Annotated in this window: 52 protein-coding genes (2 of these 52 running past the window's edge); 22 read left to right on the plus strand and 30 right to left on the minus strand. The window is 72.9% G+C overall.

Features of this window, described 5'->3' with window-relative positions:
- The 3 genes from IE225_RS09230 to IE225_RS09240 all read right to left on the minus strand — a co-directional run.
- Positions 1–814, minus strand: partial view of an MFS transporter gene (locus IE225_RS09230; RefSeq protein WP_190056904.1) — the 5' portion only. The gene continues 554 nt to the left of window position 1, outside the view; 814 of the gene's 1368 nt are visible here — the first part of the coding sequence; it begins with the start codon at positions 812–814; the stop codon falls past the left edge of the window.
- A 72-nt stretch (positions 815–886) separates the two neighbouring features.
- Complete coding sequence (locus IE225_RS09235) at positions 887–2017, minus strand: ferritin-like domain-containing protein (protein WP_190056905.1); 1131 nt, start codon at positions 2015–2017, stop codon at positions 887–889.
- Between the two features lie 25 nt (positions 2018–2042).
- Positions 2043–2852 (minus strand): DJ-1/PfpI family protein, encoded by an 810-nt coding sequence (locus IE225_RS09240; protein ID WP_190056906.1) that lies wholly within the window; start codon positions 2850–2852, stop codon positions 2043–2045.
- Between the two features lie 255 nt (positions 2853–3107).
- Here IE225_RS09240 and IE225_RS09245 point away from each other — a divergent pair, with 255 nt between their 5' ends.
- The 5 genes from IE225_RS09245 to IE225_RS09265 all read left to right on the plus strand — a co-directional run bounded on the left by IE225_RS09245 (position 3108) and on the right by IE225_RS09265 (position 7063).
- Positions 3108–3836, plus strand: coding sequence for a cupin domain-containing protein (locus IE225_RS09245; RefSeq protein WP_229879351.1), 729 nt, complete (start codon positions 3108–3110; stop codon positions 3834–3836).
- Positions 3837–3889: 53 nt separating this feature from the next.
- A complete protein-coding gene (locus IE225_RS09250) occupies positions 3890–4435 on the plus strand; it encodes a DJ-1/PfpI family protein (protein ID WP_190056908.1) in 546 nt (181 codons plus the stop codon).
- Positions 4436–4515: 80 nt separating this feature from the next.
- On the plus strand, positions 4516–5247 hold the full coding sequence (locus IE225_RS09255; RefSeq protein ID WP_190056909.1) for an HAD family hydrolase: 732 nt from the start codon (positions 4516–4518) through the stop codon (positions 5245–5247).
- A 58-nt stretch (positions 5248–5305) separates the two neighbouring features.
- Positions 5306–5971 (plus strand): type 1 glutamine amidotransferase domain-containing protein, encoded by a 666-nt coding sequence (locus IE225_RS09260; RefSeq protein WP_190056910.1) that lies wholly within the window; start codon positions 5306–5308, stop codon positions 5969–5971.
- A gap of 195 nt (positions 5972–6166) precedes the next feature.
- Entirely contained in the window at positions 6167–7063 is an 897-nt protein-coding gene (locus IE225_RS09265; protein WP_190056911.1) for a LysR family transcriptional regulator, read from the plus strand.
- Between the two features lie 309 nt (positions 7064–7372).
- On the opposite strand, the gene IE225_RS09270 is transcribed toward IE225_RS09265, so the two are convergent.
- The 10 genes from IE225_RS09270 to IE225_RS09315 form a co-directional block, all read right to left on the minus strand.
- Positions 7373–8884, minus strand: coding sequence for an NDP-hexose 2,3-dehydratase family protein (locus IE225_RS09270; RefSeq protein WP_190056912.1), 1512 nt, complete (start codon positions 8882–8884; stop codon positions 7373–7375).
- Positions 8885–8923: 39 nt separating this feature from the next.
- Complete coding sequence (locus tag IE225_RS09275) at positions 8924–11527, minus strand: methyltransferase (protein ID WP_190056913.1); 2604 nt, start codon at positions 11525–11527, stop codon at positions 8924–8926.
- Between the two features lie 72 nt (positions 11528–11599).
- Positions 11600–12349, minus strand: coding sequence for a glucose 1-dehydrogenase (locus tag IE225_RS09280; protein WP_190056914.1), 750 nt, complete (start codon positions 12347–12349; stop codon positions 11600–11602).
- Between the two features lie 163 nt (positions 12350–12512).
- Positions 12513–12764 (minus strand): phosphopantetheine-binding protein, encoded by a 252-nt coding sequence (locus IE225_RS09285; RefSeq protein WP_190056915.1) that lies wholly within the window; start codon positions 12762–12764, stop codon positions 12513–12515.
- A 55-nt stretch (positions 12765–12819) separates the two neighbouring features.
- Positions 12820–14457 (minus strand): class I adenylate-forming enzyme family protein, encoded by a 1638-nt coding sequence (locus IE225_RS09290; RefSeq protein ID WP_190056916.1) that lies wholly within the window; start codon positions 14455–14457, stop codon positions 12820–12822.
- 1 nt (position 14458) lies between these two features.
- Positions 14459–15556: a ketoacyl-ACP synthase III family protein gene (locus tag IE225_RS09295; RefSeq protein WP_190056917.1), complete on the minus strand. Its 1098-nt coding sequence runs from the start codon at positions 15554–15556 to the stop codon at positions 14459–14461.
- Positions 15553–16872 (minus strand): lipopolysaccharide biosynthesis protein RfbH, encoded by a 1320-nt coding sequence (gene rfbH / locus IE225_RS09300; RefSeq protein ID WP_190056918.1) that lies wholly within the window; start codon positions 16870–16872, stop codon positions 15553–15555. The genes IE225_RS09295 and rfbH overlap by 4 nt, the downstream gene beginning before the upstream one ends.
- A gap of 462 nt (positions 16873–17334) precedes the next feature.
- Positions 17335–17709 (minus strand): hypothetical protein, encoded by a 375-nt coding sequence (locus IE225_RS09305; protein WP_190056919.1) that lies wholly within the window; start codon positions 17707–17709, stop codon positions 17335–17337.
- 167 nt (positions 17710–17876) lie between these two features.
- Entirely contained in the window at positions 17877–19337 is a 1461-nt protein-coding gene (locus IE225_RS09310; RefSeq protein ID WP_190056920.1) for a nucleotide disphospho-sugar-binding domain-containing protein, read from the minus strand.
- A gap of 218 nt (positions 19338–19555) precedes the next feature.
- Positions 19556–20815: a nucleotide disphospho-sugar-binding domain-containing protein gene (locus tag IE225_RS09315; protein ID WP_190056921.1), complete on the minus strand. Its 1260-nt coding sequence runs from the start codon at positions 20813–20815 to the stop codon at positions 19556–19558.
- Between the two features lie 272 nt (positions 20816–21087).
- Between IE225_RS09315 and IE225_RS09320 the strand changes: the two genes are divergently transcribed.
- Positions 21088–22056: an ABC transporter ATP-binding protein gene (locus IE225_RS09320; RefSeq protein WP_190056922.1), complete on the plus strand. Its 969-nt coding sequence runs from the start codon at positions 21088–21090 to the stop codon at positions 22054–22056.
- Positions 22053–22919, plus strand: coding sequence for an ABC transporter permease (locus IE225_RS09325; protein ID WP_229879352.1), 867 nt, complete (start codon positions 22053–22055; stop codon positions 22917–22919). Before IE225_RS09320 ends, IE225_RS09325 begins: the two co-directional genes overlap by 4 nt.
- 763 nt (positions 22920–23682) lie before the next feature.
- On the opposite strand, the gene IE225_RS09330 is transcribed toward IE225_RS09325, so the two are convergent.
- Complete coding sequence (locus IE225_RS09330; protein ID WP_190056923.1) at positions 23683–25071, minus strand: IS1380 family transposase; 1389 nt, start codon at positions 25069–25071, stop codon at positions 23683–23685.
- 202 nt (positions 25072–25273) lie between these two features.
- Between IE225_RS09330 and IE225_RS09335 the strand changes: the two genes are divergently transcribed.
- Both IE225_RS09335 and IE225_RS09340 read left to right on the plus strand, forming a co-directional pair.
- Positions 25274–25720 (plus strand): hypothetical protein, encoded by a 447-nt coding sequence (locus tag IE225_RS09335; protein ID WP_190056924.1) that lies wholly within the window; start codon positions 25274–25276, stop codon positions 25718–25720.
- A 263-nt stretch (positions 25721–25983) separates the two neighbouring features.
- Positions 25984–26715 (plus strand): prepilin peptidase, encoded by a 732-nt coding sequence (locus tag IE225_RS09340; RefSeq protein ID WP_190056925.1) that lies wholly within the window; start codon positions 25984–25986, stop codon positions 26713–26715.
- 86 nt (positions 26716–26801) lie between these two features.
- On the opposite strand, the gene IE225_RS09345 is transcribed toward IE225_RS09340, so the two are convergent.
- Positions 26802–28121, minus strand: coding sequence for a helix-turn-helix transcriptional regulator (locus IE225_RS09345; RefSeq protein WP_229879353.1), 1320 nt, complete (start codon positions 28119–28121; stop codon positions 26802–26804).
- 361 nt (positions 28122–28482) lie between these two features.
- On the opposite strand from IE225_RS09345, the gene IE225_RS09350 reads away from it, so the two are divergent.
- From IE225_RS09350 to IE225_RS09370, 5 genes are all read left to right on the plus strand, one after another.
- Positions 28483–29649, plus strand: coding sequence for a cytochrome P450 (locus tag IE225_RS09350; RefSeq protein WP_190056927.1), 1167 nt, complete (start codon positions 28483–28485; stop codon positions 29647–29649).
- A 70-nt stretch (positions 29650–29719) separates the two neighbouring features.
- Positions 29720–31129 (plus strand): preATP grasp domain-containing protein, encoded by a 1410-nt coding sequence (locus IE225_RS09355; protein ID WP_190056928.1) that lies wholly within the window; start codon positions 29720–29722, stop codon positions 31127–31129.
- 14 nt (positions 31130–31143) lie between these two features.
- Positions 31144–32118 (plus strand): aspartyl/asparaginyl beta-hydroxylase domain-containing protein, encoded by a 975-nt coding sequence (locus IE225_RS09360; protein ID WP_190056929.1) that lies wholly within the window; start codon positions 31144–31146, stop codon positions 32116–32118.
- Between the two features lie 39 nt (positions 32119–32157).
- On the plus strand, positions 32158–33306 hold the full coding sequence (locus IE225_RS09365) for a glycine amidinotransferase (protein WP_190057109.1): 1149 nt from the start codon (positions 32158–32160) through the stop codon (positions 33304–33306).
- The gene (locus tag IE225_RS09370) at positions 33303–34586 is read left to right on the plus strand and encodes an ATP-grasp domain-containing protein (protein WP_190056930.1); all 1284 of its coding nucleotides are present in this window, start codon (positions 33303–33305) and stop codon (positions 34584–34586) included. Before IE225_RS09365 ends, IE225_RS09370 begins: the two co-directional genes overlap by 4 nt.
- On the opposite strand, the gene IE225_RS09375 is transcribed toward IE225_RS09370, so the two are convergent.
- The 7 genes from IE225_RS09375 to IE225_RS09400 form a co-directional block, all read right to left on the minus strand.
- The gene (locus IE225_RS09375) at positions 34547–35533 is read right to left on the minus strand and encodes a phosphotransferase family protein (protein ID WP_190056931.1); all 987 of its coding nucleotides are present in this window, start codon (positions 35531–35533) and stop codon (positions 34547–34549) included. The two genes, IE225_RS09370 and IE225_RS09375, sit on opposite strands and share 40 nt — an antisense overlap.
- A gap of 183 nt (positions 35534–35716) precedes the next feature.
- Positions 35717–36400, minus strand: a complete 684-nt coding sequence (locus IE225_RS09380) for a hypothetical protein (protein ID WP_190056932.1) — start codon at positions 36398–36400, stop codon at positions 35717–35719.
- 464 nt (positions 36401–36864) lie between these two features.
- A complete protein-coding gene (locus IE225_RS32985) occupies positions 36865–37260 on the minus strand; it encodes a transposase (protein WP_308432464.1) in 396 nt (131 codons plus the stop codon).
- Positions 37261–37285: 25 nt separating this feature from the next.
- On the minus strand, positions 37286–38482 hold the full coding sequence (locus tag IE225_RS09385; RefSeq protein ID WP_229879354.1) for a transposase: 1197 nt from the start codon (positions 38480–38482) through the stop codon (positions 37286–37288).
- Positions 38483–38543: 61 nt separating this feature from the next.
- Positions 38544–38978 carry a hypothetical protein gene (locus IE225_RS09390; protein WP_229879355.1) on the minus strand — a complete coding sequence of 145 codons (435 nt, stop codon included), beginning with the start codon at positions 38976–38978 and terminating at the stop codon, positions 38544–38546.
- Complete coding sequence (locus IE225_RS09395) at positions 38975–39193, minus strand: hypothetical protein (RefSeq protein ID WP_308432465.1); 219 nt, start codon at positions 39191–39193, stop codon at positions 38975–38977. The genes IE225_RS09390 and IE225_RS09395 overlap by 4 nt, the downstream gene beginning before the upstream one ends.
- Positions 39194–39416: 223 nt before the next feature.
- Positions 39417–40766, minus strand: coding sequence for an NsdA family TPR-like regulatory protein (locus IE225_RS09400; RefSeq protein WP_190056933.1), 1350 nt, complete (start codon positions 40764–40766; stop codon positions 39417–39419).
- A gap of 249 nt (positions 40767–41015) precedes the next feature.
- On the opposite strand from IE225_RS09400, the gene IE225_RS09405 reads away from it, so the two are divergent.
- From IE225_RS09405 to IE225_RS09425, 5 genes are all read left to right on the plus strand, one after another.
- Positions 41016–41525 (plus strand): ATP-binding protein, encoded by a 510-nt coding sequence (locus IE225_RS09405; protein ID WP_190056934.1) that lies wholly within the window; start codon positions 41016–41018, stop codon positions 41523–41525.
- A 419-nt stretch (positions 41526–41944) separates the two neighbouring features.
- Positions 41945–42154 (plus strand): hypothetical protein, encoded by a 210-nt coding sequence (locus tag IE225_RS32990; RefSeq protein WP_229879356.1) that lies wholly within the window; start codon positions 41945–41947, stop codon positions 42152–42154.
- Between the two features lie 120 nt (positions 42155–42274).
- Entirely contained in the window at positions 42275–43465 is a 1191-nt protein-coding gene (locus IE225_RS09415) for a helix-turn-helix domain-containing protein (protein WP_190056935.1), read from the plus strand.
- A gap of 78 nt (positions 43466–43543) precedes the next feature.
- Positions 43544–43777: a hypothetical protein gene (locus IE225_RS09420; protein ID WP_190056936.1), complete on the plus strand. Its 234-nt coding sequence runs from the start codon at positions 43544–43546 to the stop codon at positions 43775–43777.
- A complete protein-coding gene (locus IE225_RS09425) occupies positions 43774–44490 on the plus strand; it encodes a hypothetical protein (protein ID WP_190056937.1) in 717 nt (238 codons plus the stop codon). Before IE225_RS09420 ends, IE225_RS09425 begins: the two co-directional genes overlap by 4 nt.
- A 188-nt stretch (positions 44491–44678) precedes the next feature.
- Here the strand turns inward: IE225_RS09425 and IE225_RS09430 are convergent, their stop codons facing one another.
- The 8 genes from IE225_RS09430 to IE225_RS09470 all read right to left on the minus strand — a co-directional run bounded on the left by IE225_RS09430 (position 44679) and on the right by IE225_RS09470 (position 53734).
- The gene (locus IE225_RS09430; protein ID WP_190056938.1) at positions 44679–45227 is read right to left on the minus strand and encodes a nuclear transport factor 2 family protein; all 549 of its coding nucleotides are present in this window, start codon (positions 45225–45227) and stop codon (positions 44679–44681) included.
- 149 nt (positions 45228–45376) lie between these two features.
- Entirely contained in the window at positions 45377–46162 is a 786-nt protein-coding gene (locus tag IE225_RS09435; RefSeq protein WP_190056939.1) for a cyclase family protein, read from the minus strand.
- Positions 46163–46315: 153 nt separating this feature from the next.
- On the minus strand, positions 46316–47536 hold the full coding sequence (locus IE225_RS09440; protein ID WP_190056940.1) for an FAD-dependent monooxygenase: 1221 nt from the start codon (positions 47534–47536) through the stop codon (positions 46316–46318).
- Positions 47537–47727: 191 nt separating this feature from the next.
- Positions 47728–48516: an SDR family oxidoreductase gene (locus IE225_RS09450; protein ID WP_190056941.1), complete on the minus strand. Its 789-nt coding sequence runs from the start codon at positions 48514–48516 to the stop codon at positions 47728–47730.
- Positions 48513–50309, minus strand: coding sequence for an FAD-dependent oxidoreductase (locus IE225_RS09455; RefSeq protein ID WP_190056942.1), 1797 nt, complete (start codon positions 50307–50309; stop codon positions 48513–48515). Before IE225_RS09455 ends, IE225_RS09450 begins: the two co-directional genes overlap by 4 nt.
- Before the next feature lie 158 nt (positions 50310–50467).
- Positions 50468–50773: an antibiotic biosynthesis monooxygenase family protein gene (locus IE225_RS09460; protein ID WP_190056943.1), complete on the minus strand. Its 306-nt coding sequence runs from the start codon at positions 50771–50773 to the stop codon at positions 50468–50470.
- A gap of 113 nt (positions 50774–50886) precedes the next feature.
- Positions 50887–52716, minus strand: coding sequence for a class I adenylate-forming enzyme family protein (locus IE225_RS09465; RefSeq protein WP_190056944.1), 1830 nt, complete (start codon positions 52714–52716; stop codon positions 50887–50889).
- Positions 52709–53734 carry an aromatase/cyclase gene (locus IE225_RS09470; RefSeq protein ID WP_190056945.1) on the minus strand — a complete coding sequence of 342 codons (1026 nt, stop codon included), beginning with the start codon at positions 53732–53734 and terminating at the stop codon, positions 52709–52711. Before IE225_RS09470 ends, IE225_RS09465 begins: the two co-directional genes overlap by 8 nt.
- 442 nt (positions 53735–54176) lie before the next feature.
- Here IE225_RS09470 and IE225_RS09475 point away from each other — a divergent pair, with 442 nt between their 5' ends.
- The 3 genes from IE225_RS09475 to IE225_RS09485 form a co-directional block, all read left to right on the plus strand.
- Positions 54177–55157, plus strand: coding sequence for an aldo/keto reductase (locus IE225_RS09475; protein WP_190056946.1), 981 nt, complete (start codon positions 54177–54179; stop codon positions 55155–55157).
- Between the two features lie 197 nt (positions 55158–55354).
- Positions 55355–56437 carry a ketoacyl-ACP synthase III family protein gene (locus IE225_RS09480; RefSeq protein WP_190056947.1) on the plus strand — a complete coding sequence of 361 codons (1083 nt, stop codon included), beginning with the start codon at positions 55355–55357 and terminating at the stop codon, positions 56435–56437.
- 32 nt (positions 56438–56469) lie between these two features.
- Positions 56470–57389 carry the 5' portion of an ABC transporter ATP-binding protein gene (locus IE225_RS09485; RefSeq protein ID WP_190056948.1) on the plus strand. The gene runs 127 nt beyond the window's last position, so only the first 920 of its 1047 coding nucleotides appear in the window; its start codon is at positions 56470–56472; its stop codon lies off the right edge, out of view.

The raw sequence follows: 57389 nt of genomic DNA on the forward strand, positions 1-57389 counted from the left end.
GTCCGATCAGGGCCGAGGGCAGGATCGGCGCCGTGGCCCGGCGCTCGACGGCGAACAGCGCGGTGAACGCCGCGGCCGCGAGCACCAGCGACAAAAGCGGCAGCACACGCCCCCAGCCCTCGGTTCCGGCGTCGATGAGGCCGAACGTGAGCGCGGCCAGGGCCAGGACCGACAGCCCGATTCCTGCCCGGTCCACCGCGCGGACCGAGGCCGGGCGTCCGTCCGGCAGTCCGCGGGAGGCGAGCAACGTGGCGGCCACGATGACCGGGTTGACGAGGAACACCAGCCGCCAGCCGCCCAGTTCGACGAGCGCGCCGCCGAGAACGGGGCCCGCGATGAGCCCGACGGAGGTGACCGCGGCCCAGGTGCCGATGGCCTTGGCGCGCGCCGCCGGGTCGGGGTACAGCCCGGCGAGCAGGGCCAGTGACGCCGGGACCATGCCCGCGGCGGCGACGCCCAGCAGCGCCCGCCCGGCGATGAGGGATCCGGCGTCGGGCGCGGCCGCGCAGGCCAGGGACAGCACGCCGAAGGCCAGAACGGACCCTCGGTAGACCCTGCGGGCGCCGAGCCTGTCCGCCACCGCGCCGGAGGCGAGGAGCAGACCGGCGAAGACGATCGTGTAGGCGTCGAGGGCCCAGGGCAGGGCCGCCTCGCTCGCGTGCAGATCGGAATGGACGTCGGGGAGCGCGACATTGAGGATGGAGGTGTCGAGGAGGACGAGGAAATTGCCCGCGGCGATTCCCGCGAACAGGCCACGCCGTCGCGGCGGCACCCGGTGGGAAGGCGCGATCGCCCTTTCCCTGGCAAACGTCATGAGGAATTCCCGTTCGAAGGATGGCGGCCGATGTGGCGGCCGATGTGGTCGGCCGAATCGCGTCGTCGCGGATCAGGCCGCGTTGTTGAGGAAACGCGGCCCGTAGAAGACGGGCCGGTCCAGATCGGTGTAGCGCTCCAGGGCCCTGAATTCCCTGGGGTAGAGCTCCTCCAGCCGGGCGACGACCGTCGGTGGAATCTCGTTGCGCATGATCGTGAAGCAGGAACGCACCCGCATCTGGTCCATCTGGGTGACCGCGGCGCCGAGCGAGGGCCACCAGGTCTCCACCGGGCCGTTCCAGGTGGTGTCCAGCGCGAGCATCATCCGGGTGTAGGCCTCGTCGAACGATTCGAGTTCCTTGCGCACCTCGGGCCCGCGCGGATCGAGGGCCAGCACGGCCTCGTAGCCGTCCGCGGGAACGGCCAGGGTGTTGACGACCACCGGCCAGGCGATCGGCTCACCGGTGAAGAACTCGCGCTCCGTCTCCAAGGAGAAGGGCACGGAGTCGAGGGGCCGATAGCGCCGGCCGTAGCGCAGCTCGGCGAACCGGGCGTAGTGCGAGCCCTCCTTCTGGAAGGCCGCGGCGGCCGTCTCCACGGTGCCCTCGCCACCGCCTTCGCCCTGCTCGGTGATGATGTCCAGGGCGTGGAGGAAGGAGGCGACCGGGTCCGGGTCGTCCCTGCCGAACGTGAGGTAGCCGAGGTTTCCCCCGACCTGGTTGGCCGGTCCGCCGAGGCGTACGGCCCGTTCGACGGCCCTGGCGTTGCGCTTGATCGCGTCCCGGATCGCGTCGTAGAACGCGCCGATCGTGGGGTAGGCGGAGCCGCGCTGCCGGGCGTTGAGCACGAATCGCGGCGCTTCCAGCCGCATGAACGCCTTGAGCGTGGCCTGCGACAGCTTCGCCGGCCGCGGCCTCAGGTCGGGGGCGACCCCGCCCGGCAGGCCGCTGCCGGGATAGGACGGTGCGAGGCCTTTGATCGCGGGGCTTCCGCCGAGTGCGGCGACCATGTTGGCGGCGATGGCCATGTGGACCATCTCTTCCATCAGGACGCTGCGGATGGTGTTGTACGACGGGTAGTTCTGCACCTCGAGCGAGTACATCGCGGCGCAGTACAGCGGCATGGTGGAGTGCTCCAGCGCGACCGCCGTCTGCAGGGCACCGCGGATCCAGCTGAGGTCTCTGAGGTCGACCGGTGTGGGCATGGCAGGCTCCCGGGTGCGTCGGCGCTCAGGCTTCGGCGGACTCGTCGAGCGGCGGGTAGAGCATCGGCTGGAAGAAGTCCTGGAAGGACTCCTCCAGTTCGGGGTGCTGGTAGAACTCCGGCCCGGTCTCCTCGAAGATCGCGTCCCCGATGCCGCCGAGGGTGTCGAACATCATCGAGACGACGGTGCCGACCTCCCGGCCGAAGTAGTGGGCGACCAGGGCGACCGCACCCCCGTTCACGCCGTAGGAGCCGGTGAACGTCCAGATGCGCGAGGCGGTGTTGGCGATCCACATCCGGCGGGCCACGGGGACGTTGAAGCCCTCGCCGCGCAGGCCGCGGGCCACGGCCGCGACGCAGGTCAGGGGTTCGTCGTTGACGATTCCGGACCGGGCGAGGACGCCGACGCCCGAGCAGTTGGCGGCGATCACCTTGCCGGCCTCGTGGTGGCGGCGGATGAGCTTGTGCACGCGGTCGTCGGTCAGCAGCGCGCCGGATCCGACGCCGCCGGGGATGTAGAGGATGTCGAACAGGTCGTCGTCGCCCAGTACGGAGTCGGCGACGACGTTGGTGCCCATCTGCATCTTGACGACTCCCGGCTCCAGGGAGACCAGACGCACGTCCAGGTCGCGGTTGGCGGCCTCCCGCTCCCACGGCGCGATCTGCCCGCTGGTGACCATCGCGGCGCCCTTGAAGATCTCCAGCGGCGTGATGGTGTCCTGCTCGGAGCACGCCTCGTAGCCGAGGACCGCGATGGAGCCGATCTGGGCCGGCGCCGCCGATGCCCCTGCCGGGGTCCTCGTCCCGCGTGCGGAGGTGGATGTAGGTGTGCTCACAGTGCTCCCCCATTCGTGTCGGTCTCGCCACAGGAACCCTGCCAACGGCCCGGGAGCGGCATCAAATAAGCGATCGAAGGGGGGTCATTACTTCGGTGAGGACCCCCGAGACGGTTATCGGGGACTGCCGTCGCCGCTATTTGGTTGGTTCAAGCCACCCGGCTAGCGTCCTCACCGGACCTCGGGTCCACGACTCAACTGCTCGATTGGGGGATCGACATGTCTGAGATGACGGGGAATCTAAGGCCGACCGATATGGCGGTGAGAATCGATCCGGGGCCTAGGGATTTCGCCGCGCTGAACGAGGTGGTCCGCAAGGGTTCCCGCATCGGGAACGAAAGCCTGGACGGGGACGGCCACCTGAACGAGATCATTCCCAAGCCGTGGGGGATCGAATACCGCATCTACGTCGACGACTTCATCGACGTGTGGAATCTGAGGATCGACGAGGGCGAGTCCACGTCGATGCACGTGCACCCCCGCAAGCTGACCTATCTGCTCTGCCTGGCGGGGCAGGGGGTGACCGACACGCTGACCGGCGAGGTCCCGGTGGGTGCCGGATCGATCCTGCGCATCGGGGGCGGTGCCTTCCACTCGTCCCGGAGCGTCGGCCCCGGCCCGCTGTGGCTGGTCGAGGTCGAGGCACCGCGCAACAAGTTCGACCTGATCCGGCTGCGTGACGCCTACGACCGCCAGGGCACGGCCTACGAGCAGCAGCACGCCGAGGCACCCGACCTGCCGGCGAGGCAGGTGACGTATCTGCCGCAGGCGCGCCTGCGGGAACGGTCCCCGGGCGCGGAGTTCGCGTTCTCCATCCGGGCCGGCGCGGACGTGTTCTACCGGCGCCAGGAGCAGGACCTCTTCCACATCCCGCTCGGTCTGACCGGAGTGGTCACCGGCGAGGTCGACATCCTCGCCCCCGCACTGGGCGACGCCCGCCGTCCCGCGCTGGACCAGTACTACCTCTCCCTCGCACTCGCCTGACCGCCGACCCGGCCACAAGGCCAGAACCACAAGGCCAGAAAAGGAGCACACTCATGCCCAGTGCCGTCATCATCACCGGCCCCGGCTTCCAGGACCACGACGTGGTCTACACCTACTACCGGCTTCTTGAAGAGGGCTGGCACGTGGACGTGGCCACCCGCAACGGCGCCGACGTCGTCGGCAAGTACGGCGTCCCGCTTCCCATGGACAAGACCGCCAAGCCGCTGATCGCCTTCGAGCAGCTGGACGCCGCGGCGTACGACGCGGTGATCCTCACCGGCGGCCACGAGGCGCCCGACCGGGTGCGCCAGGACGCCCGTGTCCTGGACTTCGTCCGCGCCATGGACGCGGCCGAGAAGGTCGTCGCCGGGCTCTGCCACGGCCCGTGGATCATGGTTTCCGCCGGCGTGCTCAAAGGCCGCCGTGCCTGCGCCTACATAGGTCTGCGCGACGACGTGATCAACGCCGGCGCCGACGTCGTCGACTCCGACGTGATCGTCGACGGCCACATCATCACCTGCTCGTACTACGCCTACGTCGGCCGGTTCATGCGGCAGGTCTTCGAAACGGTCGCCAAGAAGCAGGTGGCGACGGCCTGAGCGCGGCCGCCGCGACCCGCGCGGGCCGGGGGCCCAGTCCCCCGTACGGCGCCCGCCCCGCGCATCCCCGAGGAGGCACCTTGCTGATACTCGACTTCGACGGCGTCATCGCCGACGCCTTCACCGAGTGCGCCGTCGTCACCCACTACGCCGACCACGACCCGGACACGATCGCGGCCAAGCCGGTCGCCGAACTCGCGGCGGCCCTGCCCGCCGGGTTCGTGTCCCGCTTCCGCACGGTCCGCACCCATGCCCGGCTGCTGGACGACTTCATGGTGGCGCGCGACCCCGCCGCCGCCTCGATCCGGGGCGCCGACGACTTCGCGGCCCTCGCGGCCCGCATCCCGGGACCCCGGCGCGACGCCCTGGTGCGGGGCGCGACCGCGGTACGGGCCGCGCTGCGGGAGCGACGGCGTACGGAGTGGCTGGGCCTGCACACCCTGTACCCGGGGATCGCCGGGCTGCTGCGCCGCCACCGCGGCCGGGGCACGTCGATCGTCACGGCCAAGGACGAGCAGAGCGTGTGGGAGATACTGGCCCACCACGGTCTGGACGTCACCGTGGCCCAGGTCGTCGGCGAGTGCTCGGACAAGCGCACGGCCGTGCGGCGGCTGGCCGCGGCCGACGGACTCCCGCCGCAGGCCGTGACGTTCATCGACGACCACCTCACCAACGCGCTCGCGGTACGCGACACGGGCGCCACGAGCCTGTGGGCGTGGTGGGGCTACCACACGCCCGAGCACGTCGAGCGTGCCATCGCACGCAAACAGCGGCGGGTGTACCTGCCCGAACTGGCGGAGCTGACCGCCTGATCGGCGCCCCGGCCCGTTTCCGCGCACCACGCCCCACACCACACTCCGGAGGATTGCCATGCCGAACGTTCTCTTCGCCCTCACCTCGCACGGCCGGCTCGGCGAGACCGGCCGCGCCACCGGCTTCTACGTCCCCGAAGTCGCCCACCCCGCCGAGGTGTTCCGCGCGGCCGGCTGGGACCTCGCGTTCGTGTCGGTCGCGGGAGGACGGCCCCCGCGCGACGGGATCAAGCCCGACGACACCGTCACGGCCCGCTTCCTGACCGACCACGAGGCCGCACTCGCCGACACCCCCACGGCCGACGACCTCGACGCCGCCGACTACGACGCCGTCTACTTCGCGGGGGGCCACGGCACCATGTGGGACTTCCCCGGCGCGACCGCGCTGACCCGGCTGGCGGCAGCCGTCCACGAGCGCGGCGGGGTCGTCGCCGCCGTCTGCCACGGCCCGGCCGCCCTGGTGAACCTCACCCTGGCGGACGGCTCCCACCTGGTCGCCGGCAAGCAGGTCTCGTCCTTCACCAATGAGGAGGAGGCCGCTGTCGGGCTGACCGACGTGGTGCCCTTCGCGCTGGAGACGGCGCTGATCGAGCGGGGCGCGAAGTTCACCAAGGCCGCGAACTTCACCGAGCACGCGGTGGCCGACACCCGTCTCGTGACGGGCCAGAATCCGGCGTCCGCCGCCCGGGTCGCCGAGCTGACGATCCTCCAGTACGCGGCCTGACCTGCGCGAAAGACCGAGCCGGCACATCGGCGGGGCGGGTTCGGACACCGCCCCGCCGATGTGGCGTCACATTTTGCCGTGTGTTGAAACCGGCTCGAACGTTTCGGCGAAGCGCGAAGGTATGGTGAGTGGTGGGTCGGGGTTTACTTGGAGGGAAACGCCCCCGGCCTTGCCGGTTGGGGGGCCGGTACTACTATGCAGCTGGGTTGGCTACAGACCTTCATCGCCGTCTGCCACACGGGCTCGTTCACCAAAGCCGCCCGGCAACTCGGGCTCACGCAGCCGGCGGTCACTCAGCAGATCCGCGGGCTGGAGAGCGAACTCGGCAAACCGCTGTTCCACCGCACACCGCAGGGCGCGACACCGACGGCCGAGGGAAAGGCGCTGGCGCACGAGATCGAGGCTTCCATGGCCGCGATCAACGCCGCGGTGTCCCGCCACTTCGACGACACGACGGAGCACCGCCCCATCCGCCTGGGCGGGCCGGCGGAGCTGGTGACGGCCAGGATCGTGCCGTCCATCAGCGAGTTCGTCATCGGCGGCCTCGACATCCGCATCAGCCTCGGCGAGGCGACGGGCCTCCTGGAGGACCTCAGGAGCGGGCATCTGGACCTCGTGGTCTCCACCGTCCGGCCCCAGGGCCCCGGCGTGGACTTCACGCCCCTGACGGACGAGGAGTTCGCGCTGCTCGCCTCTCCCCAGGTCGCCGCCGGGATCCCGGCGGACGCCCTGCAGGCCGACGACCCAAGGGTCCTGGCGAAACTCCCGATGATCGCGTACGCGGAGACCTTGCCGATCATCCGCCGCTACTGGCGCGCGGTCTTCGACGCCCCGCCGCCGAGCCCGCCGGCCGTGGTCGTCCCCGACCTGCGCGCCGTGATCGCGGCCGTCACGTCGTCGGCGGGCATCTCGGTCCTGCCGACATACCTGTGCGCCGCGGAACTGGCCTCGGGAACGCTGGTCCCCCTGCTGGAGCCGGAGATCCCGCCCATCAACACCCTCTATCTGGCCACGCGTTCCGGCACACTCCTCGAACCCCGGCTGGCCCGGCTCCACGAGCACCTGGTCCGCGACGCCCGGGAGTGGACGTGACATCCACCCGCCGGAGAAGACGCTGCCGCGGACGCCGCACCGGACGTACGCGCGGGCGGAGGAGATCCTCGGCGCCGGCGAAGGAGTGCGTCCCGGACCTCGCCGGCGGCGCGGCGGGGTGGCCACGTGGAGCGCTCCGGGCCGGTGGAGGTGGCCCGCCCCGGGGCAGGTGGAGTCGGGTCCCGGGCAGCGGGACCCCGTTGTCCCACGCGGCGCACACGGCCGCCGGATCACCCCACGAGGACGTGGAGGGCGGTCCGGCGGCCGGTCGGTGTGCGGGTTCCGGTGGTTCCGGCGGCGCGGCGGGGTTCAGACGCGGGCCGGCAGGGCCAGGTCGAGGATGGCGAGCAGGGTGCGGGCCTGGACGTTGACGCAGTTGGCCTGGCGTACGTAGGAGGCGAGCTGGGCCCGGCTGAACCAGCGGTGGCCCGGCGGCTCCTCGGCGGCGAAGTCCGCGTCGGTCTCGATGATCCGGTAGTGGCTCTCGGCGTTGAGGAACCGGCCGCCCTCCTCGGCGTGGACGGCGTCGTAGCGCAGCGTTCCCGCGGTGCCGTCGAGGACCTGGTCCAGGAACGGCGGGCGCCGGTCGGGCGGCAGCCAGGCGTAGTTGCCGGGCGTGTACTGCACGGTGGGCGCGAGCTGCACCGTGTCGAGGAAACCGGCCTCGGCCCGGGCGTGCACCAGGACGTGGGGCACGCCGTCCACCCGCTTGGTCAGGAACGCGGTGACGCCCCGGCCCCGCGGCTCGAACAGCGGCTGGCGCCAGCTCGTGATCTCCCGGTTGCCGGCCTCCACGGCGACGCCCACGACGTCGAAGTACCGTCCCTCGCGGTGCCGGCCCGCCAGGGCGTCCCACTCCCAGCCGGGCAGGTCCTTCAGGGGCACGGGCCGTACGGTGAGGGCGCGCCGGGCGCGCTCGTGGGTGAACCAGGAGAGCAGTTCCTGGTCGGTGTGCAGCGCCCGGTCCCGCTCGGCCGGGACAGCCGGATTGGCCGGGTCGGTCGGGTCGGTCGGGTCGGTCAGGGCGGCCGACAGGCACGACAGGACCGTGCGGGAGTCCATGTTGACCAGGTTGTCGTGGTGCAGCAGCGCGCCGAGCTGTCCGAGCGTCAGCCAGCAGAAGTCGTCGTGCAGGGGGACGTCGTCCAGCGCCTCGACGACCATGTTCCGGTTGCTCTTGCCCAGGAACCACGCGCCGTGCTCGGACTGGAGGCTGTCGGTCAGGACGCGGGCGCGGCCGTCGGTGAGCGCGCTGGTGAAGTACTCGATGTACCTGACATCGGCGCCCCGGTGCACCTTGGTGTAGTTGCTGCGGGTCGCCTGCACCGTGGGGGAGAGCTGGAGCAGGTTGGGGTTGCCGGGCTCCATCTTGGCCTGCATCAGGCAGTGCAGCACCCCGTCGAACTCCTTGACCAGGATGCCGAGGATGCCCACCTCGCTCTGGCGGATGACCGGCTGGTGCCACTCGGGCACCGGCCCGTCCTCCGAGGTGACGTGCAGTCCCTCGACGGAGAAGAACCGCCCGCTGCGGTGGACGAGGTTGCCCGTCCCCGCCGCGAAGGACCAGCCGTCCAGCTCCGCGAACGGCACGCGGGAGACCCGGAAGCGGCCCGCGGCCCGGCGGCGGGCGAGCCACTCGGGCAGCTCCTCGGTGCTCAGGTGGTGCCCCTGGCCGGCGGCCGCGGACCGGGCGAGCCGCTCGGGCAGTCCGGTCGCGTGCCGTGGGCGCAGGGCGCCGCCCGGGCGGTGGGCGGCCGTGCGGGGCGGGGCGCCGTGCGGCGTCCGCACCGGCGGGGCGGTCAGCAGGGGTGGTGTGGGCATGGCAGTCTCCGGGAGCGGGGTCGGGAACGTTCGGGGGCGTCAGGACGGGGTGCCGGGGACCCGGGCCTCGATCAGGTACAGGGCGCTGCGCGCCCGGGTGACGCCGGTGAACTCCAGGCCGGCGCGCCGGAACAGGTCCTCGAAGTCGCCCCGGTGGTGCTCCCGGCCGCCGACGTTGAGGAGGAGGAACAGGTCCATCGCGGTGGTGACGCGGGGCTCCGGGCTGAGGTCGACGAGGTTCTGCACGACGACGATGCGGGCCCCCGGCGCGGCGTGCGCGGCGATGTTCCGCAGCACCCGCACCGAGCGCTCGTCGTCCCACTTGAGGATCTGCTTGACGACGTACACGTCGGCGCGGACCGGTACGGCGTCCAGGCAGTCGCCCGCGGTGACCCGGGCCCGCCCGGCCAGCTCGCCGCCCTCGCGCAGGGCCGGATCGGCGCCCGCCACGACCGTCGGCAGGTCGAACAGCTCGCCGGTGACGTGCGGGTGCCGCTCCAGGACGGTCCGCAGCAGGTGGCCGTGCCCGCCGCCGATGTCCGCGACGGTGCGGGCGCCGTCGAGGTTCAGCGTCTCGGCGACGGCGCGGGAGGTGAGCGCGCTCGCCTGGGTCATGGCGCGGTTGAAGACCTCGGCGTCCTCGGGGGCGTCCTCGCGCAGGTAGCCGAAGAAGTCCTTGCCGTACAGCTCCGGCAGGACGGCCTTGCCGGTGCGCACGGCCTGCTCCAGCCGCGGCCAGGCGTCCCAGGTCCAGGCGGCGCCCGCCCACAGCACCATGTCGGCCATGCCGCCGCCGGGCGCGTCGGCGCGCAGCAGGCGGGACGCACGGGTGTGGCGGAAGCGGCCGGGGGCGGTCTCCTCGAACACCCCGTGCGCGGCGAGCGCGCGCAGCAGCCGCGCCAGGGTGTCGGGGGCGGCGTTGACGGCGCGGCCCAGGTCGCGGGCGTCGGCGTCCTCGTCCCCCAGGGCGTCGGCGACACCGAGACGGACGGCGGTCTGGAGCGCGGCGGCCGCGGCCACGCTCAGGGCGATCTCCCTGATCCGGGTCTCGGCGGCTAGCTGGTCGTCCTGGGGGGACCGGGGAGACCGGGGAGACCGGGTGGCCTGGTCGTCCTGGGTGGTCCGGGTGTCCTGGGCGGTCCGGGTGTCCTGGGTGGTCCGGGTGGCCTGGATGGTCCGGGTGGCCTGGACGTCCTGGGGGGCCTGCGGCGTGCCGGGCGGCTGGGTCTGCATGGCGGGGTCCTCGCTGGTGGGTGTCGGTTCGGCGGGTGCGGGTGCGGCCGCGCGGGTGGCGGCGGGTGCGGTCGCGCGGGGGGCGGCAGGTACGGCCGTACGGGGATCGACGGGGGCGGCGGTGCGGGCGGCGCGGTGAGTTTGGTGGGTCCGGTGGGACCGGTCGGTTCGGTCGGTCCGGTGGTGTGCGGCGAGGTCCTCGAGGGCGGGGACCAGGGCGGCCGGGGTCGGAAGGCGGGACAGTTCGTCGCGCAGCCGGGCCGCCCCGGCGCGGTGGCGGGGGTCGTTCAGCAGCCGGTCCAGCGCGTCCCGCACGGCCGTCGCGCGGCCGGGGTCGCCCGCGGGGACGGCCAGTCCGGCCCCGGCGGCGGCGACGCGCCGCATGTTCAGCTCCTGCTCGGCGGAGAACGGGACGCCCAGTTGGGGCACGCCCGCGGCGACCGCGGTCATGGTGCAGCCGGCGCCGCCGTGGTGCACGACGGCGGCGCAGCCGGGCAGGACGTCGGCGAGCGGGGCGCCGGGCAGCAGCCGCACGCCCGGCGGCGGGGTGCCGAGCGGGGCGGTGTCGTCCGGGTCGGCCAGGACGAGCACCTCGGCGCCGGACTCGGCGCAGGCAAAGGCCAGTTCGGGCACCAGCCGGGCGGCGCGGCCGTACACGCCGGCCAGGGACCGGCCCCAGACCAGGCAGATCCGGGGCCGGCCGGGGGACGGCGGCCGCAGGTCGGGCGCGGTGCCGGGGCCGTTGTACGGGGTGTAGCGCAGGCGCAGCCGGTGTGCGTGCGTGGGCGGTTCGAGGCTGGGCGGGCAGGGGTCGACGACGTACTCGACGAGGTCGGCGCTCATCTCCCCCACGCCGTGGCGGGGGAAGGACCCGGTGGGGTCGCCGGGGAGGACCCGCAGCTCCGGCTCCGGTTCGGCGGTGCCGTGCGGGCCCCACAGGTGCAGGACGGCGGGCACGCCCAGCACCCGGGCGGCGAGCAGGCCCTCGATGCTCATCCGGTCGTGCACGACCAGGTCGGGGCGCCAGGCGCGGGCGAAGGCGACGACCGCGTCGAAACCGTCGCGGGTGGCCCGGAGGATCCGCGGCCGCTCGGCCGCGCGGAACGCCGCGAAGTCGAAGTCGTCGAGGTGCCCCAGTTCCTCGCCGGTGACGGGGTGCAGCGGCGGCCGCGCGTGCGGCCAGGCGCCCTTGCGGGCCTGCCAGTAGGCGTTCAGCCGTCCCTGCGTGGCCATGTCCAGGCCGGGGCGGACGATCGGTTCGGGGGTCAGGCCGGTTCGGCGCAGCGTGTCGGACTCGCTCGGCGCGCACACCACGCGCACCTCGTGCCCGGCGTCCCGGAACGCCCGGCCGAGCGGGACCAGGGGGTAGTAGTGCCCCGGCCAGTCCGACACGGTGAACAGCACGCGCACGTCGGTCTCCTCGTCAGTCGGAAGGTCGGCGGGCGGGGCTCGGCGGCCCCGGAGGGCGGGGCGCCGGCCTCGTCACGGGGTCAGGTGGCCGGCGATCCAGCCGCCGTCGACGACCACCTCGGTGCCGGTGACGTAGGAGGAGTCGTCGCAGGTGAGGAACAGCACGACGGACGCGGTCTCGTCGGCCCGACCGAACCGGCGCAGCGGCAGCGTCCGGTGCAGCCACTTGACCTGCATCTCGTGCAGGTCCTTGGTCATCTCGGTGCGGATGACGCCCGGGCACACCGCGTTGACGCGGATCCCGTCCGGGCCGAGCTCCATGGCGGCGACCTTGGTCATGCCGACGACCGCGAACTTCGAGGCGCAGTACGCGGACAGGTACTTCAGGCCCATCAGCCCGTCGACGGAGGAGATGTTGACGATGCTGCCGCCGCCGGCCTCGCGCAGCGCCGGTACGACGGCCCGCATCCCGAGGAAGACGCCGAGCTGGTTGACCTCGACGACCTCCATGAACGCCTCCGGCGTCATCTCCTCGACGCTGCCGACGTCCACCACGCCGGCGTTGTTGACGAGCGCGTCGAGCTTGCCGTACGTCGTCCTGGCCGCGGCGACCGCGGCGGTCCAGTCCTCGGGCCGCCGGACGTCCAGGTGCACGTACGTCGCCGCGTCGCCCAGCTCGTCCGCGAGCCGTTTGCCGGTGTCGTCGAGGATGTCGCCGAGGACGACTCGGGCGCCCTCGGCGACGAAGGCGCGGGCCGCGGCGGCGCCCTGGCCCCGGGCGCCGCCGGTGATCAGGGCGACCCTGCCGTCGAGCTTTCCCATGGTGATGCCTTTCGGGTGGGAGGTACGGGGATGGGAGATACGAGGGGCGGGAGGTGTGGGAGCGGGAGGTATGGGGGGCGGGGAGAAGGTGCGAGGAGGCCGGGAGGGAGGTGCCGGGGGAGGCAGGGGGGTGGGTGGAGGCGGGCGCGTGGTCAGGCCGTGGTCAGGCCGTGCGCAGGCCGGCCACGGCGGCCCAGAGGCTGCCCGGGGTGCGGAAGGTGTCGGAGGTGAGGTACTCGTCGGGGAACGACACCTCGTACTGCTGCTCCAGCCGCAGCAGCGTGTCGATGGTGGCCATCGAGTCCAGACCGTGGTCGCTCAGGCAGGTGTCGCTGCTCAGCGCGCGGTCCTCGGGCAGCAGCGGCAGCGCGTCGCGCAGGATCCTCTCGAAGGCCGCGTCCCAGGGGACGGTCATGGCGTCGGCTTCCTTTCCGAAGAGGTGCGGGGAGTAAGGGAGTTCGGGAGGCGGTTCAGGCGGCGGACCGGTCGGCCGGTGCGGGTGACGCGGACGGTGCAGGCGGCACGGACGACGCGGACGGCACGGACGACGCGGACGGCACGGACGACGCGGACGGCGCGGGCGGTGTGACCGGTGCGGGCGGCGTGGCGGCGAGGGCCTTCTTGTCGGTCTTGCCGTTCGGGGTGAGCGGGAGCTCGGCGCGGACATGGCACACGGGCGGGACCTTGGCCGGCTCCAGCCGCTCGGCCAGCAGCGCCAGCACCTCGGCGGCGGGCCGGTCGGCGGCGACGTACAGGACCATGTCGGCCCCGTCGGCCGGCGGCAGCAGCGCCGCGGACCGCACCCCGGGCACGTCCAGCGCCGCGGCCTCGATCTCCAGCGCGGACATCCGCACCCCGCGCCGCTTGAACAGGTCGTCGCGGCGCCCCTCGACGTACAGGTGGCCGTCGGCGTCGAGCCGGCCGTAGTCCCCGGTGTGGAGGGTGACGGTGCCGGTGCGCGGGTCGGTGCGGAAGCGCTCCCGGGTGAGGTCGGGGGCCCGCCAGTAGCCGGCCATGACGTGCGGTCCGCGCACCGCGATCTCGCCGGTCTCCCCGGGCGGCAGTGGGTGTCCGGCGTCGTCCAGGACGAGCACCTGGGTGCCCGTCAGCGCCCGCCCGACGGAGTGCGGGTGGTCCAGGTCCCCGTCGGGTTCCAGGACCGTGATCCGCTTGCACTCGGTGGTGCCGTACATCGGGGCGATGCGCGCCCCGGGGAAGGCGGCGCGCAGCCCGTCGATGACGGGGCGGTTGAAAGCCGCGCCGGTACTGGTGAACAGCCGCACCGGGGGCGCCGGCCGGCCGTCGCGGGCGGCGAGCCGGAGCACCAGTTCGGCCAGCGAGGGCACCACCGGGAAGACGGTGACGGCGTGCCGGTGCAGCAACGTCATCAGCCCGACGTGGGAGTCGGTGCGGGAGACCACCAGCTCGGCGCCCGCGGCGACGGTGAGGAAGACCTGGTAGAGGCCGTAGTCGAAGGAGAACGGGATCGCGTTCAGCACGACGTCCTCGGCGCGGTAGCGCAGCCGTTCCGCGATGGCCCCGGTGACGAACACCGCGGCGCGGTGCGGGGTCATGACCGCCTTCGGCATCGACGTGCTGCCCGAGGTGTACATGAGCAGGGCGAGGTCGTCCGGGCGCACCCGGGCCCGCGTCCGGGGGGCCGCGCCCGCCTCCGGCAGCTCCGCGACGTCGTACACGGGCGCCGTGCCGGGTTCCTTCGGCAGCTCCTTCGGCAGTTCCTTCGGCAGCTCCCGCATCAGCTCCTTCAGCAGCCCGGTGTCCGCGCCCTGCGCCACGGCGAGCGACGGCTCGGCGTCCGCCACCACCCGGGCCAGTTGGAAACGCTTCATGGCGGTGCCGACCGGCACGAACACGGCCCCCGCGCGCAGCGCCCCGAACAGCAGCGCCACGAACGGCCGCGCGTTGCCGAGCCGGGCCAGGACCCGGTCGCCGGGCCGGACGCCCCGGTCGGCCAGCCAGGCCGCGCAGGCGTCCGCGGCCCGGTCCAGCTCCGTGTAGGTCCAGGCCCCGTCGGCGTCCCGGACCGCGGTCGCGGCGGGCCGCGCGGCGGCCGCCTCCGCCAGCAGGTCGTGCAGCAGTTCCGCCATGTCACATGCCTCCCGGTGGCTCGGTGGTCGGGGCCGGTGGCTCGGTGATCGGGGAGCCGGGCGCCGTCTCGCCGTCCCACCGCGGCAGTTCGGTGATCTCCACCACGGCGGCGGTGCAGCTGTATCCGGCGCCGCCGCCGAACAGCAGGACCCGGTCGCCGGGCGCGACGGCCCGGGTGCGCAGCAGCCACTCCAGGCCCGCGTTCCAGTCGCCCGCGCCGATGTGCCCGGTGGTGCGCCCGTACTCCCACGTGGTCAGGGACTCGGGAACCTGCAGCAGGTGGTGGAAGTGCCAGCCGCCCTCGAAGCGCCCGGTGGCGCCGATGACGACGCGGGCGAGGTCCTTGAGCCGGGTCCGGGAGTCCGCCAGGGCCTGGTTGCGCGCCTGGTTGATGAGGCGTCCGGTGCGCAGCTCGATCTGCCGGGGGTCGCCGGCCGCCGCGTACTGCGCCGCGCGCGCCACCAGGTCGATGGGGGTGGCCGGGTCGGGGGCCGGGCGCAGCGGCTGGTCGCCGCGGGCCGATCCCTCCAGGGAGTTGTCGACGACCGTGGCGGTCGACAGCACACGGGCGAACCCGCCGGTGGTGGACAGCACCATGGCGGTGCCGCCGTCGCCGTAGACGTTGTAGTCGTGCATGTTCCAGCGGTCGACGGCCGGCGGGGCGAAGCGGTCGCCGGTGGTGATCAGGGCCGCGTGCCCCTTGCCGACGCCGGCCCGCAGGTGGGCGCCGGCCAGCTCGATCGCGCCGAGGGCGCCGTTGCACCGCTGCTGCACGTCGAAGGCGGGGACGTGGCGGCCCACGGTGCCGGCCGCCACGTAGGAGGCGGTCGGCCAGATGTCGAGGCCCTGGTACCACAGGCTGCCGTGCAGGAGCAGCGAGAAGTCGTGCGGGGCCAGGCCGGACCTCTCGACGGCGGTACGGCCGGCGCGCACCGCCATGTCCGGCGGGGCGACGTCCTCGGCCACGCACACGGAGACGTAGTCGCGGGCCTTGGCGCGCCCGGCGTCGTAGCGGCCCTGCTCGATCGCGCGCTCCACGGGCACCGCCTCGGGCAGCCAGGTGCCCAGCCCGGCCAGGTACAGCTCGTCCCACTTCATGACGCCTGCCTCAGCCGGCCCGCGCCGCAGAACTCCCGGACGGAGTCGATCATGTAGTCGACCATCTCGGGGGTGAGCAGCGGGTGGACGCCGATCCAGAGGGTGTGCTCGGTAACGATGTCGCTGTTGGTGAGGTCGCCGGCCACCCGGTGCGGACGGTCCAGGTAGGCGGGGTGACGGGTGAGGTTGCCGGCGAACAGCCGCCGGGTGCCGATGCGCCGGGACTCCAGGAAGTCGGTCAGGTCCTTGCGGGTGAAGGGCGCGTCGGGCCGTACGGTGATCACGAAGCCGAACCAGCTCGGGTCGCTGCCCGGCGTCGCCTCCGGCAGCAGCAGCCCGGGCGTGCCCTCCAGACCGGCACGCAGGTGCTGCCAGTTGCGGCGGCGGGCGCGGCCGAAATCGTCGAGCTTGGCGAGCTGGGTCAGGCCGAGGGCGCCCTGGAGATCGGTGGCCTTCAGGTTGTAACCGACGTGCGAGAAAATGTACTTGTGGTCGTAGCCGTACGGCAGGGTGCCCATCTGGTGCTGAAAGCGCTTGAGGCACTTGTCGTCCTCGCCGGGCTCGCACCAGCAGTCGCGGCCCCAGTCGCGCAGTGACTCCACGATGCGCGCGAGCGCGAGGTTGCCGGTCAGCACGCAGCCGCCCTCGCCGGTGGTGAGGTGGTGCGCCGGGTAGAAGCTCACCGTGCTCAGGTCGCCGAAGGTGCCGGTGAGCCGTCCCTGGTGCAGGGAGCCGACGGCGTCGCAGTTGTCCTCGACGAGGAACAGCTCGTGCTCGGCGGCCAGTCGGGCGACCTCCGCGACCGGGAAGGGGTTGCCCAGCGTGTGGGCGATCATGATGGCCCGGGTGCGGGGGCCGATCGCCGCCTCGACGCGGTCCAAGGTCGTGTTGTACGTCCCCAGGTCGATGTCGACGAAGACGGGCACCAGGCCGTTCTGCACGATCGGGTTGACCGTGGTGGGGAAGCCCGCGGCGACCGTGATCACCTCGTCGCCGGGCACCAGCCGGCGGTCCTGAAGGTGCGGCGACGTCAACGCGGTGAGGGCCAGCAGGTTCGCCGAGGAGCCCGAGTTGGTCATGTGCGCCTTGCGCAGGCCCAGCCTGCGGGCCAGAGCGCTTTCGAACCTGCGGGTCGTGACCCCGGAGGTGATCCTCAGGTCGAGCGCCGTCTCCACCAGCGCGGTGCGGTCGTCCTCGTCCAGCACCGCCCCGGCGGGCAGCAGCGGGGTGACCCCCGGCACGAACTCCTGGGTGCCCGCCGTCTCCCGGTGGTACTTGCGTACGTGTTCCAGCAGCAACGCTTTACTGCCGCTCACCTCATCGCCTCCCGCGCGCCTGTGGGCCGAGCGGCCCTGCCTCGGACATCCGGGCCACGGGCTCCGGGTCCTTCTTCCTCGGGGGTTGACTCGCGGGACGTCCGGCGCGGTGCCGGGCGCCCGCCCCGAGTCACGGTGGTGCACCGGGCTCAAGAAGCCCTTGAAGTCGGGCCGTGGCCGGCCTGGGGCTGTGCCCATGGCGCTCACGGCGCCCGCAACGCCCATGGCGCCCGCAGTGCCCGCACGGACTTCTCAGGGGGTGGCAGGGCCTGCAGCGACTCCTCCAGGGGGCGGCGGGCGCCCGGCTGAGGGTGGCGCGGGTGGTGGCGCGGACGGCGGCGCGGGCGGTGCGGCCGGGGTCGGCGGCGCAGGCGACGTGCTGCCGCTCCATGCCCGCGGTGCGGGCCTCCTGGCCGTCCTCCTCGACGGTCCATGGTGCGGTGACGCCGCCGGCGGCGGCGATCAGGCCGTCGACCGTCCGGCGCGCACGCCGACGGCCCGGCCGCGGCCGAGGGTGAAACAGCCGAGGGTGAAACAGCCGAAAGTGAACACCCGCCCCGCCACGGGCCGTTCGGCGGCGACCAGGACCGCCTCGGCGACGTCGCGTACGTTGACGACGTCCCGGTGGGCGCACAGCGGGGCCGGCTGCGGCTCCTCCGTGGGTACCGCGGTCGGCCGCGGCGCTGAGCTGCGCCGCCACCCGGCCCGGCAGGCTGCCGCGCGGCAGGCCGGGGCCCACCGCGTCGGCGCCCCGCAGGACCGCCCCGGCCGGCCGCTCGCGCTCGCGGCCAGGACGGTGCGGCTGCCGAGCAGTTCGGCGCGGCCGTAGACGGTCACGGGGCGCGGCGGCGCGGCCGGGGCGGGCGCCTCCGGGGTGGGGGCGGGCGCCTCCGGGTGGGGGCGAGTGGGTGGCCGAGGACGAATGGGCGGCCGAGTGCGGACGAGCGGCCGAGTGCGGACGGGCAGGGCCGCTCATCGTGTCGCGTCCTCCTCTCGCGCGGCCGTCAGGCGGCGGCGGACGGCGGATCGGTGTGCGCCGCGGACGGCGCGGGCGGTGCGGCCGGGGTCGACGACGCAGGCGATGCGGCCGAGGCCGGAGGCGCGGGCGGTGCGGCCGGGGCCGACGACGCAGGCGATGCGGCCGGGGCCGACGACGCAGGCGATGCGGCCGGGGCCGACGACGCAGGCGGTGCGGCCGGGGCCGACGACGCGGGCGGTGCGGCCGGGGCCGGGAGCCGGCCCGTGGACGCCAGGTGTTCCAGGACCGGCACCAGTCGGTCCGGGGCCGGGCGGGAGGCGTTCTGCGCGCGCAGCCGGGCGGCCGCCGCGCGGTGGGACGGGTCGGACAGCAGCGCGGCGACGGCCGAGCGGATCACGTCCGGCGCGGCACGGTCGCCCGTGACGTGCCGCCCCGCGCCGGTGGCGGCCAGGCGCGCCCCGTCGGCGTCCTGCTCCGGCCCGAAGGTGAGGGCGAGCTGGGGCACGCCGGCCGCGGCCGCCGTCATCACGCACCCGGCGCCCCCGTGGTGCACGATCGCGTCACACGTGGGCAGCAGCAGGTGGAGCGGGAACTGCTCCACCACCCGCACGTTGCCCGGCAGTTCGCCCAGCGCGGCCACGTCGTCGGGGTGCACCGGCAGGACGATGTCGAGGTCCTGGCCGGCCAGGGCGCCGACCACCCGGGGCACCAGGTAGGAGGCGGTGCCGTAGGACCGGCTCACCGAGTTGCTCCACAGCACGCACACCCGCGGCCGGGCCGGCGGCCGAAGCGCCCACGGGGCCATCGCGCCGGGGCCGTTGTAGGGGACGTACCGCACGGGCAGCCGGGTGGCGCGGGTCGGCGGGGCGAGGTCGGCCGGGCAGGGGTCGATGACGTACTCGACGAGGTCGGGGCCCATCTCCGGCAGGCCGTGCCGGGGGAAGGCGCGGGTGTAGTCGACGGGCAGCGGGTGCAGTTCGGGGTCGTCCTCCTCGGTGCCGACCGGTCCCCACAGGTGGGCGACGTGGGGCACGCCCAGCGCGCGGGCGGCGAAGACGCCCTCCATGCTGAGCCGGTCGTGGACGACCAGGTCGGGTCGCCAGGCGCGGGCGAACTCCAGCACGCCCGCGAGCCCCTTGCCGGTCTCGTCCGCGATCCTGCGCTTGCACTCCCGCGCGTACGCGGCGAAGTCGAAGCCGTCGAGCGACGCCATTTCCTCGCCGGTGTCGGGGTGCAGCCCGGGCAGCCCCGGGTACCGCCAGGTGCCCGCCTTGATGTCGGTGAGGTTCTTGAACCGGGTCAGGAAAACCATGTCGAGGTCGCCCAGGACCGGTACGGGGGTGAGTCCCGCCCGCTCCAGGGTGCGCGCCTGCGACGGGGCGCAGGCCACCCGGACCTCGTGCCCGGCGGCCTGGAGCGCCCAGCCGAGCGGGACCATCGGGAAGTAGTGGGTCGGCCAGTCGGAGACCGTGAACAGCACGCGCATGGGGCACCGCTTTCTTCGGGCGATTCTTCGGGGCGTCGGCCTTCTTCGGGGCGCCGGCCTTCTTCGGGGCGCCGGCCTTCTTCGGGGCGTCGGCCTTCTTCGGGCGTCGGCGTGACCGGTGGACGCCGACGTGACCGATGGACGCCGACGTGACCGGTGAGCGCCAACGTGATCGGCGGACACCGGCGTGACCGTCGGGCAGGAGCCGCAGCCGGGGTTCAGGCGGCGGCACGGCCGTCCGTGCGGCCGGCCGTGCGGTCGGCGGCGAGGCGCTCCAGTTCGCCGACGAGCGCGGCCTGCGTGGGCCGGGCCCGGTTCTCCTCGCGCAGGTGCCGGGCGCTCTTCGCGAAGGACGGTTCGTCCAGCAGCCGCCGTACCAGTGCGCGCACCGTGTTCCGGTCGGCGAGGTCGCCGCGCAGGTGCAGCCCGGCGCCGGCGGCCGCCACCCGGGTGCCGTTGGCCTGCTGCTCGGCCGCGAAGGTCAGCGCCAGTTGCGGGACGCCGGCCGCGACGGAGGTCATGGCGCAGCCGGCCCCGCCGTGGTGCACCACCGCCGAGCAGGCCGGCAGCAGGAACTGCAGCGGAAAACGCTCGAACGCCCGCACATTGGCGGGCAGTTCGCCGAGCGCGGCGATGTCCTGCGGGGTGCCCGTCAGGACGACCTCGACGTCCAGTCCGCCGAGCGCGGCGACGATCTCCGGCACGAGGAACGACCGCGGGCCGAACATGCGGGTCAGCGAGTTGCCCCAGATCACGCAGACCCGGGGCCGGGCGGGCGGCTCGAGCACCCAGGCCGGCATCGCGCCGGGCCCGTTGTACGGCGTGTAGCGCACCGGGAGCCGGCGGGCGCGGGTGGGCAGCCGCAGGCTCTCCGGGCACGGGTCGACGACGTACTCGATCAGGTCGGGGCCCAGTTCGCCCACGCCGTGGCGGGGGAAGAAGCCCGCGGGGTCCTCGGGCAGCAGCCGCAGCGCGGGCTCCTCCTCGTCGGTGCCGACCGGGCCCCAGGCGTGCAGCACGGCGGGCACCCCGGTGACCTTCGCGGCCAGCAGTCCCTCCACGGCCAGCGGGTCGTGGACGACGAGGTCGGCGCCCCAGCGGCGGGCGAAGTCCAGCGTCCCCTCGTAGTTGCCCTTGACCGCGGTGGCGATCTCCCGCTTGTTCTCCCGGGCCCAGGCCGGGAAGTCGAAGTCGTCCAGCGACGCCAGCTCCTCCCCGGTGACCGGGTGCAGCGGCAGACCCGGGTAGGGGCGCCGCCCGGCCTGCGCGTCCCAGAAGTACAGCAGCCTGGTCTGGGTGACCATGTCCAGGCCGCCCATCAGGGGCACCGGGGTCAGCCCGGCCCGGGAGACCGGCTCGGCCTGCGCGGGGGTGCACAGGACCCGCACCGCGTGACCGGCCGCCTGCAGCGCCCAGCCCAGGGGGACCATCGGCGCGTAGTGCGCCGACCAGTCCGACACCGTGAACAACACACGCATGGTGAGACCTCTCCGTCAGCCGCGGGCCGACCCCGCTGTGCGGGGGGATGCTCCCGGACCGGACTCGATCCCGTGTCGAACCCTCCTCGACCGCCCTGCTCCACCGCCCTCCCCCACCGTTCTCCTCGACCGCCCTCCCCCACCGTTCTCCTCGACCGCGCCGGGCGCGGGACCGTCGGCTCCAGGCCTGCTGGAGCGGGTCTCTACTGCCCGGCCCCAGCCTCGGCGCAGACCGGCGCAGTCCCACGTCCCACGCGAAGGAGAACGCCGCCATGACGGACGCCATGACGGACGCGGCCATCCGCACGACAGGGCTCCACAAGACGTACACCAGCGGCGGCCGGCCCGTGCACGCCGTCGACGGGCTGGACCTGGAGGTGCGGCCGGGCGAGTTCTTCGGGCTCCTCGGGCCCAACGGAGCCGGGAAGTCGACGACGCTGGGGATGCTCACCACGCGGATCGTGCCGACGCGCGGCAGCGCGCGGGTCGCCGGGTTCGACGTGACGACGCAGGCGGTGGACGTGCGCCGGCACATCGGCGTGGTCACCCAGGCCAACACCATGGACCGGGCGGTCAGCCTGCTGGAGAACCTGGAGTTCCGCGGCCGCTTCTTCGGGATGAGCGCCCGGCAGTCCCGCCGCCGGGCCATGGAGCTGCTGGAGCGGTTCGGGCTCACGGAGGTCGCCCACCGGCTCGACGACCACGTCTCCGGCGGGCAGTCCAAGCGGGCCATGGTCTGCCGCGCGCTGATGCACCGGCCGGAGATCCTCTTCCTGGACGAGCCCACGGCCGCGATCGACCCGCAGGCGCGGCGCAACCTGTGGGAGCTGCTGCGGGAGCTGAACGCGGCCGGGCAGACCATCGTGCTCACCACGCACTACCTGCAAGAGGCCGAGGAACTGTGCGACCGGATCGCCGTGCTCGACCACGGCAAGGTCCTCACCTGCGGCACCGTCGACAGCATCAAGGCCAGTGCCGGCGCCGAGACCGTCATCACGGTCTCCTTCGACGAACCGGCCGACGCCGCGGCCCAGGTCGCCGGGAAGCTGGACGGCGTCCGGCGCGCCGAGGCGGACGCCTGCGACCTGCGGGTGTACGCCACGGCCCCCGCGGACGGCCTGCTCGGCGAACTGATCTCCGTCGGACGCGACCACGGCCTGTCCGTGCGCAACGCCGCGACGCTGCCGCCCAGCCTCGAAACCGCCTTCCTCAACCTGACCGGACGGGAGTACCGGGATTGACTACGACCATCGCCTCCCCCACCGCGTCGGCGGCGCCCGCGCGCAGCGGACGGCTGTCGACCGCGCTGCACACCTTCGCCGCGCTGCTCAGCCGCGATCTGCGGGTCACCCGGCGGCAGTTGGGTTCGCTCGTGCTGCGCGCCGTGATGCAGCCGCTGGCGTTCACCTTCGGGTTCGCCTACGTCCTGCCGAAGATCGGCCTGGCCGGCGGCTTCGGCGGGGACCGGCCGGGCGCGCCGAAGTTCACCACGGTGCTCGTGCCGGGCCTGGTGGCCATCACCATCGCCGTGCAGGGCATCACCGCGGTGATGATCCCGCTGCTGATGGAACTGACGTACACCAAGCAGATGGAGGACCGGGCGCTGGCTCCGGTGCCGCTGTGGGTGATCGCCGTGCAGAAGATCGTGTCCGCCGCCGTCCAGGCGATGCTCGCGGGCCTGGTGGTCTTCCCCGTGGTGCTGCTGGTGCACGCCGACGGACAGGCCCCCAACGTGCACGTCCACGACTGGCCGCTGTTCGTCACCGCCTTCGTCCTGGCCTGCCTGCTCGCCGCCTGCACCGGGCTGCTGCTGGGCACGCTGTTCGACGTGCAGAAGGTGCAGCACCTCTTCGCGGCCGTGATCACGCCGCTGACCGTGCTCGGCTGCGTGTACTTCCCGTGGTCGGCGCTGAAGGCGGTGCCCTGGCTGCAGTACCTGACCCTGCTCAACCCCGTGGTGTACATGGGGGAGGGCCTGCGGGCCTCGCTCACCCCCGAGGTCGGGCACATGCCCGTATGGGCGTTCCTCCTCGCGGAGACCGGCGGCGTCCTGCTGCTGGGCGGCCTGGCCCTGCGCAACTTCCGGCGCCGCGTACTCGGTTGAACCGCCATGCCGCGTACTCGGTTGAACCGCCGTGCCACGTACTCGGCTTGACCCACCGCACCGCGTACTCGGCCGAGCCGCCATGCCGCGTACTCGGCCGAGTCGCCGGTCCGACGCCGGCGCCCCCGACGGACGTCCTCGGGTCCTGGTGGCCGTCCCGCCGGAGTACGGCATCCACACCGGCGCCTACGACGGCACCCACCCGGACACGAGCGGCGAGCAGCGAGCACCGCATCACGAGGGTGTTCGCCGCGGTGCCGCACGAGACATGGGGTGGGCGGACGGAGCGGGCCCTGGACGACGCGACCGACCGCGTCCAAAGCGCTTCGGCCGTCAGCGTGCAGTGCTGGCTCCTGCTGCGCCGCGGGAGGCTCGCCGAGGCCCGTGAACTGGCCGTCCGGTGGGCCGACCGGTCCGTCACCCGCAGCTCCGCCGCGATCTGCGCCGTACCCGCCCCGACCTCGAACCACTTGGCCGCCTCCAGCCGCACGGCCTCCCGCTTCTCCTGCTCCGCGGGCCTCAGCCCGCCCCCTTGCGCATACCGCATGAGGCCGTCGTACCGCAGGGATCACCACTCGTCACGACCACCCGGACATCGCCGATTCAACCTGAGCCTCGATCCACCGCGTGAATTCTGATTACGGGTGTCGGGCGGGTTCCGGGTGTTTCTTGGGGATGCGGGCAGCGGTGATCGCCGGGTGGCCGTCCGGTGCGGGGTCTCCGAGGTCTTTCGGGTCGTGGGCGGGCAGGGTGGTCGTGCGGGTCAGGTGGCCATGCGCTGTCCGGTCGCGGTCCACAGGTCGGTGAAGTCGTCGGCCCAGCGCCAGGGTTGGGGCAGGTGGAGGGTGAGGCGGCGGGCGCTGGTGGCGATCCGGGCGGGGATGCTGATCAGGTGGCGGCGGATGGTGCCGGTGCGTGCCCGGGCGTGGAAGACGGAGGCGAGGTGGCCGGCGGCGCGGGTGAGGTTGTAGGCGGTGGCGGCGAGGGTGAGCCAGGCGGCGTTCGCGGTGAACTTCCCCGAGGGCAGGTGGGCGAGCGCGGAGTCCTCCAGGTCGGCGAAGACCTGCTCGACCTGGGCGTGTTCGCGGTGCATCGACTCGGCCCGGGCCAGGACGAACGGGCTGTCGGTGAAGATGACGTGGTGGCGCCGGACGCCGAACAGTTCGGCCTGCCCGGCGGGCACGAACTTCGGGTTCAGCCGCTTCACGCGGCGCACGATGAGCCGGGCGGTGGTGTGGAACGCCTTTTTCTTGCTGGTGAACGCGGTGAAGGGGACTTCGGCGATCTCGGCGTCGGAGACCCAGCGTTCCTCCTGCTCGTCCCGGACGGCACTGGCGTACTTGATCGGTGTCCAGGCGTCCTCGGCGATGCCTGCGATCGTTTCGCGGATCGTCCTCCTGACCGCGACCGCGAGAGAGAAGGCGGCGCCGGCCGCGCGGCAGACGGCCACGGCCTTGTGGGAGAAGAACGCCGAGTCGGCGCGGACGACGATCCGTGCGGTGATGCCCATCGCCCGCACCGTGGCCAGTGCCTCACGCAACAGACTCGCCGCGCCTTTGCCGGAGCCCGCCGAGCCCTTGCGCAGCCTGGTGGCCACGATGACCGGCGCGCACGTTGCGGTCTTGACGGTGACGATCTGGAAGTGCAGGCCGCGCTGCTTGGTGCAGCCGAAAAAGGCGCCCTGCTCGGCGGGGCCGCAGACCTGCTTGACCTTGGAGCCGATGTCCACGAACACCACCTCGTCCCGCTTCGGGACCAGACCGGTGTGGGCGGCCAGAGTGCAGGTGAACGCCCGGGCCGCGGACTGGAGCTGGCGCACGTGCCCCCAGGTGAAGGCGCGCAGGAAGGTGCCGAGCGTGGAGGGCGCACGCACCCCGCCGAACAGGCGGGACAGGCCGCCGTGCCGGAGCACGTCCAGGTCATCGATGCTGTCCGCCCCGGCGATCATGCCGCCCACGATCGACAGGGCCTTCGCCTCGACGGCCGTACCGGCACCGTTGGCCGCGCCGGTGAGCTTCACCTTCTCGGCCACCAGCCGGGGCAGGCCGCACCGCTCGGCCAGCCGGATGGTCGGGATCAGCCCGGCGTGCGCGATCAGGTCCGGGTCGTCGAACGCGGCGAACAACGTCGCCGGGGTATGGGAGGATTTCACTTACGAAGTGCCTTGTCGATCGTGCCTGATGTGAGCGTAGAGAACTCTCATCATCGCAGGTCACAAGGCACTTCTTCGTTCCCGGTCCTCATACCGGCCGACGGTCACGCGGTGGATCGAAGCTCAGTAGGCTGCCATGCTCGAGATGATTAGATCTTGGACAGTGATCCGGTCACGACAACGGGTAAAGGCAACGGGGAAGATGCGCAGAACGCTTCATGGTGCGGTAGCCCTCGTCATCACGGTGATGCTGCTGACGGGGTGCGCTGACAGTGGTGATGAGACCCGCCAGGACGAGGGCAAGGGAAAGACCGCAGCCACAGACGCGTCATCAGGCACAGCCTCGCAGAAGGCGACCTACCGGGTGACGCTCAAGGTCACCGGCAAGGGCACGACGTCGATCATGTACATCGTCAACAGCAATCACTTCGAGCAGCAGCGGAAGTTGCCGTGGACGAAGACGGAGACCGTCGCCCTGACCTCTGCCGAGCAGAAGGTGGGGCACCTGGTGTCGATCGTCCCGGGCTCCATCCAGGCCGCTGATGGCACACTGCAGCAGGCTCCGTGCGTGATCGAAGTCGACGGCAAGCAGGTCGCGGACAACGACGGCGGTAACGACCCCAAGGGCTGTCGGTACGAACTCAAGTAGGCACAGCATCGGCGAGACCGACGTTGAGGGGACCGTTGGACTGACCACTCAGAACAGTCCCGATGACGAGCACGGCTGGAAGGGGACAAGACCCGGCTTCCCGTAGGCGCCGGACCCCCGAGCCGGCCGTCCGCGGCGTTTTCAACTGCACGAATCTCGCTTGTCGTAGGCGGCACGACGACCTGCTGTGCGCCCCATGGTGAGGGAGCTGCGTGAGCGGTTGTGAATGAGTGGTTGTGACCAGCACAGACAGGCTCCGTCTGGTGGAGACGCTGCTGATCACCGCTGCCGCCGTGTGGGGCGTCGGCACGGGGCTGCTCATACCGCGCGCCGCCTACCGCCTCGCCTTGCCACCAGGGGAGCCGTGGCGAACAACGTGTCCTGCGGGACACCCTCTCGCTGGCATCGGCCACGGCTGGCTGGGCCGGGCTAGCTGCGCTTGCGGGAATGGACACGGTCCGAGCACGCCCGTTACTGCTGCTGCCGCGGCCGCGATCTGTGCTGCGCTGGCGGCCGCCACCGGTGCCCGTCCCGAGCTGATGGTCTGGCTGCTGCTTGTCCCGGCCGGAGTGCTGCTCGCCGCCGTCGACGTCGCGGTGCACCGGCTGCCCGACGTTCTCACCCTGCCGCTCGCGGTGGCCACACCCGTGCCGCTCGGCGGGGCCGCGCTGCTGCCCGGCGCCGGCGGCAGCTGGACGCATGCACTGCTCGGCGCCCTCGCGCTCACGGCCTGCTGCGTCATGCTGTTCCTGACCCACCCCCGTGGCCTGGGCTTCGGCGACGTCAAACTCGCCCCCGCGCTCGGCGCAGTTCTGGGCTGGTACGGCTGGGACATCCTCATCGTCGGTACCTTCGCTGGCTTTCTGCTCAGCGCGCTCTACGGCATCGGGCTCCTCCTCACGCGTCGAGCCGGACGCACAACGGCTGTTCCGTTCGGCCCGTTCTCCCTCGCCGGAGCACTCCTGGGCGTGCTTCTGGGCACCTGTATCCGTTGAGCGGGTGTGCAGGCCGCGTCGTGGGCGAATCAGCCCGCCAACATGTCCCGGAGCTCGCGTGTCGGGCCTGGTGAAGCGCGGTCGCTTCAGCCGGTGGCCCGCAGCCGTTCGAGGAGTTCGTCCACGCCTGCGGTGTGCGCGTAGGGGGACAGAGTTGGCTCCAGGTCGTGGATCATCGTGACGCACCGGGGCGCGTTGATGCGGTTGGCCAGGTCCAGGGAACGGGTGGCGGTCTCGGCGGCGAGCTCCACTTCGCCGTCGCGGAGGTAGGTCTCGGCCTGGTAGGTGAGGAACACCGCGCGCGTTTTGGCGCGGGTGGCCGGGAGCAGGGCGATGCCCTCGTCCATGAGCTGGTGAGCCCGCCGTCGCTGGCCGAGATCGGCGAGACACCTGCCGCTGTCCGCGGCCAGGTCCGCCATTCCCATCCAGGAGCACCATGTGGGCGCCGGATCGCAGGAGGGGGCTTGGAGTGCCTTCTCGGCGGCGGTCAGGGCCCGGCGGCACGGGCCATCCTCGCCGAGGGCGGCGAGGGCGCGGGCCTGGCGGAGGTGAAGGAGGGAGCGTGCGGTGGGGTGTTGGGTGCGCGGGATGGCGTGTTCGAGGATGGCCACGGCACCGCGGGCGTCGGTGAGCCACAGCAGCTGGTAGGCGAGGTCAGACAGGATGCCCGCGCCGAGGTCGCGCTGGGCGGCGATGTGGGCGTTGTGGAGGGCGGCGTGCCAGAAGCGGCTGGCGGCGGCGTGGCGGCGTTCGTCGAAGTGCTGCCAGGCGATGGCCTGGGAGAGCAAGGCGGCCAGGGTGTGCAGTCGTTGTTCGACGGCGGGCGTGTAGCGGCCTTCGCTGATGAGGACCGTGACCGTGGCCAGGTGCTCGGCCAGTAGCCGGTGGGTGTGCTGGCGACGTTCGGTTGCGAGGCGGACCAGTTCCGTACCGGCGGTCTCCAGCCAGATAACCAATTCGGTGTCGACGTCGCCGCGCACCGTCGGGCGTGGGAAGCGTCCCGGTTCGGTGACGGCCCACTGGTGGGCGAGCGCGGCCAGGGCTCCGCTGGTGTAGGCGATGAACGACCGGCGGTCCAGGGAGGTCATCAGGGCCTCTCGCAGTGAGGGGGCGGCGTTGTGCGGTCCGAGCGGCAGCGCCTTGTCCTGGCCGGGGAGCCAGTGGGGCCAGCCGAGATGGGCGACGGCCGCGTAGTCGATACCGAAGACCTCGGCGATGAGCGGCTGGGATTCGTCTTCGTCGGGGGTGGCCCGGCCGGTCTCCCACTTGGAGATGCGTGACCCCCGGGTGCCTGAGCGCAGTCCGCGGCGGGCGGCGGCCTGCCGGATGCGGCGGGCCAGTTCCTCCTGCGACCATCCGCGCTCGATCCGGGTGTAGGCGAGGGGGTGGCGGATCTCGTCGTCCACCCGCCCATTGCACCACCCTGACCGAGCCTCGGGCAGCGGTTGGGGAAGAGCGGGGATAGGGCGGGGATAGGGCTTGGTTCTAGGCATGGCGCCCGGTCGGCGCTGTACTCGTCGTGGTCTCGCCCGGCGCCCCGTGCGACCGGCTCGGGACCGGGTGACGACCGTGAGTCCTCACCGCCTTGTCCGTCCCGCCGGTGCCGGGCTGTACGCCCGTTACGTGGGGGCCGAGCAGGCTCTTCGCCCTCCTGCGGGACGTCGTCGGTGCACAGGGAGGGGGCTGCCATGTCGTACGACCACTGAGCCCGAGGTACCGGGCGGGCCCGCAGCGTGCGGGCCCGCCCCGCTCCGAAAAGGATGTGCGATGCCGTCTGTGACCGACCGCTACGACCCGTTGGACGCTCAGATTCTGCGTGACCCGTACCCGGTGCTGGCCGAACTGCGGCGAACGGAGCCGGTGTTCTGGCACGAGGGGATGGGCTCGTGGGCGCTGACCCGGTACGCCGACTGCGTGCGAGTGCTGCGCGACCACGCCCTCTTCGCCCGCGACCCGCGCCGTACCGGGGGAGCGGTCCCGGAGCCGTCCCTGAGCGTGCAGACCCTCGACCCGCCGCAGCAGAGCCGCGTGCGCTCGCTGTTCATGACGGCGCTGCGGGCCCAGGACCTCGCGGCCATCGAGGAACGCGCCCGCCGTCTCGTGGCCGGCCGACTCGACGTGCTGGCCGGAGCCGGACAGTTCGATGTGGTGGCGGAGCTCGCGGTGCCGCTGTCCGTGGCGGTGGTGGCGGACCTGCTGGGCGTTGAGCCCCCGCCGTACGCCGAGTTCGCCGCTGTCCCGGACGCCATCATGCGGAGCATGGACGGCGGGCTGGACCCCTCGCTCGTGGAGCCGGGGCGCATCGCCCGTCAGCGGCTGAGCGAGCTGGTCGACTCCTGGTTCGCCGCCTCATCCCGGCCGGGCCTGCTCGCTCACGTTCGGCAGGCGGCGCCCGGCGCCGACCCGCTGGCCCGGCTGTATGTGAAGAACACCGCACGGGTCATGTTCCAGGGCGGCTACAGCACGATGGCGGCCGCCGTCGGCAACGCGGTGGCCGTCCTCCTCGCCCATCCCGAGGCCCTGGAGCGGATGCGCGATGCGGCGCTGCTGGCCACCGGCGTGGACGAGCTGGTGCGGTTCGACGGGCCGGTGCAGGGCACCACCCGCGTGGCGGTGCGAGCGTGCCGGATCGGCGGGGTCGATATCGCTGTGGGGCAGAAGGTGGTGCCGCTGTTCGCCGCCGCCGACCGCGACCCGGACGCCTTCCCCGGCGCGGACCGGCTGGTGCTTGACCGCACACCGAACCGGCATCTCGGCTACGGCTGGGGTCCGCACTCCTGCATCGGCACAACCGTCGCCCAGGCGGGCCTGCGCTCCCTGGTCGAAGCCCTGAACGAGCATCCGGCCCGGCTGGTCGGCGCCGGCGAGGGCGTGCGGCGCCGCACGGCGACCATGCGGGCGTATCAGACGCTGCCCGCGCTCCTTCGCCTCTGACCCTTCCCTTCCGGCGGCAGCGCGACCGCTGTTCGGGGCCTCCCCTTTCGTCTGCGTCAGGAGATCCGCCGTGCGCATCCTCGTCGGCAACCACATCGACCCGTCCATCCGTGCACGGGGCGACATGCGGGCCTGGACACAGCGCTTGTTCTGGTTCGCCCGTCCCGGTGACCTGCTCGTCCTGTGCTGCGAGCCCGACGACGCGTTCCTCGACTACGCCTTAGCCCACACCGGCGTGCCGCGCAGCGGGCTGACCGTCCTGGTCGCGCCCGCCGGGGCGTGGGGCGACCGGCTCCTCGACCCGGCCGCGCTCACCGCCCCCGCCTTCCTGAAGACGGCGCGGGCTGCGCTCGACGCCGCGGGCGGGCAGGGCGCGGTGAGCGAGGTGTTCGCGCTGTGGCCGTCCGCCTCCGTCGCCCGCTTCGCCGCCGCGCTGGGCATCGCGGACCGCTTCCCCGGCGCCGCGTTCTTCGCCCAGGGCGGCGGGGAGATCGGCAACAACAAGGCGAACTTCCGGGCCCTGGCGGCGGCTGCCGGGGTGCCGATCCTGCCCGGCCGTGTCTGCCGCAGCCACACGGAGGCCATCGACGCGACCGGGGAGCTGCTGGGGCCGTCCGGCAGCGGGGCGGTCGTGGTCAAGCAGGCCCACAACGGCGCCGGGGTCGGCAACCAGCTCCTCGTACGCGATCCGCGTATGGCGGTGGACCATGTCGGTGCCCGCCACCTGCACCATCTGGAGCCCGGCGAGGACGGCATCGCGGCGTACTGGGATCAGCGCTGGGCATGGGCGAGCGGGGATGGCCGGTGGCCGGTCGTCATCGAGACCTTCGCGCCCGGCGCGGACGCGGTGTACTCCGAGCACTACGCCGCCGACACCGGCACCTGGCCGACCGAGATGGGCCGCCTGCTCTATGTCGGCCGGCGCCTGAGCCACCAAGTCGTCCCCCTCGACCGGGTCAGCGACCCGACGCGGGCGGCCCTGCTGGACGGGGGAACACGGCTGGCCGAGGCATACCGGGCCTTCGGCTACCGCGGGCACCTGAGCGCGGACGCCCTGGTGCTGCCCGACCAGAGCGTGGTGTTCACGGAGGTCAACGCGCAGGTCTCCGGGTCGCTGCACATCTACCAGCAGATCGCCCGTCGCATCGTCGACGTCGCCGCCGCCCCGCGCCGTCAAGTGGTCGAGTACCACGTCCCGCCCACCTGGGCCGTGCCCGACTTCGCCGCGTTCCTGGCCGCGCTGGACGAGACGGGCCTGACCTACGACCCGGCCACGCGAACGGGGGTGATCGTGTCGATGCCCGCCATCCCCCTCGCCCCCGGGGCGCCGGTCCAGTTCGTGTTCTGCATCGCCTACGACCCCGCCACCGGCTACGACGAGGCGTTCGCCCGGCTCGGCGAGCGCTTCCAGACCCTGCCCGCCTCGGCCGTCGACGCCAGTGAGCACGTCGGCCACACGGCTGTGTCCTTCTCCTCCTGACCAGGAGCCCGACGATGACCACCACCGCGGCCGCCGAGGCGGCCCAGCTCACTCCCGCCTTCGACCTCGACACGGACCGGCTCGCCGCCGAACTCGCGGCCGTCACCTCCCACACCTGGAACGTGCAGCGCACCCACACCTACGGCGGCCAGGTCGGCCAGGCGGCCCCGATCGACTGGCGCGTCCTGCCGCTGCGCAGCCTCGGCGGCAACCCGGACCGCACCGACCCGGGCGGCCCCGGCCCCCAGCCGTTCGCGCCGACCCGCTGGCTCGACCAGCTGCCCTACTTCGCCCACCTCCTGGACGCGATCCCGGCCCCGCTGAACGCGGTCCGGCTGATGGCGCTCGGGCCCGGCGCCGTCTCAGAAGCGCACTGCGATCCCAAGTACCGGCTCGACCGCGGCCTCACCCGCCTGCACATCCCCATCGTGACGACGCCGGACGCGGTGCTCGTCCTGGACGGCGTCGAACACTGCTGGCAGCCGGGCACCCTGTGGTACGGCGACTTCTCCCGCGAGCACCTGGTCCGCAACACCAGCGACGCGGTGACCCGCGTCCACGTCGTCATCGACGCCCTCCTCACCGCCGACCTCGCGACCTGGTTCCCCGACTCCTGGCGGGAGCTGTTCGCCCGCGGGGAGGTCCTGCTCAACCGGCCCGCCCCGGCCGCCGCGTCCGCGTGGCCCGCCGCGCTGCCGTACGACACCCTCCTGCCCAGCGGGTTCGCGGACTTCGACGCGCCCGCCCCGCTGGACGGCTCCCTCCTGCCCGCCCGCCTCGACCACACCGCCGGCGGCGTCCTCACCCTGACCGTCGCCGGACGCTCCTTCGCGCTCGTCCCGGCTGGCGACGGCGGCGAGTGGCGGTTCTCCGGCTGGAGCGAGCAGCGCACCCTCCAGCCCGACGACCACGGCGGCCTGCTGCTGCGGGTCCGTCGCGGCCGCGCGCTCGCCGACCGGCACGTGCCCGCCGCACCCCGCACCCCCTGACGCTCGACCACTTTCGATCTGGAAGGAACCGTGTTCGCCATGCGCCTGCACAGCTACGACGACTTCACCCCGCTGAAGGAGATCATCGTCGGGTCCGCGGAGAACTACCTCGGCCACGACCGTGACCTTTCCTTCGAGCTGTTCCACCACGAGAACCTGACCGGCTTCCGGTCGGACTGGGCCTACCCCAGGCTCGCACAGACCGGCACGGGCACCCGCGGGCAGAACTGGGCCGTCAAGCAACGCTACGCCGAGGAACTGCACGAGGACGTCGAGAACCTGGCCGCGACCCTCACCGGGCTCGGGGTCACCGTGCACCGGCCGATCCCCCTGCCGCCCGACGCGGCCCGCATCGCGGGCCTGGGCTGGGAGGCGGCGCCCACCCCCGCGCTGAACATCCGCGACAACACCCTGATCGTCGGGGACCAGATCATCGAGACGCCGCCGGCGATCCGCTCGCGGTACCTGGAGACCCAGCTCCTGCACCGCGTCTTCCGCGCGTACGAGAAGGCCGGGGCCCGGTGGACGGTGATGCCGCGCCCCACCCTCACCGACCTCTCGTTCGACCTGTCCTACGCCCGCGACGCCGCCACCACCCTGGGCGGGCCGACCGAGCCGATCCAGGCCCCGCAGCCCAGCCCGTACGACGTGGGGCTGGAGATGATGCTCGACGGGGCTCAGGTCCTGCGGCTGGGCCGGGACCTGGTCGTCAACGTCGCCCAGAACAACCACGAACAGGGCCTGAACTGGCTTCAGCGGCACCTCGGCCACGACTACCGCGTCCACCGGGTGTGGCGGATGGCGGACAACCACATCGACTCGATGGTGCTCGCCCTGCGGCCCGGCGTGTTCCTCGCCCGGCACGACGGCATCCGCGACCTGATGCCCGAACCGCTGCGCTCCTGGCGGTACATCGTGCCGCCCGAGCCCGATGAGGGCGCGTTCCCCGTCTACGACGACGCGGACCTGGTCCTCACCAGCCCCTACATCGACCTCAACGTCCTGTCCGTCGATGAGCACACCGTCCTCGTCAACCAGGAGTGCACCGGTCTGGCCAAGACGCTGGAGACCGAGGGCTTCGACGTGGTGCCCGTCCGCCACCGGCACAGGAGGTTGTTCGGCGGCGGCTTCCACTGCTTCACCCTCGACACCTGCCGGGACGGCGGCCTCGTGGACTACCTGGCATGACCGGCCCGGCCGTGCTGCTGCTGGACGCGGCGGGCCCGGAGTCCGCCGCGCTCGCCCGCGCGGCGGCCAAGCGCGGCCACCAAGTCCACGCCGCCACCGCAGCGGACGGGCCAGCCCCGGCGCCGGAGCCGGCCGGGCAGGTCGTCACCGACTTCGCCCGGCCCGACCGGGCCGTGGAGGACATCACCGCGTACGCCCGCCACCGCGGCGTCGGCGCCGTCCTCACCGCCAACGAGTACCTGACCGGACTCGCCGCGCTCGTGTGCGCCGAACTCGGCCTGCCCGGCAACGACCCGCACCTCGCGCACGCCGCCCGCGACAAGGCGGCGATGGCCAGCGTCCTCACCGCGGCCGGCGTACGCGTCCCCTACACCCGGCTCGTGCACGACGACACCGAGCTGCAGGACGCGCTCGCGGACCTGGGGGCCGGATTCCCGTGCGTGATCAAGCCGGTCAGCTCGGCGGGCTCGGCCGGGGTCACCGTGGTGACGTCCGCCGCCCAAGCCGCCCCGGCCGCCGACACCGCCCGCATGGCGCGCGGCCCGTACAGCGGCCAGGGCGAGGCGGGCATCCTGGTCCAGGCGTACGCCACCGGCGACGAGTACAGCGTCGAATCCGTCACCCAGGATGCCCACACCACGCACCTCGCCGTCACACGCAAGCAGGTGACCGGCGGCGCCCGCCGCGTCGAGACCGGGCACAGCCTCCCCGTCCGCCTGCCCCCGGCGACCGAGACGGCCGTGCACCGGGAGGTGGACGCGGCGATCCACGCGGTCGGCATCCGCCACGGCGCCTCACACACCGAGGTCGTCATCGACCCCGACGGCCGGTGCACGGTCATCGAGATCGCCGCCCGGCTCGGCGCCGGGCACATCGGCATCCTGCTCCAGCACGCCCTGGGCATCGACGTCTTCGCGGCCCTGCTCGACGTCGCGCTGGGCCGCCCTGCCGCGCTCACCCCCACCGCCCACGGCCACGCCACCGTCCGCTTCATCACCGCACCGCACTCCGGACGGCTCACCTCCTTGACCGGGTTCCCGAAGCGGGGACCGGGGGTGCCGTTCGTGCGCTGGCGTGCAGCGATCGGCGGCCCGGTGAACGCCGCCGGCGCCAACGCCGACCGGCTGGGCTGCTTCGTCGTCACCGGCCCGGACGCGGCCGAGGTGGAACAGCGGGCCGACACCCTCTTGCGGCAGATCCGCCTCCAGGTCGACCCGACGCCTGCGCCAGACGACCGTGATCAGCTCAGCTCGGCGAGCAGGTCGGCCATCGCCCCGTAGCTCTCAGCGACCGCGTCCGCCTTCCCCAGCCGGTAACGTTCCAGGCGGATCGCGCCCAGGTGCCTCGCCTCGTAGATCCGCGCCCGCCACACGGCCGCCGGGGAGCGGTCCAGCGGCCCGTAGGACTCCCAGAACGCTTCCCGCTCATCCGCCTTTGCCGTCGCCATCCGGATCGTCCAGTCCGCCTGAGGGTCGGCCCACCAGGTGCGATCCGTATCGAACACGCCCGTGATCGTCGGTTCCGAGGCAGAGCTGTGAAGCATGGCGTTCAGGGTCCAGAAGTCCCCCAAGGTCATCCGGGGCTCGGTCACCTCGTCCAGGACGGCGCGGTTGTGGCTGGCCACGGCGGCCACCTTGCGCACATCGGCGGCGTCCAGGCCGACACCGTCGAGGTCGGCGGCGATGTCCTCCAAGGAGGCGACGACCGCCTCGCTCCACGTGCCGTACGCGGGTCCGGTGACGGGCCCGAAGTGCGGGCCGCGCACCGCGTGCACTTGGCGGGCGATGGCCCCCATCTGTCGGAAGAAGCCAGGCCACAGCGTGCGGGGGTAGTCGCCAAGGCGCTCGGGGGCCGGAACGCCGTCCAGCAGGCTCTGGACCATCCAGTCCCGGCCGATCACCTCATGCGTCCAGTCCACGGCGATGACCCGCGGCAAGAGCGGTGAGATCACCGCCAGATAGGGCAGGGAGGCGTACTCGTTGCGCATCAGCTCCCGCTCGCTGCGGAACTGCCTGCCCGGCTCCGGGGCGACCCGCAGGATCACCGGCCGTTCCTGCCCGGCCAACACCACCCGGTAGGTGTTGTTGTACATCCCCGAGCCCAGCTCCACCGCGGAGACAATCCGCGTATCAGAGCCGAAGGCACGGCGGCACATCTCCAGGACCTGCTCAGCGGTCACCGGCTGCTGGAACGTCTGCGATGTGCGCTCGATCGGGCGGAAATCCATGTGACTCCCCTGGCGGGTGACGGTGCGCCAGCCGACGGCGCAAGACAGTGCCCATTGTCTCCGGCCACACGGGCGGCAGTCTCGCTGGCGGCATCGCGGGTCGAAAGTGCCCTGTTCCTTCTCCTGTGGTCCGAGAGGTCAGGGAGAAAGGCCAAGCGGGAAAAGACGGCTGGGTGAGTTGGTTCACAGCGGGTTGCCGTCGCAGTCGGTGTGACTGTCGGGGCCGAAGTGGGGCTGGAAGCAGTCGGCGTGTGCCGTGTCGTGGTCGTAGGCGTCGGGGGTGGCGTGCCGGGTGAGGAAGGCGCCGGCGTGCGCGGCGGCTTCGGTGCGGGTGCCGTACGGCTCCTCGGCCTGGCCGCTGGTGCCGTCGGCACCGGTGGCCTCCCAGATGAACCCGCCGCCGTCGGGCAGCGGGATGATTTCGGCGACTCCGCCGCCCAGCCGCAGCTCCAACGGGTCGGCCTCGCCGTCGGCATTGCCGGGCCGGCGCACGGCGCCGGGCCAGCGCAGCCGGGCAGCCTGCTTGGTGATCCCCCAGGTGGTCCCGAGGTGGGCGTAGCTGGCTCCGGTGGCGCCGGCGGTGCGTGCCGCCTGCTCGGCCAGGCGCCTGGTGGCGCCGTCGATCGCGTGGAGGGCGTAGAGGTAGGCCAGCTGCCAGTCCGGTGCGAGCACAATGCCGCCGGGGGGCTGCTGCCCGCTGGCGCGGTAGGCGGCCTCTCGGGTGGAGATCGCGTGCGCAAGCTCGCGGGCGGCGTCGGCCACCTGGTCCTGGAGGTGGAGGAGTTCTTCGTCGGTGGGCTCCCGGTAGGGGGGCTCCTGCAGCGTCAAGAGGTCGCGCCAGAGGGCGAGGTCTGCACTGGAATCCATGGCGACAAGAATACTTGTCGCCATGGATAGCGACAAGTATTCTTGTCGATCGGTTGGAGTGGTTGCCGTCTGCTCAGCCACGGTCGGCGCCAGCGCACGGGCCACGTTTTCCGTGACCGGCGCGCTGGCCAGGGATGTGCCGGGATGCAGGCGTCGCCCTCGCCGAGCGGCTGGACATCAAGGCAGCTTCGGCATCCGGGGGACGAGCCGCGGAGGGACACGATGCGCCCTCACCCCGGCAGCGCGTATCAACCGCTGGTGGGGTAGGCAAGCAGACCAGAATCGCCCAGGACGATGCCCGCCGATTCATTGACGAGGAGCGGCGCAACACCCGGCCTGGGCAGGTCCTTGCCAGTGCGTGCGTCGAGGGCGACCGCACCGTGGTCGGTCGTGCCGTAGACACGTCCGTGCCAGGCCGTGGTGACCTCAGCTTGACTCTGTCGGGGATCTTGGGGTTGCCGGGGTCAGGTGCCCAGGGTGCGCCAGGACTTCGGCCGGGGGATCTCGTGCTGATCGAGGTAGGTCTGGAAGGCGGTCGGTCGGCGGGGAGGGGGTGCCTCTTCGGTCGCTGGGAGACCGCTGAGGCGCTCGATGTTGAGGGCGATGGCGGTCAGGACGTGCTGGAGGTGGACCTTGTCCTGGCCTCGGTAGCGGCAGCGGCGCATGCCGTGTCCGTGGGCGAACTCGTTGACTGTTCCCTCTGCTCCGGAGCGGACCGCGTAGCGGGTCTTCCACTCGGGTGTCTGTTGCTCGGCACGGACGCGGAGTTGCAGGTCGCGGAGTTCTCGCGGGGAAAGCCGACGGTGCGGTGGCTTTCGCGGGAGGTGGTGCACTGGGCGCGGGCCGGGCAGGGGTGGCACTGGCTTTTGGTGAACCGGGCCACGATCAGCGGGGCTGCTGTGGGTGAGGAGGCCGGGTAGGGGCCGTGCCGGCCCTGGCTGACCTGCCCCTGGGGGCAGGTGACCTGCCGGCGGTCGTAGTCGATGTGGAAGTCGTCGCGGGCGAAGCCTTCACCTCGGCGGTGTTGCCGGGTGGGGTTGCCACGGAGCGGCCCGGAGACGGTGACCTGGTGGTCACGTGCGGCTTGTGCAAGGTGGGGCAGAAAGGTGTAGCCGCTGTCGACCAGGTGCTCGGCGGGCAGCAGGCCGCGGCGGTGCAGGCGGGTGTGGATGCCGGGCAGGACCTTGCCGTCGTGGGGGTGGAGGCGGTGGTGGCCACGTCCGTGATCACGTTGGGGCCGTCGGGAGCACACGTCTCCGTCAGATGGGCGGAGAACCCCTTCCATCTGATGATGTGCCCGTGACGGGCGTAGCGGGCCGAGTCGTCGTAGGGCGAGACGATCGCCTGGGACGAGGGTGGCAGCCCGGGTCCGTCTTCGGTCTCGGCGGTGCGCCGGCGCAAGTGGCCTGCGGCATCGCGGTGACAGTTCTGCACCAGGATCTGGCGCAGTGCCTGGACGCGGGGGCCGGACGCGCGGTCTGTCCCGTGCTGGTAGAGGTGCTCCAGGAGCCGGACGGCGTCGTTGCCGGTGGCGAGGATCCTGGTCTTGGGCTTGGTGGGGTTCTTCCCCAGGCGGACCGGACGGCCGTAACGGCGCCCCCAGTCCTCGTCGACCAGCTCGTCCAGCAGGTGCGGGGCGGTGCCGGCGACTTCCTCCAGCGCGGCGCGGACCGCTTCGGTGACCATCTCCAGCCGGGTCAGGTCACGGACCGCGGCCAGGACGTGGGTGGAGTCGGTGCGTTGTGTGGTGCGCTCGCGTACCAGGCCGGCCTCCTTGAGGCGGGCCAGGGCGAGGTCGAGGAGGCGGTCGGCGCGGTCGCCCTCGGTGAGACGGTCGCGGAAGTCGGCCGGCACGCTGTGGTGGAAGCCGGGATCGTCCAGCTCCATGGCCATGGCGTACTTGAAGTCGATGCGGCAGCGCACCGCCTCGGCGGCCTGCCGGTCCGACAGACCGAGCACGAACTGCAGCACACAGACGGTGGCCAACTGGGCGGGCGAGAGGCCCGGACGTCCGTCACGCGGATACCAGTCCGCGAAGTCCTCGTCACGCCACAGCCCGTCCAGGCGGTCTCTCACCCACATCGCCGCCGTACCGCCCGGGTTGCTCGCCCTCGCGATCTGCGCGGTCAGAGGCGGGACTTGCTCACCGGAACGAGGACGGAGCGACAACGGACACCTCGACAACTGCATAGGCTCTCGGAACATCCCGAGCATGCCCACCGATCACCCCAGCGCACCGGGAAACTCCAAGATCCCCGACAGAGTCAAGCTCAGAGACGGCGTAGGTGGAGGTGTGGCCGTTGTGCGGCTGATAGTCGGTGGAGCGCCACCACTCCCGGCCCGGCTGGAGCGGGGCGCCGTAGGCGAAGCCGGTCGGTTCCTCACCGTCGAAGGCCACGACGCAGGTGAAGCCGTCCATGCTGGACCAGTGGTCCACGAACCACGGGAACCTCTGGTGGAACTCATCGTCCATGGCATCGGCGTAGGCGTCGGCGTGTACGTTGATCAGCAGTTCCTTGAAGCCGTCCGGAAGGTTCCCCTGACGGTAGTGCCGCAGGTCGATCACGCTGCTGGTCACGCTCGGCTCCCTTCCTCTCGCATGCGGTCCGCCCAGTCACGGGCGTAGGACGTGGACGGCGCCCACCGGAAGAGGTCCCGGTGGAAGTCGCCGATCAGAGTGCGCATCCGTCCGGGCAGGGGAGTGCCGTCCATGATCGTGAAGACGTTGGAGGCCGTCCGGGTGGCTTGCTCGGGCTCCCCTTGGCGGAGCTGGGCAAGTGCGAGTCGGCACATGGCGAGAGCGCGCTCGCCTGCGGGATGCCTATACCGGCGCTCATCGGGACGCGCCGGGCCGACGCGACTGCGGGCGCCGTGTGCCGGGCGCGAACTGCGGAAACGCAGCCGACGCGGACGCCGGTCACCGGAGGTGAATACCGCGGCCACGGTGCACGACCGCCCGCATGGTGAAAGGTGTCTCCGGAGTGTGCCGACAGCTCCTCCGGAGGCACCACCATTTTCATGCCTTGGCCGCTGCAACCTCGCGCACTCGACCGGCCAGCTCCCGCACCGCCCGCGTCTTGGCGTACGGCGCGAGTTCCTTGCGCATCGTGGCGAAGTGGTCGTCTCCGCGCACAGACGACACGTGTTCGTACTCGTCCAGGAACCGGCCCCACGATGCGCACGACGCATCGAGATGCCCGTACCGCAGTTGCCTCTGCGCCAGGAGTGCATAGGCGTGGACGCGGCCCTGCCGTTCTTTGGCCGGCTGGACCCTGATGGACTGCCGCAAGGCCTCGATGCTGCCGGGTAGGTCGTTCTCCTCCAACAGCACGTGAGAGACGTGGAACAGGTAGGCCGTCTGGTCGTAGCCGCCGATCGCGTCGCGCCGGTTGTCGGCCTTCGACAGCGCCTTCTCAGCCTCCCGGAGCCGGGCGTGGGCCTGTCGACGGTCGCCAACCATGCTCGCCGCGTGGGCCTGCTGCCCGCGCAGGAACGCCACCAGACGAGGACCGGCCGACGGCGCGGCCTCGGCCGCGGAGTCCGCCAACTCCAGCGCCATCCGTCCGTGCCGGAGGTTCGACGCCTGAAGTGACATGCCGCGCAGCGTACGGCAGTAGGTGATGTGGTCGTTTGCCTCGTCGGCGAGTTTGAGGGCCTGCACGTAGTATCTCTGGCCCAAGCCGTGGGCCTTCTCGTACATGGCCATCCACCCGGTCAAATAGGTCAGGTCCGACGCGGCAGCGAGCATGTCTCGCTTCACCGACTCGGATGCCTGCGCCTTGAGCCACGGTCCGACCGTGTTGACGAGGAACGCGGCCGCCATGGGCCGTGCGTGACCGGCACCGAACTCGTCAAGGATGTCGGCGATCCGCTCCGTCATGGAACGCACCGACGCAACTTGGGAGGCGCCGATCCTGGTGGTGGCCTTGCCCGGGGTGACTGGGTCGCCGGCGGCCCGTGCCGTGTGCTTGAACGCGGGCACGGAAAGAGCCGCGGAGAACAGGGTCGTGGTCAGGACGCCGCGACGGGATGGGTCCATATCCGCTCTTCCTAGGTCGACCAACTCTTCTACAGAATCGACTAGTTGGGAGCCGTCGGCGGACACGGCGGGTTGAAGGCCGGCCTCCTCGTGAGTCACCGGCCGCCCTAACCGAGCGGACAGCGCCTCCAGAATCAACGGCCTGACCTCGGGTTTCGGTGGCGTGCCGGCGATCCAGTGCGCAACGGCCGTCCGATCGTAAGAAAGTCGCAGTCCGGCTTGCGGGCCGAGTCTGTTCACCTGCTGGGCCAGTTGCGTGCGCGTCCACCGTGCCTGTTCAAGCAGCCTGTCCAAAGCAGGGTTGGGCGTGCGTTTCCTCGCGGCCATGTCTCAACTCCCGGCAGCTCCATGGCGTTCACGGTGTTCACGGTCCGGCCTTCCCCCAACGGTACCCGCAGACAGTGAGCACGCGGTTACCTCTTACGAGTCAAGTGACCGATCTTGGCTCTTCGGAGCGGAGGCGGCCGGCACTTCATCACCGAACAGAGGTGCAGCCGCAGCGGCAGACAGTCGTTGACAGCCCTGTCCGCTTCCCGTTTCCCGAGGAGAGCGGACACAGATCAGGGAGTATCTCGTATGTCCCCCAGAGCTGCTGGAGAGATCAGCCCGCTGGAGGCAGCCGTGCCTCGGGGGCAGGAGATGCCGCCGATCGGCCTTCCGTGCCTCGACATGGTGTTGCTCTGCGAGCCGTCCCGTGTCCGGGTCGCGCGGCAGGCGTGCACGGCGTGGGCCCGGCGGCATTGCCGGCTGCCGGAGCCGCAAGTCGGCGTTCTGGAGCTGGTGGTCTCCGAGTTGTGTACGAACGCGGTCCTGCACGGCCGGGGCGAGGAGTTCGCCGTACGCGGCCGGATGCCGACGCACCGCGCGGTGCGCCTGGAGGTCCACGACCACACGCCCTCGGCCATCCCCGTTCCCCAGGACGCCGACGCGGAGGCGGTGAGCGGGCGGGGCCTGTTCCTCGTCGACGCCCTGGTGTCGGAGCTCAAGGGTGAGTGGGGTTTCAGCCCTGACGGCTCGGTGGCCTGGTGCCAGGTGCCCACCGTCCTGCTCTGTTTCGACGCGACCGTTGAGAAAACCGATGCCTGACCCCGTCTTCCCCGCCCGCCCGGGCACACACCGCTGCGCCCGCCGGCACCGGCCGCCGACCGAGCGGCTGATGTACGGGCAGGTCTGTTCGGCGGTGACGGTGTCTCTCATGGCCGTGATCGTCGTGCCGGGCGCGATCGTCGTCGTGTGCCTCCGCCCACCGATCCCTGTCCACTCCGAGATGAAAGAGACGAGCCCCGCGTGCGTACGACCGAGCCGAGCCTGGTTCCCTACATCACCCAGCGGCAGGGCGAGGAGGCCGCCCCGGCCAACCTGGTACTGCGCCCGGTGCCGGGCGGCGGCTACCGCCTCCACTACCGGGACGAGGAGCCGGCGGACCGGGACGTGCGGGGCGTGCTGTGGGCGCGGTGCTCCTTCAACCCGGTGGACGAGTCCGGGATGCCGCTGGGCGCCCCGCAGTGGCGGATGATGCACCCGGCCCGGCAGCGGGCGAGGACGGCGTGCAGGTGGTGGCGAGCCCCGACGCGCCGCCGCCCTACGGGCACCCGAACCTCGCCACGTTCCTGGCCTCGCAACTGGTGGGCCGCCTGGGCTCGTTCCGCGTCATGGGCCTGGAGGAGCTGCTGCATCCCCTGCGGCACACGACGGCGGAACCCCGCACGTCCTGACCGGGCGCGCTCTCGACTTCCCTCTCCGCGGACGACGGGCCCGACGCCAAGAATGCTCCGCCTGCGCGGGACTTCCCCGTGTCCGGGACGCCTCCCGCCCGAAGCCGTACTCTCGGGAGTATGAGCGCCCCCCTTGGTGAACGGCTTCGGGAGATCCGAAAGCGCCGGGGCCTGAGCCAGCGCGAGTTGTCCGAGCAGTCGGGCGTCTCCCTCTCCTTGGTCCGCAAGCTGGAGCAGGGCGAGCGCAACGACACGCGCCTGGAGACGGCCCGTCAACTGGCCAAGGCACTGAAGGTACCCACCACCCGGCTCGTGGCCGAGCACGCGGAGGAAGCGGCGGACTCCGGCACGGCGGACCGCTGGGAGGCCGTGCACGCCGCCCTCGCGGCCTCCCCCGGGCCTTCTCCCGAGTCCGGTGGACTGGACGAGCCGCCCACCTACGGCGGCGTGCGAGAGGCACTCGAAGCCGTGGTGCCCCTGTTCTCCCACGACCGCTTCGACGAGCTCACCACGGCTCTCCCGCCCCTGCTGCGCGACGCCGAAGTGCTCGCCGAGACCGATCCGCGCGGCCGTCCGCTCCGCGCCCGCCTTCTGGAGCTCACCGGCTGGCTGATGACCCAGACCAGGCAGTTCGACGTCGCCGAGCTGGCCCTGGAACGGGCCCTGGACGACGCGACCGACCGCGTCCAAAGCGCTTCGACCGTCAGCGTGCAGTGCTGGCTCCTGCTGCGCCGCGGGAGGCTCGCCGAGGCCCGTGAACTGGCCGTCCGGTGGGCCGACGAGGTCGAGCCGCGCATGTCCCGCGCCACACCGGCCGAACTGAGCGCCTGGGGCTGGCTCCTGCTGCGCATGTCGGCCGCGGCCATCCGGGACAACCGGCCCGGCGAGGCCGAGGACGCCCTGCGCCTGGCGCACTCCGCCGCCGTGGCGCTGGGGCGCGAGTGCACGCCCGAGAAGGACTTCCTGCGCACCTTCGGGCCCGTCACGGTGGCCCTGAAACGCACGGAGAACGCGATGGTGGCCGGTGCGCCGGACAAGGTGCTCACCTTGGCTTCGCGCATCCCCACGGACAGCCTGAAGCCGACGTCGAACAACCGGAACCGGCACCTGCTCGACGTGGCGGACGCGCAGACGCAGCTACGGCGGTACGCGGAGGCCGTGGACACCTTCAAGAAGATCCGCGACGGTTCTCCGCAGTGGCTGCCCAACCAGCGGTACGCCCGTGACATCCTCGGCCGGATCGTGAGCAGGCGCCGCACCCTCACGCCCGACATGCGCGAACTCGCCGGCCTGGTGCGCCTGCCGGTGTGACACTCCGTGGCACTTCTGCCTGACGCTCAGTGAAAGTGCCATCGACGCGGGGTGATTGCCGCTCGTAGCTTCGTGGTCATGGACGGTCACGACGAACAGAGCCGGCCGGGTATCGGCGACCTGGCCAAGGACACCGTCAGAAACAAGGTCGGCGTCCTGATGGGCGAAGCCGGCGGGCGCCTCCTCATGCGGCCGCCGGGAGGCGGCAGGGAGTGGGAGGTCGACCCCGGCGACATCGGCCCCGTCACGGCCCTGGAGGAGATGCGAGCGCGCAACAGCGCCCGCAACAGGATGACGAGGCTGGGCCTATGAGCGATCCGCACATTGTCATCGCCCAGACGAACCCCCGCGTGCGTACGACCGAGCCGAGCCTGGTTCCCTACATCACCCAGCGGCAGGGCGAGGAGGCCGCCCCCGCCAACCTGGTACTGCGCCCGGTGAAGGGCGGCGGCTACCGCCTCCACTACCGGGACGAGGAGCCGGCGGACCGGGACGTGCGGGGCGTGCTGTGGGCGCGGTGCTCCTTCAATCCGCTGGACGAGTCCGGGATGCCGCTGGGCGCCCCGCAGTGGCGGATGATGCACCCGGCCCGGCAGCGGGCGACGATGCAGACCCTGCGCTGCCAGGTCTGCAACCACCCGGCGCGCACCCCCCTGGGCTACGTCTTCCTCGCCGGGCCCAAGGACGTGGACCCCGACGGGCCGCTGGTGCTGACCAACCAGCCGCCGGTGTGCCCCAGGCACGTACGCGCCGCCGCCCGACTCTGCCCGCACCTGCGCGATGACCCGAGGGTGTTCCTCACGCTCAGCGCACCCCTGTACGGGGTGCACGGGACTGTCTACGGCTACGGCGAGGACGGCGTGCAGGTGATGGCGCGCCCCGACGCGCCCCTGCCCTACGGGCACCCCAACCTGCCCACGATGCTCGCCTCGCAACTGGTGCGCCGCCTGGGCTCGTTCCGCGCCGTGGACCTGGAGGAACTGATGGACGAGCTGCGGCACACGACGGTATCCCGCGCCTCCTGACCGGGCGCGCTCATCGACTCCCCTCTCCGGCGGACGACGGGCTCGTCGGCTCCCCCCGTGGCCGACGGCCCGCCCGCCGGGGAGGGGGCAAGGCCCCGCCCCGCCCGCGCGACCACCCATCGGATACGGGGCGCGACCGGCCTTCCGGCCTCCTCCCGCCGGGCGCCGGTGTCGGGCGGTGGGCGCGGTCAGGCGGTCGGGCGGTCGTCGCGGGTGACGCGGCGCTCCTTGACCTGCCAGGTGCCGTCGACGCGGACCAGTACGTCCTCGCACACGCACGTCATGCGCAGCTCGGCGGAGCCGCCCCGGGGCGTGCTGAAGATCAGCGCGTAGCAGCGCACGTCCAGCACCTCGGCGCCCTCGCGCGGCATCACGGACACCATGCCGTGCCAGTGCCGGCGCTGCACGCCCGCGGCCGCCAGCTCCTCGTGGGTGCGCCGCACCCCCGCGGCCAGCGCCGCCCGGCCGGACACCGGCTCGGGCAGCGTCTCCGGGTGGAAGAAGCCGTCCTCGGTGAAGGTGGCGGCCCACTCCTCGGCCGCGCCGGCGTCCAGGAGGTGGAAGTGGTGGGCGTAGAACTGCTGCACCTCGGCGTAGAGCCGGGCGAAGAGGGACGGGGTGGGGGCAGGGGCGGGGGCAGGGGTGGGAGCAGGGGCGAGGGGAGGGGTGGGGGACGGTGCGGTCGCGGCGGTCGGGGGCGTCGGAGGTGTCGTAGTCGGGGGCGTCGTCGTGGTCATCGTGGGGGCTCCTTGTCGGTCGTCGGTTGCCGGTTGCCGTGGGTGGATGCGGGGCCGGGGCAGGGAAGGAGCCGGGGCCGGTCCGCGGACCGGCCCCGGCTCGTCGCGGGCGACGCGGGCGTCGCGGGTGGCGCGGGTGGCGCGGGCCGTCAGTCCTCGTCGTCGACGAGGGCGACCGCGCGGGTCCAGCCCGCTCCCGCACCGGCGATCTTGATGGGGAAGCAGGAGACCTTGAAGCCGTACGGCCGCGGCAGCCGGTCCAGGTTGGCCAGGCGCTCGATCTGGCAGTACTCGCGGTCGCGGCCCGCGAAGTGGGCCGGCCACAGCACGCTCTTGTCCTTGGTCTGGGCGTAGGTGCTCAGGATGTGACCGAAGGGGGCGTCGAGGCTGAAGGCGTCGGTGCCGATGACCTTCACCCCGAGGTCGAGCAGGAACGCGGTCGCCGAGGCGTCGAGGCCGACGAAGTCCGTGAAGTACTGCATCGTGCCGACGTTGCGCCAGGCGCCGCTGTTGATGAGCGCGATGTCGTACGGCTGCGGCCGGTAGCCGATGCGGTCCAGCTCCTTCTCGACCACCGACGCGTCCACGGTGCCCACGCCCGCGTCGGTGAGGTCCAGCACGAACGCTGGACGGAAGAACCAGTCCAGCGGCATCTCGTCGATGGTGCGGGGGCGGCCGTCGCCGTAGTTCGCCCGGGACCCGTAGTGGGAGGGGGCGTCGATGTGCGTGCCGGTGTGGCTGTTGAGGGTGAGGTTGTCGATGGACAGCAGCTCGCCGTCGGGCAGTTCGGCGGGGTCGAACTCCAGGTTGAAGTTCTCCCGCATCTCCTTGGCCATCTGCCGCGCCCCCTCGGCCGGGGTCACGATCTCGTGGGTGACGGGCTCCGGCTCCCACTGGGAGGCGTCGATCGGGGTCGACAGGTCGATGTACCGCATGGTCTCTCCGTGGCTCGGCGGCTTGACGGGTGGTCGGGCGTGGATGCGATGGGTGGTCGGGCGGAGGATTCGGTGGGTGGTCGGGTGGGTGGGTTCGATAGGTGGTCAGGTGGTGGACTCGATGGGTGGTCAGGCAGTGGATTCGACGGGTGGTCAGGTGGTGAAGAGGTCCTCGCGGACCTGGATGGCGGGGTTTCCGTAGGCGATCCGGCGGGTGATCCGCCGGCCCAGCGGGGTGCGGCTGACGGCCTTGGCGATGCGGGGGCGGACGGTCGCGGCGAGGCGGCCCTCGGCGAACATGCCCTTGCTCTGCATCACCTGCAGCCGCATCACGGCGTCGATGTCCGCCGCGCGTTCCCGCTCGTAGGCGGCGAGCAGGTCGGCCCCGACCGCGCCGGTGCTCCGGCGCAGCGCGTCGACCAGAACGGGATGCAGGACCACCGCGTCCTGGACGGCGAGGTTGATGCCCTGCGCGCCCAGCGGGCTGTGGGTGTGGGCGGCGTCGCCGATCAGCACCAGCCCGTCGCGCACCCAGCGCTCGGCCCGGGCGGCGAAGACGTCCAGCAGCGTCAGGTCCGTCAGCGCCCCCACCGACGCGCGGATCCGGTCCGCGTACTCGGGCAGTGAGCGGGCCACCTGCTCCCGCACGTGCTCGATGCCGCGGGCCGCCGTCTCCCGGTAGCTGTGGTGCGGCAGGGTCCAGCCGATCTGGACGCTGCCCGGGTGGGAGTCGTACGCGATGACCGGGCCGCCCGCCCCGCGGTGGATGCGGACGACGCCGGTGGGATCGGCCGACAGCTTGAACCACAGCACGTCCATGTCGAACACGTCGTGGCGGCGGTGGGCGATGCCGGCCAGGGTGCGGGTCTTGGAGTACCGGCCGTCGGCGCCCACCACGACCCGGGCCGTCACCGTGCGGGCGCCGTCGCGGCCCTTGGTGGTCACGCCGCGCACGGCGCCGCCGTCCTCCAGCAGCCGCGCCACGCCGTGCCCCGGCAGATGGCGGAACTCCTCGAACCGCTCGCACCGGGACAGCAGCGCCTGGAGCAGGTGGCGCTGGGGGAGGCTGAGCAGGTGGTCGTACGGGGCGGGCAGGCGCCGGTAGTCGAAATCCATCAGCACCCGGCGGGAGTCGGTCAGCCGGAACCGGGTCAGCTCGCAGGCCCCCCGGTCGCGGGCGTCCCGCAGCACCCCGAGCCGGTCCAGCAGGGCGAGCCCGCCGGGCTGGAGGATCTCCCCGCGGTACTCGCGGTCGAGGCCGCGGGCCTTCTCCACCACGGTCACCCGCACCCCTGATCTGAGCAGCAGCAGCGCAAGGGTGAGCCCGGCGGGACCGCCGCCGACGACGCACACGTCGGTCCTGATGTCGGTCACGGTGCTCTTCCCCTCCTTGGTGGTCGGGCTGGTCGGACCCGTTGGGTTGATCGGACTGGTTGGCCTGGTCGGCCCGGCCCGTACGGTCGGTCCGGTCCGTACGGTCGGCCCGGTCCGCACGGTCGGCCCGGTCCGCACGGTCGGCCCGGTCCGCGCGGTCGGCCCGGTCCGTACGGGCAGGTCGGTCATGGTCAGGCCCGCAGCCGGGAACCGCCGTCCACGGTGATCACCTGGCCGTGGATCCAGGCCGCCTCGTCCGTGCACAGCAGCGCCACCGCGTCGGCCAGGTCCTCGGGCCGGGTCAGCCGGCCGGCCGGGGTGCGCGCGGCGAGAGCGCGGGCGGCCTCGGGGTTGACGGCGGCCGGGCCGCCCTTGTCGAGCTTGGCCGTGCTCACCGCGTTCACCGCGATGCCCCGCGGCGCCAGTTCGGCGGCCAGGTAGCGGACCAGGCTCTCCAGCGCGGCCTTGGCCAGGCCCAGGCCGACGTAGCGGGGTACGACCGCCCGCGCGCCCAGGCTGGAGACGGCGACGACGCGGCCGGGACCGCCGGCCATCGCCTCGGCCAGCCGCGCCGCGGCATGCAGCAGCGGGTCGACGGCCGCCGCGACGTCCCGGTGGACGTCCGGGACCGAGGCGGCCAGCGTCGGCATCGGGTGGAAGGACGCCGCGTTGTGGATGAGGATGTCGAGACGGCCGTGGCGCCCGGTGATCCGGTCGAGCAGGCCGGGCAGCGTCTCGGGGCGGGTGATGTCCCCCTTCACCGCGACGGCGGTGCCCTTCAGCCCGCGCAGCGCGGCGACCGCCTCCTCGGCGTCCGCGTCGCTGTCGGCGTAGTTGAGGTACACGTCGCAGCCCGAGGCGCACAGCTTGCGGGCGATCGCCCGGCCCAGGCCCCGGGTGCCCCCGGTGACCAGCGCGACGCGCCCGTCCAGCCCCAGTGTGGCGGCCTCCGCCGCCCGCGGCGCGGATGCCGTGGTCACAGTTCCTCCTGAGCAGCAGTGTGAGCAGCAGTGGTGGTGTGGGTGGCGGGGACCAGCGGGGCGGGTTCGGCACCGCGCGCCCGGGCCAGGGCCGCGAGCGCGGCGGGGTCGGCCGGCGACGTTCCGCGGGCGGCCAGGTAGCCGTCCGGCCTGATCAGCAGCCACGCGCCGGGTGCCGCGCCCAGATCCGCGCGCAGCACCTGCCCGGGGTCGGCGAGCGGCACCGGGGTGCCGTGCGGCACCTGCCCCGGTCCGGTGAGCGGCACGGGGGTGCTCGGCCCGTCCGGCGCGGTGGAGGCGGCGGAGGCGGTGGGCGCGGCGGGCGCGGTGGCGGTGGTGGGCGTCACGGACGCGGTGGCGGCGGTGGGCGTGACGGACGCGGTGGCGGTGACCGTGCGCACGGACAGCCACTGCCGGTACCGGTCGGCCGCCTGACGCACCGCCGGGCCGTCGCCGAAGGAGAGCAAGGTCCAGCGCGGGTCGCGCAGTTCGTCGGCGAGTGCCGTCCAGCCGGCGCTCGCCGCCCGTTCCGGCAGCACCTGGCCGATCCGCTCCCCGGGCCGCGGCCCGGGGCCGGGCGCGTGCCGGGCGGAGGTCAACGGGCTGTCGGCGTACCGGATGTCGAGTCCCGACACCCGGCCGAGCGCGGTGCGCTGCATCTTCCTGCGCAGCGGCGGCAGCAGCCGGGCGGCGGTGAAGACGACCGGCAGTGCCACCGAGGCCAACGCGTTCTTCAGGGCGACCAGTTGGGTGGCGCGCTTGGTGGAGCTGAGCAGCGTGCGGCCGATCGGCACCCGCTCGGCGGCGTAGGTGTCGAGCAGTTCCTCGCGGGCGTGGCCGCGCACCACCAGCGCCAGCTTCCAGGCGAGGTTGTAGGCCTCCTGGATCCCGGTGTTCATGCCCTGGCCGGAGGCGGGGCTGTGCACGTGGGCGGCGTCCCCGGCGACGAAGACCCGGCCCACCCGCATCTCCGGCACCATGCGCTGCTGCGCGGTGAACACCGACACCCAGCGTGGGGTGTCCACGCGGACCTCGTGGCCGAGTCCGGCGGTGAGCTTGCGCGAGAAGCGCTCGGCGACCGCGGCGTCGTCGCCGCCGTAGCGCACGTCGACCGTGTCGAGCATGCGCCAGCGGCGCCGGCCGGGCATCGGCGCCATCATCAGGGTGCCGCCGTCGACCCTGATCAAGTAGATGCTGTTGGGCGGCAGTTGCGTGTCCACCACCGCGTCGGCGAGCAGCCAGGTCTCGTTGGACTCGCCGACGAGCGGCAGGCCCAGCACCTTGCGGACGGTGCTGTGTCCGCCGTCGGTGCCGACCAGCCAGGGGACGCGGACGGCCTCGGTGCCGCCGTCCGCGGCGCGGAGGAGGGCGGTGACCCCCTCCCGGTCCTGGCCGAAGTTCTCCAGGCGCACGCCCCACTCCACGTGGACGCCGAGGGCGGCGAGCGCGTCGCGCAGCACCTCCTCGGTGGCGACCTGCTCGATGGTCACGGTGAACGGGAACCGGGTGGGGCTGGCGCCGTAGTCGGCGTCGAGCCGGGCGAGCCGGCGCCCGTTCTGGAAGAGGGTGAACGCGGTGATGCGCCGGGCCCGGGCGAGCACGGCGTCCAGCAGCCCGATCTGGTCGTAGGTCTCCAGCGTCCGCGGATGCGTGGCGATCGCGCGGCTGGTCACGGCCGGGCCGGCGGCCGCGTCCACGAGACGCACCCGGACACCTCGCCGGGTGAGTTCGTAGGCCGCGGTCAGCCCGACCGGCCCGGCGCCGACGACGAGCACCTCGACGGGTTCTCGCACTGTCCTCAAGCCTCCTTCCGGCTGCCCCGGGCCGCGCGGCGCGGGCGCCGGGGCCGGGGCGGGCGGGGATCCGGGTACGGGGATTTCCGGCTATGGGAGTTCCGGATAGGGGAGTTCCGGATACAGGAGCTCCGGATACGGGAGTTCCGGATACGAGGTCAGGCCGCGGGGGCGGCGGAGCTCTCGTGGACCGGCTCGTACAGGTCGGGGCTCGGCTTCTCGATCACGCCGGCCAGCTCCTGGACCCGGCTGCGGAAGCCCTCGCTCTGCACGGCGCGGACGTGGTCCTCGGGCCGCTCCCACTCGGCGATCTCCACGAAGACGCCGGGACGGCGCAGGGAGCGCAGCATGCGGTGGCTGATGTAGCCGGGCTGCTGCCGCATGTACTCGGTGATGCCGGCGGTGATGCGCTCGAAGTCCTCGACGTCGCCGATGACCTTGAGTTCGTTGATGAGCGTGGCCATGTCCTGTTCTCCTGTTCGTGGGGCGTTGCGGGTTGGTGGTACGGGTGGCGCTGCCTCGTACGGGCGGTGCGGGGCGGGGTGGTACGGAGCGATGCGGGGCGACGCGGGGCCGGTCAGGTGCCGGGAGCCGTCGTGCGCAGCAGGCGGCGCTGGATCTTGCCGCCGGGGCCGCGCGGCAGGGCGGGCACCGCGTCGATGCGGCGGATCCGCTGGAAGGGCGCCAGGTCGGCGTTGACCTCCTCGGCGACGCGGGCCGCCACGGCGTCGGCGTCCTCGTTCTCCGGGCCCTGCACACCCTGCACACCCTGCGCACCCTGCGGGTCCTGCGGGTCCTGTGGTGTGCGCAGGACGACCAGGGCGTGGGCGACGGCGCCGCTGAAGGCGTCCGGGTGACCGAAGACGACACAGTCGGCGACCGCCGGGTGCCGGGCGAGGACGGCCTCCACCTCGGTGGGGGCGACGATCTCGTTGTCGCACTTGAAGACGTCGCCCAGCCGGTCCGCGACGAAGAGGTAGCCGTCCTCGTCGAGGTGGCCGACGTCCCCGGTGGAGAACCAGCCCTCCGCGTCGAAGTCCCGCCGCCCGTCCGGGCCGAGGTAACCGGGCATCAGCTGCGGGCCGCGGATCTGGATCTCGCCGCGCTCGCCGGCGCCGAGGACCCGGCGCGTGACCAGGTCCACGACGCGGCACTCGGTCCCGGCGACCGGCGGGCCGCACGAACCGGGCTTGGGACGGGCGGGCAGGTCGAGGGTGACCGTGGGCGAAGCCTCGGCGAGCCCGTAGCCCTGCACCACCGGGATCCCGAACTGCGCGGACAGCACCCGGGCCGGCCCGGCGGGCAGCGCGGAGCCGCCGCAGAAGATGCCGCGGACCGTCCGGGGCCGCAACCCGGGCAGTCTCGGGTCGGCCGCGAGCCGGGCGAGCCGCACGGGGATGCTGAACCAGTGCGTGGCCCCGTGGCGGTCGGCGGCGGCCACGGCGGCCGCCGCGTCGCCGTCGGGGCACAGCACTTGCGTGGCCCCGGCCCACAGGGCCGCGTTCAGGTGCATGAGGTGGAACAGCGGCAGTTGGTTGAGCGTGACCGAGGTGGCGTCCAGGCCCTGGGCCTGGGCGGTCTGGGCGGCGTTCACCGTGAGGTTGCGGTGGGTGAGCGGCACCGCCTTGGGGGCGCCCGTGGTGCCGCTCGTGAAGTGCACGCAGGCGGTGGCGTCGGGATCCGCCGGCTCGGCTGGGCCCCCCAGAGTGTCCGGGCCGCCCGGGCCATCCAGCCCGTCCAGACCGTCCGGGCCGCCCGGGCCATCCAGCCCGTCCAGACCGTCCGGGCCGTCCGGGTCATCCAGCCCGCCCAGACCGTCCGGGCCGTCCGGGTCATCCAGCCCGTCCAGACCGTCCGGGCCGTCCGGGTCATCCAGACCGCCCGGCTCGTCCGGGCCGTCGTGGGCGGGGGCGCCGGCGAGCAGCGTCTCCAGCGCGACGGTCCCCGCCGGCGCGTCCGCCGGCGGGCGGTCGAGCACGACGACGGCGGCGAGGTCGGGCAGTTCGTCCCGGAAGGGCGCGAGCCGGTCCCACATCTCCCCGGTGAGGAAGGCGAGCCGGGTGCGGGACGCGGCGAGGATGTGCCGCAGCGCCTCGCCCCGCACCAGCGGGTTCAGGGTGACCACCGTGTTCCGGCTGCGGGCGATGCCGTAGTACAGGCTCGCGAAGACGGGGTCGAGCACGGTGGCCGCGCCGACGGCGGCGCCGGTGCCCACGGCCCGCCGGACGGCGGCGGCGCAGCGGTCGGCCGCCGCGTCGAGCTCCGCGAACGTCAGGGACCGCGCGCCGTGGCGCAGGGCGGTCCGCGTCGGCCAGCGCTCGGCCGCCCGGCGCGGCAGGTCCCCGAGCGTCACCTCCGGCGGTTCGAGCGGCTCCCGCCAGCGGCCGGCGCCGGTCGCCTCACGCACGGGCCGTCTCCCGTGCGCGGTGCTCGGCCCGCTCCCGGGCCTGCCGTTCGGCCCGCTCCCGGGCCCGGCGCTCGGCCCGCTCCTCGGCGTACTCCTTGGCGAAGCGCAGGTTGCTCACGCTGTTGGCGCTGAGCACCTTGCGCAGGTACGCGCGGGCGTCCTGCACGGTCGCGCCCGGGAACAGCAGATCGAGCGCGTCCGGGTTGATGGTCGCGGTGTGCCGGGCGGAGGCGATGACGCCCTCGGGCGTCTCGGTGAACAGCCAGTGGCCGGTGTGGGCGGTCAGCAGCGGGGCGAGGCTGATCTGCTTGTACACGATCTTGTGGTGGGGCATGCAGATCCGCACCGACCGGGTGGTGTGGGCCCGGCCGTCGGACGTGCGGGTGTCCATGTCGAAGAACTGGATGCCGTGTTCGTCCTCGGTCATGTCGATCCGGGTGACGTGCGGGAAGCGGTCGGGCCACTCCCGCGCGCGGTACAGCAGCGCGTAGGAGTCCTCCGCGCTGCCGCCGATGAACAACGGGTCCTCGAAGGAGAGGGTGAGCTCCGCCAGCTCCTCGCGGTGCTCGGCGGCGTAGGCCAGCTCGCCGAGCTGGACCGCGGCGTGCTCCTCGATGCCGGCCGCCACCTCGGCGGCGGCCGACGCGGGGACGCCGTCGGCCAGGACGAAAGTGTGACGGATCGTCAGCTCACTGGTGTCGCCGTCCACTTCGCGCACCCGCCACTCGCCGCCCGAGGAGGCGGTGGGCCCGGCAGGCGGGTCGTTGCGGAAGGCGACGGTGCGCGCCTCGTGGTCCAGGGTGCGGTACGACGTCCAGGAGACGGCCCGGTCGTGACCGCGCACGGCCCACACCCGGACCTCGTCCGACGCGGCGCCGCGCGCCGTGCGCTCGACGTGGGCCACCGAGCGGATGAGCTGCGGCCAGCGCTCCACGTCGACGACCAGTTGGTGAACGGCGTCGGCGGGCGCCCGGACCGTGACGCTCCGCTCGACGGCATGGGATTCCGGCTTCGACACGGCAGTCCTCTCGATCAGGGGTCGATCAGGGGTCATCGGGGTCGATCAGTGGGCCTCGGGGGTGGTCAAGGAGTCCTCAGGGGCGGTCAAGGAGTCCTCAGGGGCGATCAGGGAGTCCTCGAGGGCGGTCGGGTCCCGCCTCACCACCGACAGCACCCTCGGCCGCCGTCCTCCAAGGCCGCTGGAGCACCGGTGGACCGGGGCGGAAGGACGGGGGCGGCGGGGCCGCCGCTGCCGAGTTGCCGGGCCGGTGCGGCTCGGGTGCCGGGGACGCCGGGACGCCGGAGGCGGCGGGGACGCACGGTCCACCGCGGCTCTAGGTCCGGTCGCCATCCTGACCGCCGGTCACGTCGTGGCCGGTTTCCGGCGCGGACCGGTTTCCGGCGCGGGCCGGTTTCCGGCGCGGGTCGGGGACCGTCGGGTGTCTCGGAGGAAGGACGACATGGACATCAGGAAGCTGGGCGCGACCGGCCCCGAGGTCTCCGCCGTCGGGCTGGGCTGCCTCGGCCTGACCGGCGGCTACGGCCCCGTCGACGAGGACGCCGCCGTCGCGCTCGTACGCGAGGCGCTCCAGCTCGGCGTCACGCTCCTCGACACCGCCGACTTCTACGGCGGCGGCAGCGTGGAGACGCTGCTCGGCCGCGCGCTGGCCGGCGTCCGCGACCGGGCCGTGATCGCCACCCGAGGGGGCGCCGTGTTCTCGGGGCCCGGGCGCCCGACCGCCTTCGACGGGTCACCGGCGTACCTGCGGCGCGCCTGCGAGGCCTCCCTGAGACGGCTGGGCACGGACCGCATCGACCTGTACTACCTGGCCCGGGTCGACCCCGCGGTGCCGGTGGAGGAGAGCGTGGGCGCCCTCGCCGAACTGGTCGCCGAGGGGAAGATCGGCCACATCGGCCTGTCCGAGGTCTCCGCCGACGTCCTGCGCCGCGCGCACGCCGTCCACCCCGTGGCGGCCGTCGCCACCGAGTACTCCCTGTGGTCCCGTGACGTGGAGGACACCGTGCTGCCGGCCGCCCGCGAACTGGGCGTCGGCCTCGTCGCGTGCAGCCCGCTGGGCCGGGGCTTCCTCACCGGCACTGTGGACGCGGCCTCGCTCGGCGCGCGCGACTACCGCCGCAACCACCCCCGGTTCAGCCCGGAGAACCTGGCCCGCAACACCGCCCTGCTCCGCGACGCGGCCCGGATCGCCGCCGAGAGCGGCATCCCGCCGGCCCGCCTCGCCCTGGCCTGGGTGCTCGGCCGCGGCGACGACGTCGTCGCCATTCCCGGCACCGTGCGCCGCTCCCACCTGCTCGAGAACATCGCGGCCGCCGCCGAGCGGCTCGACCCGGCGCACGCCGAGCGGCTCGCGGCCTGCTTCCCGGCCGACGCGGTCGCCGGCTCCCGCCTGCCCCGCCCGCCCGCGCCCGCCCGGTCGTAGGCCGGGCCTCCCCCGCCCCGAAGCAGACCGCGGAGCAGGCCACAGAACGGGCCGCAGAGCAGCCCGCAGAACATCCCGCAGAACATCCCGCAGAGCAGCTCACAGAGCAGCTCACAGAAACAGCCCACAGACCAGGTCACGGAAACAGCCCGCGGAAGCAGACCCCAGAAACAGATCGCACCCGAAAGGCCCCCTCCATGAAGTACGAGGCGGTGTACGTCGCAGGCAACGGCACCTGGCTGCCGCAGCCCCTCCGGGTCGGCGACGCCGCGGCGCAGGGACTGTGCCGCGAACGGGACGTGGCCCGCACCGACTTCGTCGCCGCCACCGTCTCCACCGACGAGCCCGCCCCCGAGATGGCCGCCCGCGCCGCCCGGCAGGCGCTCGAGCGCTCCGGGCTGCCGGCCGCCGCCGTGCACCTCCTGCTCTACGCCAACGTCTACTACCAGGGCCACGACATGTGGGCCCCGGCCTCCTACGTGCAGCGCGCCGCGCTCGGCAACCGGTGCCCGGCGATCGAGGTCCGCCAGATGTCCAACGGCGGCATGGCGGCCCTCGAACTCGCCGCCACCCACCTCGCCGCGGCCACCGGCCCCTCGGCGGTGCTCACCGTCGCCGCGGACCGCTTCTGCCTGCCGGGCATCGACCGCTGGTTCAGCGACCCGGGCAGCGTGTTCGGGGACGGCGGCGCCGCCCTGGTGCTGTCCAACGAGGACGGATACGCCCGCCTGCACAGCCTGGTCACCGTCTCCGATCCGGCCCTGGAGGCCATGCACCGCGGCGACGACCCCTTCGGCCCGGCGCCGTTCACCGTGCGCCGCCCGCTGGACCTGAAGGCGTGCCAAAGGAGCTTCCTGTCCTCGGCGGGCATGAGCGAGATCGTCGCCCGCAGCGCGAGCGGGCAGCGCGAGGCCCTGGAACGGGCGCTCGACGACGCCGGCGTCGCACTCGACGACGTCGACTGGTTCGTCCTCCCCCACTTCGGGCGCCGCCGGCTGACCGCCAACTACACCGCCCCGTACGGCATCGACCTGGAGCGCACCACCTGGTCGTGGTTCCGCGGCGTGGGCCACCTCGGCGCGGGCGACCAGTTCGCGAGTCTCGGCCGGCTCGTGGACACCGGCGCCGCCGGCCCCGGCGACCGCTGCCTGCTGCTGGGCGTGGGCGCCGGCTTCACCTGGTCGGGCGCCGTGGTGGAGATCCTGCGACGCCCCGCGTGGGCCGCCGACCGGGCCCGCGACGCCCGGCCGCGCCCCTCGACCCCCCACCGCGTGCCGTGAGGGCGGCACCGACGAAAGGAACACCGATCCCCATGCCAACCGTCCACGAAAGCCCGCCGGCGACGGCCGCGCGCCCCGCGACGGTCCCCGCGATCAGCTTGACGGGGGTGTCGAAGAGCTACGGCGACGTCCGCGCCGTGACCGGGCTCTCCTTCACCGTCGAGCCGGGCCGGACCATCGGCCTGCTCGGCCCCAACGGCGCCGGCAAGTCGACCACCCTGGACATGCTGCTCGGCCTGGTGCGCCCCGACGCCGGCGAGGTCCGGCTGTTCGGGCAGCGGCCCGCCGACGCCATCCGCTCCGGGCGGGTCGGCGCGATGCTCCAGACCGGCGGCATGATGCCGGAGGTCAGGGTCCGTGACGTGATCCGCCTGGCGCACCGGCTGGCCCGGCACCCGCTGCCGGTCGGCGAGATCATGCGGCAGGCCGACATCGAGGACATCGCCCGCCACCGGGTGGACAAGCTGTCGGGCGGCCAGCGGCAGCGCCTGCGGTTCGCCCTCGCCATCGTCGAGGACCCCGAGCTGATCGTGCTGGACGAGCCCACCGCCGGCATGGACGTGGCCGCCCGCAACCGGTTCTGGCAGACCATGCGGGCCCAGACCCGGGCCGGGCGCACGCTGCTGTTCGCCACGCACTACATGGAGGAGGCGGACAGCGCCGCCGACCGCGTCCTGGTGATGCACGAGGGCCGACTGCTCGCCGACTCCACACCGGCCGAGCTGAAGGCGCGGGCCGGGCTGCGCCGGATCGCCTTCACCGCGTCCGGCGCCGAGCGCACGGCGCTGCGCTCCCTGCCGGGCGTGACGGACGCGCACGTGCACGGCGAGTCCGTCGTCCTGCGCAGCACCGACTCCGACGCCACCGTCCGGGCCCTGGTGCTGCACGGGCCGCCCTTCCACCACCTGGAGATCACCGGACTGGGGCTGGAACAGGCGTACCTGAGCCTGAC

This window comes from Streptomyces echinoruber, from assembly GCF_014651135.1.
Taxonomy (GTDB): Bacteria; Actinomycetota; Actinomycetes; order Streptomycetales; family Streptomycetaceae; genus Streptomyces; species Streptomyces echinoruber.

Coding starts and splice junctions, on each gene's coding strand:
- IE225_RS09430 (WP_190056938.1), bottom strand. CDS start 45,227: ATGACCACGACGACGCCCCCGACTACGACACCTCCGACGCCCCCGACC.
- IE225_RS09400 (WP_190056933.1), bottom strand. CDS start 40,766: ATGGCCGCGAGGAAACGCACGCCCAACCCTGCTTTGGACAGGCTGCTT.
- IE225_RS09335 (WP_190056924.1), top strand. CDS start 25,274: ATGCGCAGAACGCTTCATGGTGCGGTAGCCCTCGTCATCACGGTGATG.
- IE225_RS09265 (WP_190056911.1), top strand. CDS start 6,167: ATGCAGCTGGGTTGGCTACAGACCTTCATCGCCGTCTGCCACACGGGC.
- IE225_RS09375 (WP_190056931.1), bottom strand. CDS start 35,533: ATGGATTTCCGCCCGATCGAGCGCACATCGCAGACGTTCCAGCAGCCG.
- IE225_RS09245 (WP_229879351.1), top strand. CDS start 3,108: ATGGCGGTGAGAATCGATCCGGGGCCTAGGGATTTCGCCGCGCTGAAC.
- IE225_RS09370 (WP_190056930.1), top strand. CDS start 33,303: ATGACCGGCCCGGCCGTGCTGCTGCTGGACGCGGCGGGCCCGGAGTCC.
- IE225_RS09315 (WP_190056921.1), bottom strand. CDS start 20,815: ATGCGTGTGTTGTTCACGGTGTCGGACTGGTCGGCGCACTACGCGCCG.
- IE225_RS09290 (WP_190056916.1), bottom strand. CDS start 14,457: ATGGCGGAACTGCTGCACGACCTGCTGGCGGAGGCGGCCGCCGCGCGG.
- IE225_RS09235 (WP_190056905.1), bottom strand. CDS start 2,017: ATGCCCACACCGGTCGACCTCAGAGACCTCAGCTGGATCCGCGGTGCC.
- IE225_RS09360 (WP_190056929.1), top strand. CDS start 31,144: ATGACCACCACCGCGGCCGCCGAGGCGGCCCAGCTCACTCCCGCCTTC.
- IE225_RS09480 (WP_190056947.1), top strand. CDS start 55,355: ATGAAGTACGAGGCGGTGTACGTCGCAGGCAACGGCACCTGGCTGCCG.
- IE225_RS09295 (WP_190056917.1), bottom strand. CDS start 15,556: ATGAAGTGGGACGAGCTGTACCTGGCCGGGCTGGGCACCTGGCTGCCC.
- IE225_RS09395 (WP_308432465.1), bottom strand. CDS start 39,193: ATGTGCCGACTCGCACTTGCCCAGCTCCGCCAAGGGGAGCCCGAGCAA.
- IE225_RS09435 (WP_190056939.1), bottom strand. CDS start 46,162: ATGCGGTACATCGACCTGTCGACCCCGATCGACGCCTCCCAGTGGGAG.
- IE225_RS09285 (WP_190056915.1), bottom strand. CDS start 12,764: ATGACCGTCCCCTGGGACGCGGCCTTCGAGAGGATCCTGCGCGACGCG.
- IE225_RS09280 (WP_190056914.1), bottom strand. CDS start 12,349: ATGGGAAAGCTCGACGGCAGGGTCGCCCTGATCACCGGCGGCGCCCGG.
- IE225_RS09460 (WP_190056943.1), bottom strand. CDS start 50,773: ATGGCCACGCTCATCAACGAACTCAAGGTCATCGGCGACGTCGAGGAC.
- IE225_RS09415 (WP_190056935.1), top strand. CDS start 42,275: ATGAGCGCCCCCCTTGGTGAACGGCTTCGGGAGATCCGAAAGCGCCGG.
- IE225_RS09350 (WP_190056927.1), top strand. CDS start 28,483: ATGCCGTCTGTGACCGACCGCTACGACCCGTTGGACGCTCAGATTCTG.
- IE225_RS09475 (WP_190056946.1), top strand. CDS start 54,177: ATGGACATCAGGAAGCTGGGCGCGACCGGCCCCGAGGTCTCCGCCGTC.
- IE225_RS09385 (WP_229879354.1), bottom strand. CDS start 38,482: ATGTGGGTGAGAGACCGCCTGGACGGGCTGTGGCGTGACGAGGACTTC.
- IE225_RS09270 (WP_190056912.1), bottom strand. CDS start 8,884: ATGCCCACACCACCCCTGCTGACCGCCCCGCCGGTGCGGACGCCGCAC.
- IE225_RS09405 (WP_190056934.1), top strand. CDS start 41,016: ATGTCCCCCAGAGCTGCTGGAGAGATCAGCCCGCTGGAGGCAGCCGTG.
- IE225_RS09310 (WP_190056920.1), bottom strand. CDS start 19,337: ATGCGCGTGCTGTTCACGGTCTCCGACTGGCCGACCCACTACTTCCCG.
- IE225_RS09365 (WP_190057109.1), top strand. CDS start 32,158: ATGCGCCTGCACAGCTACGACGACTTCACCCCGCTGAAGGAGATCATC.
- IE225_RS09380 (WP_190056932.1), bottom strand. CDS start 36,400: ATGGATTCCAGTGCAGACCTCGCCCTCTGGCGCGACCTCTTGACGCTG.
- IE225_RS09320 (WP_190056922.1), top strand. CDS start 21,088: ATGACGGACGCCATGACGGACGCGGCCATCCGCACGACAGGGCTCCAC.
- IE225_RS09420 (WP_190056936.1), top strand. CDS start 43,544: ATGGACGGTCACGACGAACAGAGCCGGCCGGGTATCGGCGACCTGGCC.
- IE225_RS09260 (WP_190056910.1), top strand. CDS start 5,306: ATGCCGAACGTTCTCTTCGCCCTCACCTCGCACGGCCGGCTCGGCGAG.
- IE225_RS09250 (WP_190056908.1), top strand. CDS start 3,890: ATGCCCAGTGCCGTCATCATCACCGGCCCCGGCTTCCAGGACCACGAC.
- IE225_RS09425 (WP_190056937.1), top strand. CDS start 43,774: ATGAGCGATCCGCACATTGTCATCGCCCAGACGAACCCCCGCGTGCGT.